49 protein-coding genes (2 of these 49 running past the window's edge) are annotated in these 55765 nt (G+C 72.4%); 28 read left to right on the top strand and 21 right to left on the bottom strand.

The window, feature by feature from the left end:
* Positions 1 to 470, bottom strand: partial view of a class I SAM-dependent rRNA methyltransferase gene (locus NRP21_RS10485; protein WP_257716144.1) — the 5' portion only. The gene continues 715 nt to the left of window position 1, outside the view; only the first 470 of its 1185 coding nucleotides appear in the window; it begins with the start codon at positions 468 to 470; its stop codon lies off the left edge, out of view.
* Between the two features lie 41 nt (positions 471 to 511).
* A complete protein-coding gene (locus NRP21_RS10480) occupies positions 512 to 1255 on the bottom strand; it encodes a glycerophosphodiester phosphodiesterase (RefSeq protein ID WP_257716143.1) in 744 nt (247 codons plus the stop codon).
* A gap of 130 nt (positions 1256 to 1385) precedes the next feature.
* Here NRP21_RS10480 and NRP21_RS10475 point away from each other — a divergent pair, with 130 nt between their 5' ends.
* Entirely contained in the window at positions 1386 to 1673 is a 288-nt protein-coding gene (locus NRP21_RS10475; protein ID WP_257716142.1) for a hypothetical protein, read from the top strand.
* Between the two features lie 36 nt (positions 1674 to 1709).
* On the opposite strand, the gene NRP21_RS10470 is transcribed toward NRP21_RS10475, so the two are convergent.
* Positions 1710 to 2642: a nucleoside hydrolase gene (locus NRP21_RS10470; protein ID WP_257716141.1), complete on the bottom strand. Its 933-nt coding sequence runs from the start codon at positions 2640 to 2642 to the stop codon at positions 1710 to 1712.
* Between the two features lie 532 nt (positions 2643 to 3174).
* Between NRP21_RS10470 and NRP21_RS10465 the strand changes: the two genes are divergently transcribed.
* The 3 genes from NRP21_RS10465 (at position 3175) to NRP21_RS10455 (ending at position 8537) form a co-directional block, all read left to right on the top strand.
* Complete coding sequence (locus NRP21_RS10465; protein ID WP_257716140.1) at positions 3175 to 4596, top strand: MBOAT family O-acyltransferase; 1422 nt, start codon at positions 3175 to 3177, stop codon at positions 4594 to 4596.
* A gap of 10 nt (positions 4597 to 4606) precedes the next feature.
* Positions 4607 to 5734, top strand: a complete 1128-nt coding sequence (locus NRP21_RS10460; protein ID WP_257716139.1) for an alginate O-acetyltransferase AlgX-related protein — start codon at positions 4607 to 4609, stop codon at positions 5732 to 5734.
* Between the two features lie 112 nt (positions 5735 to 5846).
* Positions 5847 to 8537, top strand: a complete 2691-nt coding sequence (locus NRP21_RS10455) for a tetratricopeptide repeat protein (protein WP_257716138.1) — start codon at positions 5847 to 5849, stop codon at positions 8535 to 8537.
* Between the two features lie 96 nt (positions 8538 to 8633).
* On the opposite strand, the gene NRP21_RS10450 is transcribed toward NRP21_RS10455, so the two are convergent.
* From NRP21_RS10450 to NRP21_RS10430, 5 genes are all read right to left on the bottom strand, one after another.
* Entirely contained in the window at positions 8634 to 9350 is a 717-nt protein-coding gene (locus NRP21_RS10450) for an alginate O-acetyltransferase AlgF (RefSeq protein ID WP_257716137.1), read from the bottom strand.
* Positions 9350 to 10339, bottom strand: a complete 990-nt coding sequence (locus tag NRP21_RS10445) for an alginate O-acetyltransferase AlgX-related protein (RefSeq protein ID WP_257716136.1) — start codon at positions 10337 to 10339, stop codon at positions 9350 to 9352. Before NRP21_RS10445 ends, NRP21_RS10450 begins: the two co-directional genes overlap by 1 nt.
* A 234-nt stretch (positions 10340 to 10573) precedes the next feature.
* Entirely contained in the window at positions 10574 to 11383 is an 810-nt protein-coding gene (locus NRP21_RS10440; protein ID WP_257716135.1) for a GDSL-type esterase/lipase family protein, read from the bottom strand.
* 19 nt (positions 11384 to 11402) lie between these two features.
* Complete coding sequence (locus NRP21_RS10435; protein ID WP_257716134.1) at positions 11403 to 12698, bottom strand: glycosyltransferase; 1296 nt, start codon at positions 12696 to 12698, stop codon at positions 11403 to 11405.
* Positions 12695 to 14188: a hypothetical protein gene (locus NRP21_RS10430; protein WP_257716133.1), complete on the bottom strand. Its 1494-nt coding sequence runs from the start codon at positions 14186 to 14188 to the stop codon at positions 12695 to 12697. Before NRP21_RS10430 ends, NRP21_RS10435 begins: the two co-directional genes overlap by 4 nt.
* 162 nt (positions 14189 to 14350) lie before the next feature.
* Here NRP21_RS10430 and NRP21_RS10425 point away from each other — a divergent pair, with 162 nt between their 5' ends.
* A complete protein-coding gene (locus NRP21_RS10425) occupies positions 14351 to 16651 on the top strand; it encodes a glycosyltransferase family 4 protein (RefSeq protein ID WP_257716132.1) in 2301 nt (766 codons plus the stop codon).
* A 15-nt stretch (positions 16652 to 16666) separates the two neighbouring features.
* The gene (locus NRP21_RS10420) at positions 16667 to 17407 is read left to right on the top strand and encodes a hypothetical protein (RefSeq protein WP_257716131.1); all 741 of its coding nucleotides are present in this window, start codon (positions 16667 to 16669) and stop codon (positions 17405 to 17407) included.
* Here the strand turns inward: NRP21_RS10420 and NRP21_RS10415 are convergent, their stop codons facing one another.
* Genes NRP21_RS10415 through galE form a run of 3 tightly spaced genes read right to left on the bottom strand, consistent with a single transcriptional unit; the run spans position 17408 to position 20606 of the window.
* Complete coding sequence (locus NRP21_RS10415; RefSeq protein ID WP_257716130.1) at positions 17408 to 18523, bottom strand: hypothetical protein; 1116 nt, start codon at positions 18521 to 18523, stop codon at positions 17408 to 17410. It abuts the gene before it with no gap.
* Positions 18523 to 19587, bottom strand: coding sequence for a glycosyltransferase (locus NRP21_RS10410; RefSeq protein WP_257716129.1), 1065 nt, complete (start codon positions 19585 to 19587; stop codon positions 18523 to 18525). The genes NRP21_RS10415 and NRP21_RS10410 overlap by 1 nt, the downstream gene beginning before the upstream one ends.
* 2 nt (positions 19588 to 19589) lie before the next feature.
* Positions 19590 to 20606 carry a UDP-glucose 4-epimerase GalE gene (galE, locus tag NRP21_RS10405; protein ID WP_257716128.1) on the bottom strand — a complete coding sequence of 339 codons (1017 nt, stop codon included), beginning with the start codon at positions 20604 to 20606 and terminating at the stop codon, positions 19590 to 19592.
* Positions 20607 to 20777: 171 nt separating this feature from the next.
* On the opposite strand from galE, the gene NRP21_RS10400 reads away from it, so the two are divergent.
* From NRP21_RS10400 to NRP21_RS10390, 3 genes are read left to right on the top strand one after another with little or no spacing between them, the layout of a single operon-like run.
* On the top strand, positions 20778 to 21929 hold the full coding sequence (locus NRP21_RS10400; RefSeq protein ID WP_257716127.1) for a glycosyltransferase family 4 protein: 1152 nt from the start codon (positions 20778 to 20780) through the stop codon (positions 21927 to 21929).
* The gene (locus tag NRP21_RS10395) at positions 21926 to 24517 is read left to right on the top strand and encodes a glycosyltransferase (protein ID WP_257716126.1); all 2592 of its coding nucleotides are present in this window, start codon (positions 21926 to 21928) and stop codon (positions 24515 to 24517) included. The genes NRP21_RS10400 and NRP21_RS10395 overlap by 4 nt, the downstream gene beginning before the upstream one ends.
* Before the next feature lie 22 nt (positions 24518 to 24539).
* Positions 24540 to 27029 (top strand): DUF6212 domain-containing protein, encoded by a 2490-nt coding sequence (locus NRP21_RS10390; protein ID WP_257716125.1) that lies wholly within the window; start codon positions 24540 to 24542, stop codon positions 27027 to 27029.
* Positions 27030 to 27051: 22 nt separating this feature from the next.
* On the opposite strand, the gene pcaF is transcribed toward NRP21_RS10390, so the two are convergent.
* Positions 27052 to 28260 (bottom strand): 3-oxoadipyl-CoA thiolase, encoded by a 1209-nt coding sequence (pcaF, locus tag NRP21_RS10385; RefSeq protein ID WP_257716124.1) that lies wholly within the window; start codon positions 28258 to 28260, stop codon positions 27052 to 27054.
* A gap of 73 nt (positions 28261 to 28333) precedes the next feature.
* Positions 28334 to 28582, bottom strand: coding sequence for a hypothetical protein (locus NRP21_RS10380; RefSeq protein ID WP_257716123.1), 249 nt, complete (start codon positions 28580 to 28582; stop codon positions 28334 to 28336).
* 154 nt (positions 28583 to 28736) lie between these two features.
* Here NRP21_RS10380 and ugpB point away from each other — a divergent pair, with 154 nt between their 5' ends.
* The 8 genes from ugpB (at position 28737) to NRP21_RS10340 (ending at position 36846) form a co-directional block, all read left to right on the top strand.
* On the top strand, positions 28737 to 30083 hold the full coding sequence (gene ugpB, locus NRP21_RS10375) for a sn-glycerol-3-phosphate ABC transporter substrate-binding protein UgpB (RefSeq protein WP_257716122.1): 1347 nt from the start codon (positions 28737 to 28739) through the stop codon (positions 30081 to 30083).
* A gap of 48 nt (positions 30084 to 30131) precedes the next feature.
* The gene (ugpA, locus tag NRP21_RS10370; RefSeq protein ID WP_257716121.1) at positions 30132 to 31013 is read left to right on the top strand and encodes a sn-glycerol-3-phosphate ABC transporter permease UgpA; all 882 of its coding nucleotides are present in this window, start codon (positions 30132 to 30134) and stop codon (positions 31011 to 31013) included.
* Positions 31013 to 31930 carry a sn-glycerol-3-phosphate ABC transporter permease UgpE gene (gene ugpE / locus NRP21_RS10365; protein ID WP_456300232.1) on the top strand — a complete coding sequence of 306 codons (918 nt, stop codon included), beginning with the start codon at positions 31013 to 31015 and terminating at the stop codon, positions 31928 to 31930. The genes ugpA and ugpE overlap by 1 nt, the downstream gene beginning before the upstream one ends.
* Before the next feature lie 5 nt (positions 31931 to 31935).
* Positions 31936 to 33003: a sn-glycerol-3-phosphate ABC transporter ATP-binding protein UgpC gene (gene ugpC, locus NRP21_RS10360; RefSeq protein ID WP_257716120.1), complete on the top strand. Its 1068-nt coding sequence runs from the start codon at positions 31936 to 31938 to the stop codon at positions 33001 to 33003.
* A gap of 43 nt (positions 33004 to 33046) precedes the next feature.
* Positions 33047 to 35353 carry a glycosyltransferase gene (locus tag NRP21_RS10355; RefSeq protein WP_257716119.1) on the top strand — a complete coding sequence of 769 codons (2307 nt, stop codon included), beginning with the start codon at positions 33047 to 33049 and terminating at the stop codon, positions 35351 to 35353.
* Between the two features lie 116 nt (positions 35354 to 35469).
* Positions 35470 to 35667 (top strand): hypothetical protein, encoded by a 198-nt coding sequence (locus NRP21_RS10350; RefSeq protein WP_257716118.1) that lies wholly within the window; start codon positions 35470 to 35472, stop codon positions 35665 to 35667.
* A gap of 169 nt (positions 35668 to 35836) precedes the next feature.
* On the top strand, positions 35837 to 36412 hold the full coding sequence (locus tag NRP21_RS10345) for an NUDIX hydrolase (RefSeq protein ID WP_257716117.1): 576 nt from the start codon (positions 35837 to 35839) through the stop codon (positions 36410 to 36412).
* A complete protein-coding gene (locus NRP21_RS10340; protein ID WP_257716116.1) occupies positions 36409 to 36846 on the top strand; it encodes a hypothetical protein in 438 nt (145 codons plus the stop codon). The genes NRP21_RS10345 and NRP21_RS10340 overlap by 4 nt, the downstream gene beginning before the upstream one ends.
* Here NRP21_RS10340 and NRP21_RS10335 read toward each other — a convergent pair.
* From NRP21_RS10335 to dapF, 3 genes are all read right to left on the bottom strand, one after another.
* Positions 36840 to 37655, bottom strand: coding sequence for a creatininase family protein (locus NRP21_RS10335; RefSeq protein WP_257716115.1), 816 nt, complete (start codon positions 37653 to 37655; stop codon positions 36840 to 36842). The genes NRP21_RS10340 and NRP21_RS10335 overlap by 7 nt on opposite strands.
* The gene (gene ftsY, locus NRP21_RS28155) at positions 37655 to 38554 is read right to left on the bottom strand and encodes a signal recognition particle-docking protein FtsY (protein ID WP_456300233.1); all 900 of its coding nucleotides are present in this window, start codon (positions 38552 to 38554) and stop codon (positions 37655 to 37657) included. Before ftsY ends, NRP21_RS10335 begins: the two co-directional genes overlap by 1 nt.
* Positions 38555 to 39131: 577 nt before the next feature.
* Positions 39132 to 39962 (bottom strand): diaminopimelate epimerase, encoded by an 831-nt coding sequence (gene dapF, locus NRP21_RS10325; protein ID WP_257716113.1) that lies wholly within the window; start codon positions 39960 to 39962, stop codon positions 39132 to 39134.
* A gap of 128 nt (positions 39963 to 40090) precedes the next feature.
* Between dapF and NRP21_RS10320 the strand changes: the two genes are divergently transcribed.
* From NRP21_RS10320 to feoB, 3 genes are all read left to right on the top strand, one after another.
* Positions 40091 to 40630, top strand: coding sequence for a gluconokinase (locus NRP21_RS10320; RefSeq protein ID WP_257716112.1), 540 nt, complete (start codon positions 40091 to 40093; stop codon positions 40628 to 40630).
* A gap of 77 nt (positions 40631 to 40707) precedes the next feature.
* Positions 40708 to 40998, top strand: a complete 291-nt coding sequence (locus NRP21_RS10315) for a FeoA family protein (RefSeq protein ID WP_257716111.1) — start codon at positions 40708 to 40710, stop codon at positions 40996 to 40998.
* 7 nt (positions 40999 to 41005) lie between these two features.
* Positions 41006 to 42934, top strand: a complete 1929-nt coding sequence (feoB, locus tag NRP21_RS10310; protein WP_257716110.1) for a ferrous iron transporter B — start codon at positions 41006 to 41008, stop codon at positions 42932 to 42934.
* A 55-nt stretch (positions 42935 to 42989) separates the two neighbouring features.
* On the opposite strand, the gene NRP21_RS10305 is transcribed toward feoB, so the two are convergent.
* The 3 genes from NRP21_RS10305 to NRP21_RS10295 are packed head-to-tail and all read right to left on the bottom strand — an operon-like array spanning position 42990 to position 45681.
* Positions 42990 to 43529: a deoxycytidylate deaminase gene (locus NRP21_RS10305; RefSeq protein WP_257716109.1), complete on the bottom strand. Its 540-nt coding sequence runs from the start codon at positions 43527 to 43529 to the stop codon at positions 42990 to 42992.
* Positions 43526 to 44941, bottom strand: coding sequence for a serine/threonine protein kinase (locus NRP21_RS10300; protein ID WP_257716108.1), 1416 nt, complete (start codon positions 44939 to 44941; stop codon positions 43526 to 43528). Before NRP21_RS10300 ends, NRP21_RS10305 begins: the two co-directional genes overlap by 4 nt.
* A gap of 2 nt (positions 44942 to 44943) precedes the next feature.
* The gene (locus tag NRP21_RS10295) at positions 44944 to 45681 is read right to left on the bottom strand and encodes a metallophosphoesterase family protein (RefSeq protein ID WP_257716107.1); all 738 of its coding nucleotides are present in this window, start codon (positions 45679 to 45681) and stop codon (positions 44944 to 44946) included.
* Between the two features lie 208 nt (positions 45682 to 45889).
* Between NRP21_RS10295 and rpmI the strand changes: the two genes are divergently transcribed.
* The 5 genes from rpmI to NRP21_RS10270 all read left to right on the top strand — a co-directional run bounded on the left by rpmI (position 45890) and on the right by NRP21_RS10270 (position 50957).
* The gene (gene rpmI / locus NRP21_RS10290; RefSeq protein ID WP_257716106.1) at positions 45890 to 46090 is read left to right on the top strand and encodes a 50S ribosomal protein L35; all 201 of its coding nucleotides are present in this window, start codon (positions 45890 to 45892) and stop codon (positions 46088 to 46090) included.
* A gap of 18 nt (positions 46091 to 46108) precedes the next feature.
* Positions 46109 to 46483 (top strand): 50S ribosomal protein L20, encoded by a 375-nt coding sequence (rplT, locus tag NRP21_RS10285; RefSeq protein ID WP_209375609.1) that lies wholly within the window; start codon positions 46109 to 46111, stop codon positions 46481 to 46483.
* Positions 46484 to 46628: 145 nt separating this feature from the next.
* Positions 46629 to 47714, top strand: a complete 1086-nt coding sequence (pheS, locus tag NRP21_RS10280) for a phenylalanine--tRNA ligase subunit alpha (RefSeq protein ID WP_257716105.1) — start codon at positions 46629 to 46631, stop codon at positions 47712 to 47714.
* Positions 47715 to 47724: 10 nt separating this feature from the next.
* Positions 47725 to 50220 (top strand): phenylalanine--tRNA ligase subunit beta, encoded by a 2496-nt coding sequence (gene pheT / locus NRP21_RS10275; protein ID WP_257716104.1) that lies wholly within the window; start codon positions 47725 to 47727, stop codon positions 50218 to 50220.
* A gap of 161 nt (positions 50221 to 50381) precedes the next feature.
* Complete coding sequence (locus NRP21_RS10270) at positions 50382 to 50957, top strand: peroxidase-related enzyme (protein WP_257716103.1); 576 nt, start codon at positions 50382 to 50384, stop codon at positions 50955 to 50957.
* Positions 50958 to 50967: 10 nt separating this feature from the next.
* On the opposite strand, the gene NRP21_RS10265 is transcribed toward NRP21_RS10270, so the two are convergent.
* Entirely contained in the window at positions 50968 to 51786 is an 819-nt protein-coding gene (locus NRP21_RS10265; RefSeq protein ID WP_257716102.1) for a siderophore-interacting protein, read from the bottom strand.
* Complete coding sequence (locus NRP21_RS10260) at positions 51786 to 52352, bottom strand: PadR family transcriptional regulator (protein ID WP_257716101.1); 567 nt, start codon at positions 52350 to 52352, stop codon at positions 51786 to 51788. Before NRP21_RS10260 ends, NRP21_RS10265 begins: the two co-directional genes overlap by 1 nt.
* Positions 52353 to 52539: 187 nt before the next feature.
* Between NRP21_RS10260 and NRP21_RS10255 the strand changes: the two genes are divergently transcribed.
* The 3 genes from NRP21_RS10255 to NRP21_RS10245 form a co-directional block, all read left to right on the top strand.
* Positions 52540 to 53343 (top strand): potassium channel family protein, encoded by an 804-nt coding sequence (locus NRP21_RS10255; RefSeq protein ID WP_257716100.1) that lies wholly within the window; start codon positions 52540 to 52542, stop codon positions 53341 to 53343.
* 101 nt (positions 53344 to 53444) lie between these two features.
* The gene (lepA, locus tag NRP21_RS10250; RefSeq protein ID WP_257716099.1) at positions 53445 to 55250 is read left to right on the top strand and encodes a translation elongation factor 4; all 1806 of its coding nucleotides are present in this window, start codon (positions 53445 to 53447) and stop codon (positions 55248 to 55250) included.
* Positions 55251 to 55357: 107 nt separating this feature from the next.
* Positions 55358 to 55765, top strand: the beginning of a protein-coding gene (locus NRP21_RS10245; protein WP_308219875.1) for a tripartite tricarboxylate transporter substrate binding protein BugD. It continues 588 nt past the right edge of the window; only the first 408 of its 996 coding nucleotides appear in the window; its start codon is at positions 55358 to 55360; its stop codon lies beyond the right edge, outside the window.

Here is a 55765-nt window from a genome sequence, read left to right as displayed (position 1 = left end):
CGCGCCACCACGGCGCGTGGGGCGATCAGGGCGTCGAGGGCACGGAGGATGGCTGGCGTCGCCGCCTCCATCCCCGCCGTGTTGGCCTGGAGCGCGACCAGGTCGCCGTAGCGGTCCAGGATCAGCCCGGGCAGCCCGTCCGCCTCTGCATGGGCGAGGCGGTAGTGTGGCGTGGGGAACAGGCGGGTCCGCAGGGCCAGCGCCTCGGCGATTCGGCCCTGCCAGAAGGCATCGTCGATCGGCGTGGCCGGATCGCGCGAGAGGCGCCGGCCCGCGATCAGGGAATGCGAGTTGAAGTGGTGGATCCCGTGCCGGACCCCGTCATCCCCCTCCACCCGCACGGGGGTGCCGGGCGGGATGGCGCGGACCTCCGCGGTCATGGCGACCTCGTTGGAGAAGATCCAGGGGTGGCCCGCCTTGGCGCGCCGATCGCGGCCGGGGAGAAGACGGAGGAGCGGCAGGTCTGACATGGGGGGCGGACATAGAGGGGATCGCCGCCCGGCGCATCCCGTCAGCCGCGCTGCATCCCTTCCCGCATCGACATGGCGAGGAGGGGATCGTCCGTCGCGAAGGCGTCCACGCCGAGTTCCAGCGCGCGCCCAATGGCGGGAGCCCGGTTGGCGCCCCAGACCCCGACACGGAGGCCCGCCCCGCGCAGAAGCCCGAGCAGGGCGGGGTCCATCGCCGACTCATGCGTCTCGACCAGCCCCGCCCCGACCCGGCGCGCCACGGCCGACACGCCGTCCACGCCGAGGTACCGCAGCATGGGCGGCGCGAAGAGCCAGGCGACGTCCTTCAGGCCGCCCGCCGCCACGGCGGCGGCCGCGACCTCGGCCTCAAAGGTGATCACCTCTGTCCGGGGGCGGAGGCCGAAGCGGTCGAGCTCGATCAGCGTCCGCTCCAGCAGGGCCAGGTCCGGCTTCCCGGAAAGGCCTACCTTGATCTCCACCTGCAGCCCCGCCGAGCCTTCCGCGAGGAGGGAGAGCAGGTCCGACAGGCGGGGCGGCGGCTCGCCATCGGCCGAGACGAGCTTCAGCCCGGCCAGCTCCGCCGCCGTGCGCCCGGCGATCGGGCCCTCGCCGTTGCTGGTCCGCTCCAGAGTCGGGTCGTGCATTACCATCGGCACGCCGTCCGACGAGAGGTGGACGTCGCACTCCACCGCGTCCACGCCAGCGGCGATCGCCCTCCGGAAGGCGAGAAGACTGTTCTCCGGCCAAAGGATTGCGCCGCCGCGATGGGCGATGATCTCTGTCATTCCGCTTTACTGCCGTTTCGTTATGCTTGATCCGGGCACGCCGCGCTGGGATGCTGCGGCGGCCACCGGGCGGGTTCTAGACCTGCCTCCTCCCGGGCGGGAAGCCGGGAGAGGGATCGGAGAGGAACCCATGACGCTGTGCCTGGTGCTCCACGAGCTGCCGGAGGGCGGGGCCGAAACCCTGGAAGCCGCGATCTGGGAGCTGAGCGAGAGCCACTTCACCCTCACCGGAGGGATGCTGGTGGAGACGAGCGTTTCCGCCGGCTACCTGCTCTCGCACCTGAACATGGCGCTCCGCAGGGCCGCGCTGGAAGGCCCGCTCCTCGTCTCGGAGGTCCAGGACGCGCTGCACATGTCCGGACTCGGCCCTGCGGTGAAAGACTGGGTCCGCGGGGCGCTGGAACAGGCGGCCGGATAGCGCCCCGAAGCTCGCCGCCCGGTTCCGCGGCAGGCTTCAGGGCAGGCGCGCCAGCCTCCCGCCCAGAAGGGCGAAGAAGCCGTCCGCGTCCAGCGCCTCAACCAGGGTGACATTCGGCGCGGCCCCGCTGCGGCCCCAGCGGTCGATATGCGTCCTGCCCCGCGCCGGGCCGGGGCCGAGATCCACCGCCACTGCCGCGGGCACCGCGTGGAACAGCTCCGGCATCGCCAGCCAGGCCACGGCGCAGGGGTCGTGCAGCGGATGCCCCTCCCCGCCCAGGCGACGGGAGGGCGGGACGGCCGCCATGATGTCGCACGCCGTTCGCAGGCAGGCACCGCCGCCCAGGGCGCGGAGGGAGGCGATCCGCCCGGGCGTGACCAGGGCCTGGGCGGTCAGTTCCAGTGTCACCAGCGTCACGGCGATGCCGGCGCCGAGGAGGACGGCCAGGGCCTCGGGGTCGCTGGCCGCGTTGAACTCGGCGGAGGGGGTCCAGTTCCCCTCTCCCCAGGCGCCGGCCATCAGCACCACCTCCTGCACCCGGTCCGCCAGCGCCGGCTCGGTGGCGAGCGCCAGGGCGAGGTTTGTCGCCGGCGCGATGCCGAGCAGGGTGACGGATCCCGGCCGCGCCTCCCGCAGCATGGTGCGGATGGCGTCCGCTGCCACCGCCCGGACCGGCGGCGGCCCGGGCGGCAGGCCGATCCCGGCCAGCCCATCCGCCCCGTGCACCGCGCCATCGCCCCTGAAGCCGCCGAGAAGCGGCCGGTCCGCCCCCGGGACCACGGGCACCACCGCGCCGGCGAGGCCGATGACGGCGCAGGCGTTCTGCACCGTCCGGTCCAGCCCGGCATTGCCGCCGGCCACCGTGACCAGGCGAAGGTCGATTTCCGGCGAGGCGAGGGCGAGCCAGAGGGCGACGGCATCATCCGTGCCGGGGTCGCAGTCCAGGATCACCGGGCGCCGCGCGCTCATGCCCCCTGCCCCGTCCTCGCCTGGCCGCGAAAAAAGCCCGCGCCGGTGATCGAGCCCGCGCTGCTAGAGCCGGCACGGTGAGTAGGGGGCTGCGCGGGGCCTCGCCGGGCCGTCATAGGCGCGGCGCGCGGCTCCGGGGCCTCGGCGGTGGGCATGAGAGACGCGGCTCCGTCGAGAAAGGGGACGGAGAGGATGCCACTACAGCCAAGCCCCAGCCAAATCGAGCGCTCCTCGGCCTGCTTCGTTGTGCTGGGATGCCGCGAAAGGGTGTTGCGGCGGGGTGACGCCGTGGCCGGCAAGACGCGGCCGGGCATGTCTAAAATAGCGACACGGTTGCGGCTCCTTTAGATATTCCCTTACACCCGGACCGGCCGATTCCCGCCCGCCCGGAAACGGCCCACCCCCGCGAAATTTCTGCGCGGGCCCGGTGACGAGAGGCCTGAACAGCCGGGCGGATGGGGGATGGCATGGCGGAGCTGAGGGGCCCGATGAGGCGGCCCAACACCGGGCGGGTCGGGGCGCGCGGCACCCCATGATCTTTGCTTCCTTCGAGTTCCTCTGCCTTTTCCTGCCGCTCTTCTTCGCGGTCTACTTCCTCACTCCATTCCGGTTCCGGAACTGGCCGATCCTCATCCTGTCCTGGGCCTTTTACGCCTGGTGGCGGGTAGACTTCCTGCTGCTGCTGATGTTCTGCACGATCTTCACCTTCTATACGGTGAAGGCCATGGATCGGGCGGGGCCGAAGACCCGCCGCGGCACCACGCTGTTCATCATCGGCCTCGTCGGCAATCTCGGCGTGCTGGCCTATTTCAAGTACGCGAATTTCGGCGTGGGGATCATCAACGATTTCCGGGGCGCGCTGGGCTACCAGCCCATCCCCTGGGTCGAGATCATCCTGCCGATCGGCCTCTCCTTCTACGTGCTGCAATCCGTGTCCTACCTCGTGGACATCTGGCGCGGCACGGTGCCGATCACGAAGAAGCTGCTGGACTACGCCACCTACAAGGCGATCTTCAGCCAGCTCATCGCCGGCCCCATCGTCCGCTACGCCGAGATCAAGGACGAGCTGGTCTACCGCCCGCACACGCTGGCGCAGTTCGGCCTCGGCGCGCGGCGCTTCATGACGGGCTTCACCATGAAGGTGGTGCTGGCGGACACGGTGGCGCTGGTGGCGGACGCCGCCTTCGCCCTGCCGAACCCGACGCTGATCGATGCCTGGACGGGCGCCATCGCTTATACGCTGCAGCTCTACTTCGACTTCGCGGGCTACTCCGCCATGGCGATCGGGCTGGCGCTAATGATCGGGTTCCACTTCCCCGAGAACTTCAACCACCCCTACCTGTCCGGCAGCATCCAGGCCTTCTGGCAGCGCTGGCACATGACGCTGTCGCGCTTCCTGCGCGACTACCTCTACATCTCGCTCGGCGGGAACCGGAAAGGCGCCTTCCGCACCTACCTCAACCTGTTCCTGACCATGGTAATCGGCGGCCTCTGGCACGGCGCCAACTGGACCTTCATCGTCTGGGGCGCCTGGCACGGCGCGCTGCTGGCGATCCACCGCCTGTTCCAACAGGCGGGGTTCAGGCCCATGCCCTTCATCCTCGGCAACGCGCTGACGATGCTGGCGGCGATCATCGGCTGGGTGGTGTTCCGCGCCCACGACATCCACAACGCCATGACGATGTATGGCGGCATGATCGGGCTGAACGGCGCGCCGCTGAGCGACGCCCTGGCCTGGCAGGTCACGCCCGACCAGTGGTGGACGATCCTGATCGCGATCATCGTCGTGTACCTGCCGCTGCTCGGCCCGCGCCTGCCCTTCCAGCGCCCGCCGGAAGCCATGGGCGCCTTCTGGCGCGCCCTCTGGGTGGTCGGGCCGCTGGCGGGCTTCATCCTGGGCATCGTGCTGCTCTACAGCCGCGCGGCCGTGCCCTTCCTGTACTTCCAATTCTGAGAGGACGCCGATGAGCGAGACCTCCTGGAAAGGCGCCCACGCCGCCGCGGTGTTCCAGGGCGCCGCCGCCATCCTCCTGCTGGCGATCGGCGCCTGGCAGGGGGTCGCCGCCATCGCGAGCGAGCGAGGGCAGGAGCGGCTGCGGCCGACGCTGAACGCCGAATCCTTCCTCTCCGGCAAGCTGACCGGCGCCGTGAACCACGTCATGGCGCATGAGCTGCCGGCGGACCCGCTGCTGCGGGCCAGCGGCGGGGTCTTCCGCTACGACCTGTTCGGCTCCGGCGGGCCGCAGGTCCGGGTGGGCTGCGACGACACCCTCTTCCTGACCGAGGAGCTGCGCCCCTGGCCCGGCGCGGAGGCCGCGATGGCCGAGCGCGCGGCGATCGTCCGGCGCGTGCGCGACGCACTCTCCCAGCGCGGCATCCTCCTCACCGTCGCGCTGGTGCCGGACAAGGCGCGGGTGAAGGAGGGCAAGCTTTGCGGGGCTCCGCATTCCGCCCAGGCCGTCGCCCGCTACGACGCCTTCGCTGAGGCCCTGCGCGGCCAGGGGGTCCAGCCCATCCTCCTGCTGCGGCCCCTCGTCGCGCGCGAGACGCAGGGCGGCGCCTACTGGCGCACCGACACGCACTGGAGCCAGGAGGGCGCCCGCTCCGCCGCCGCCGCCATCGCTGCGGCCCTGCGTCCCCTCCCTCTCTCCCGCGCCAACACCTTCCGCACCACCGCAGCGCCGGAGGAGACGGACGGGCCGGGCGACCTGCTGCGGCTGATGAGCCTGGACCGGGTGCCCAACGCGCTCCGCCCCGCGCCGGACCGCCAGCGCGTCGAACGGACCGAGCCCACCGAGTCGGGATCCGGCGGTGGAGGGCTGCTGGACGAGACCCCGGCGCCGGAGGTCGCGCTGATCGGTTCCTCCTATTCCGTGAATGCGAATTTTCACGGCGCGCTGCAGGAACTCCTCCGCAGCACGGTGGTGAACGCCGCCAAGGCCGGCGGCGGCTTCGCGGGCAGCGCGAAGGACTACTTCAGCGGCCAGACCTTCCGCGAGACGCCGCCGCGCCTCATCATCTGGGAGATCCCGGAGCGGGTCGTCGGCCAGCCCCTGGGCCAGGGCGAGCGCGACCTGGCGGGCGGCTGGTGAGGCACGCTCCCGTGGTGCAACGCGCACGCCGACGAAACGCTTTCTATCCTGCACGCGCGGGATAAATTATGAGACAATCCTGCTGCCGCCTGGTCCGGGGAATTCCTGCCTGATGTCCACTCGCCATCCCCTTTCGGCCCTGGCCGCTTCGGCGGCCGACCGGCCCGGCGGGCGGCGGCTCCTGCCCGGCGGGACCGTTCTCCTCCTCGCCGCGCTCGGCAGCGCATCGGCCCTGGCGCAGGCGCCGGCACCGTCCCCTTCCCGGCCGCCCGCGGCCACCCCCGCGCCCTTGCCCACGGCCACGACGACCCCGGCGGCAGAAGCGGGGCGCTCGGTGCCGCGCGGCATTGCCGTGCTGATCGACCAGGCGAATTTCTGGAGCGCGCAGGGGCGGCCCGAACTGGCGCAGCAGGCCCTCGATCGGCTCCTGACCGTGGATCCGAACAGCCCGGACGTGCTCCTCGCGGCGGCCGAGGTGGCGGCGCAGAGCGGCGACCGTGCGACGGCGGAGGTCTATACCGCGCGCCTCCGGCAGATCGCGCCGGATAGCGCCCAGCGGGCCCAGGCCGAGTTGGCGCTCCGCGCCGCCTCCGTCGACCAGGCGCTGCTGAACGAGGCCCGCAACCTCGCCCAGGGCGGCCAGCGCGAGGCGGCGATGCAGCGCTATCGCCAGCTCTTCCCCAATGGCGAGGTGCCGACGATCTTCGCGGCCGAGTACTACCAGACGATGGCCGGTGCCTCCCCCGAGAACTTTGAGGAGGCGCGCGCGGGGCTCGAGAACGTGCTGGCCCGCGCGCCGGAGAACCGCCCGCTGCAACTGGCCTATGCCCAGATGCTCACCTACAGCGAGGCCTATCGCTTCGAGGGGCTCCGCAGGCTCCGTGCCCTGGCCGGGGAGCCGACGGTGGGCGAGGCCGCGCGGCAGGCCTGGCGGCAGGCCCTGCTCTGGCTCCCCAGCGACCCCGACGCAGCCGAGGAGATCGCGACCTACCTCAAGGCCACGAATGGCAACGCGGACGCCGAGATCCAGGCCAAGTACAACGAGGCGAAGGCGACGGTCATCCCGCCCTCCGTCACCAGCCGCCTGGCCGGCTGGACGGCGATCACCGAGGAGAGGGTGGCGGACGCCGAGCGCTACTTCAGCTCCTCGATCGCGGAGGACCCGCAGGATGCCGAATCCCACATCGGCATGGCCATCGTCCGCAAGCTGCAGGGCCGCTTCGCCGAGGCGCGGGAGTTCTTCGCCAAGGGCGTGGAGATCACCCCCTTCCGCGAGGAGGAGTTCCGCAACAGCGTCGGCGACCTGAGCGGCAGCGCGGCGCCCGCCACCGCCGGAACGAACCGCGGTGGCCAGGGCGGGCGCGGCGGCGGCCGCGGCGGCGGCAACTACACGAGCAACTCCTTCCTTGCCTGGCAGAGCCTGAACCGCGGCCAGCTCGACCGCGCGGCCGCCAGCGCTCAGCTCGCCCTGCGCGGCAACCGCGACGAGAAGCTGCAGGGCGAGATCGTCCTCGGCATGGTCGCGCTCCGCCGCAACAACTTCGCGGAGGCGGAGAGCCGCTTCCGCCGGGTCCTCGCCACGCGCCGCAACCAGCCGGCGGCCCAGGCCGGGCTCTACGAGGCCCTGACGCGGCAGAACCGCCTGCCCGAGGCCGACCGCTTCCTGGCCGATAGCGGCTATCGCCCGCCCGAGGGCGGCCTGGCCACCCGCTCCACCGCGCTGCGCCAGGAGGCTACGGCCACCCGCGACCCGGCCGCGAAGATAGCGATCCTGCGCGGTGCCCTTGCCTCGGACCCGAACAGCGCCTGGGTTGCCTTCGACCTCGCCAATGCCCTTAAGGCGAATGGCCAGACCGAGGAGGCACGGCGGCTGGAGGCACAGCTCGCCGGCCGCCGCGGCGCCGCCGACGCCCTTTTCGCATCGGCCCTGCTCGCCAATGCCGATGGCCGGATCGCCGAGGCAGCGGACCGGCTGGAGGCCATTCCAGACCGCGCCCGCCCGGCCGACGGCGACCGCCTGCTGGACCAGACCCGCCGCACGCTGCAGCTGCGCGACCTAGAGAGGCAGGCGCGCGGCAACCCGCAATCCGATGCGGCCCGGCGCCTGCTCGGTCTGGCGGCCCAGCCCGATCCTTCCGGCCAGACCCAAGCCGGCGTCGTCCGGGCCTTCGCGCGCCTTCGGCAGACCGGAAACCTCGAGGCCGCGTCTCGCGCGGTTCTGGCCTCGCCCGCGGGAACGCCGGCCGGGCGCGTGGCCGTGGGCTTCGCTCTCGTCGAGGCGGGACGGACGGCAGATGCCGAGTCCCTGGTGGGCGATCTGGCCACCGACGGGCGGCTGACCCGGGAGCAGCGCCAGCAGGTTGCAACCATCCGTGCCAGCGCCGCCGCCACGGCGGCGGAGCGGCTGACCGCCCGCGGGGACCAGCGCGGCGCCATGGACCGCGTCTCCCGCGCGCTCAACGAGATGCCGGACAACCCCGAGGTCCAGCTCGCCGCCGCCCGCATCATGGCCCGGACCGGCCGTGCCGATGAGGCGCAACGTGTCGCTGAGGGCATCCTGAGCCGCGATCCAGACAACGTGGCCGCGCGCTCCGTGGCGGGCGAGGCGGCGGTTCTCAACAACTCCATCGCCCGCGCCGAGCAAATCCTCGCCGACGGCCGTGCCCGGCGCGCGGATGGGCTGCAGATGGCGCTTCTCGAGGCCCAGATCGCCCGCGCACGGCGCGATCCCGTCCGCGCGAGAGAGGCTCTGGAGGAAGCCGCCCGGCTACGCGGCGCCCAGCTCCGCGCCAGCGCGCGCTGAGGCGGCCCGCCGGCCAGAAGGCCGCAACGAAAATGGCGCGGCCTTCAGGCCGCGCCTTTCGATTTTCGGGGTACGCCCTCTCGCCCGGGCTGGCGGTCAGCCCCGCCAGCGCGCCGTGGTGTCGCGGCTGATGAAGGAGATCAGGTTCCGGCCATCCGGACGCATCAGCCAGATGCTGTACATGCCGCCAGCCTCCAGCCCCGAGAGCTTGAAGGTCGGTGCGGACTGCCCGGGAGCGCAATCGGCCCGGATGTCGGCCGTCACGGGGTTCACGCTGCGCGCCTTCGCGGTGCCGGGTGCCACCTGCTCCAGCACCGCCGGGCCGTTCGGTGCCAGCACGGCGGAAGCAGAGGCGCAGTCCGGCGTGGCGTTGTAGAAGCTCAGGCGGGAGCGGGCGCGGTTGAAGTCCGCTTGGTCAACCACAGGCTTCATGACCAGGGAGTTACCCTGCGCCTGGACGATGATGGTGTTGAAGGAGCCGGGCTCGAACTTCAGCGCGGCACGGCCGGTACGGCTGCCCGCACTCGCCTCCACCACCATCTCCCGCCCGCCGGTGACGCGCTGGGCGACGCCGAAGGAGGTGACGCGCTCCTCGGGCTTGGTGCCAAGGCGCTGGGCGGGCAGGAAGGCCGGGCGCAGCTGCAGGTCCTCGCCGAGCGCGTTGACGAAGCGGACATAGGCGGAGTCCGGCGGCGGCTGGGGATCATAGACCGCGGCCTGCCCTTGCGCGTGGCCGGGTCCGGCCGAGGCGGTGAGCAGCGCGAGGGCGGCGGTGGCGGCCCCGAGGTTGCGGCGAAGGGAGCGGGCGGCCATCACGCGCCCACCCCGCGGCGAAGCTCGCTGATGAAGCGCTCCGGCGGCATGGCGTTCTGCGACCAGCCGCCACTGCTCGGCCCGGCGATGAGGTCAAGTTCGAGATGGGTCCAGATGATCACCTTGGGCCTCTGCTGCTTGAAGAGATCGCTCGAAAGGTACTGAAGGATCGTTGCCCAGGGGCCGACGTTGTTCGGCTTCCAGAAGAGCGACACGGGCCGCATCAGCTGGTTGGAGAGGATGGGCTGGAACAGGTATCTCGGCTCGACGTAGCTGTTGCCGATCAGCGCCACATCGGCCGTGTCGTCCGCGATCAGGTCATTCTGTGAGCCGGAGGATGCGATCTCCCGCACCTGGTACGGCTCCATCCCGTAGGCGTCCCGCTGGCCCTGCGGCAGCAGCCGCACGAGGTCGCCGCGCGGGAGCTGGCGGTTGATCAGGGTGGTCACCTGTGTTCCCGGCCGGCTGCTCGGCGGCAGGGTCGGCCCCACGGCCTTCGCCATCTCCACCGCCGCGATCTCGGCCGCCATCGGGGTCCAGTGCGAGTCGGTCTTGAACCAGAGCTGGACGGCGGATTGCCGCGCGCGGAAAGTGGCCTGGATGTCCGGCACGATGGCGCCGGCGCGACGGAACTCCTCCATCGCGATCCCGTAGCGGCGATCCAGGTCCGCCTGGAACCGCACGTTCGGGGGCAGGAACTGCTTGTAGAGCACGGTCTTGGACGGGATCAGCAGGATCGACATCTGGATCCCCGCGCCGCGCATGATCCCGATGGCCTGGCTGATGAGCGGGTTGGCCAGCCGCATGTTCTCCAGCGGCCAGTCATTCGCCTTGTCCCAGACCGTGAACAGCCAGCCATTCGTGCCGGCGACGACGAGGCCCGGGGCCTGGGCGCGCACGGCCGGTGCGGCGAGCGTGGCCGCGGCGGCCCCGAGAAGAAGTGACCGGCGCGCCGTCCCGGAGGTTGGCTGGGGCTCAGGGGTGGTCATGAATCATTGCTGCCCGGACTGGAGATGTAAGGTCCCACAGGGTGGAACCTCGGAGAGAGTAAAGGGCTGCGCCCGTTGCGGCATCCCCGGGAGCGGACGGCCCGGGAAAGCGTCACGGAGGTCATCCTGCTTCCTTCCCCGCCGGCCACGATCGGCGGGACGTTATTCGCGGCCCGCCGCATCAGCAATGGTACGGCGGGACCGTTGCGCGCCCAGCGCTCATCAGCCGCGCGATCAGCGCCCAAGAAGGGCCGTCACCCGCGGCTCGAGCACGGTGGTCAGCCTGGCGTAGCCGTCCGGCGTCAGGTGCAGCCCGTCGGTGAAGACACCTGGCAGGGGCCGCCCCATGGAGTCGATCAGCACGCTGCCGAGATCGGCGAAGAAGACGGACCGGTTGTCGGCGCAGGGGGCGATCAGCGAGTTGACCCGCTGGTTCAGCACGCGCGCCGGATCGAAGGGATCCGCACCGCGGGGGAGCACGCCGAGAAGAAGGATGCGCGTGGTGGGGGAGCGGCGGCGGATCACGCGGATGATCTCCGCGATCCCCAGCGCCGTGTCCTCAGGCGGGTTCGCGTAGGTCGAGTTGTTGGTGCCGATGAGCAGCACGGCGACCTTGGGCCGGAGCGTGGCGGGCCACTGCCCGCCCTCCTGCAGGCGCCAGAGCACCCCCTGGGTGAAATCCCCGCCAACGCCGAAATTCGCCGCCCCGCGGGAGCCGAAATTGGCCTCCCAGACCGGCGGATCCCAGAACTGGGTGATGGAGTCGCCCAGGAAGATCGTCTGCGCCCAGCCCATGCCGCGCCCGGCCACGCGCGTCAGCTCCGCCGTGCGGGCCCGCCAGTAAGGCTCGACGATGTTCTCCGGCTTCGCTTCCCGGGGCATCGGGTTGCGGACGGGAAGGCCCGGGCAGGCCAGTTCCACCTGGGACAGGGCCGGTGCCGAAGCCCCCATCAGGCCGAGCCCCGCTCCCAGCACGGCGGCCAGCGCGTTCGCCGGGATCCGCAGGCGCGCCAGGAGCCGCGCGGGGCCCCTCCGGCGTAGCACGGTCCCGTTCCCCACCTCCTCAGGCCGCCCGCGCATCGAGCCTCTCTTCACCGGCATAGATGGCGCGGAGCGCGCCCACGAACTCGTCCCGCCCGATCACGTCGCGCACGCTTCCGGCCAGCCGCTCATGCGTCTGGGGCTCCGAGGCCTGCAGCAGGGCGCGGGCGAGGTCGGGGGCGGAGCCGGCACGGAAGTGCAGCCCGTCCACACCCTCCTGCACCTTCTCCGCCATGCCACCGATTCCGGAGACGATCAGCGGCGTGCCCGCCCGCTTCGCCTCCTGGATCACCACCGGGGAGTTCTCCCACCAGATGGAGGGCATGATGACCCAGCCCACGGAGGACATCAGCCCCACCACGTCGGCCGCGTCGTAGCGCCCGGCGAAGGTGAGGCGGTCCCCCGCCTCCTCGATCGCCTTCTCCAGCTGCGGAAAGAAGCGCAGCGTCTCCGCCTCCGTCGCGCCATAGACGCTGAGGCCGAGCGACGGATCCTCCTGCACCGCCGCCGCGAAGGCGGGGATGAGGACGTCCAGCCCCTTGAACTCGGTGGGCTGCCCGAAGAAGGCGAAACGGGCGGAGAGGCGGGCGCTGTCCGGCCGGCGCCGGGGCAGCGCCAGCAGGTCGTCGCCGAGGTAGTTCTCCAGCACCGTCGCCCGGTCGGGCGAGAGGCCCCAGGCGCGGTAGCGCTCCGCGATGAAGTGGCTGGGGTAAATGAAGTGGTGGAAGTGCCGCAGCCCGGAGAGCATGAGCGCCTTGCGCAGCCGCAGGCGCTCCAGCGTCTGGTCGGGGAAGCAGGTCAGGCAGCGCTGCGCCGTCTCCTTGCGGCACAGCTCGCGGGACCGGGTGCGGATCATCTGCCCGTGGTGGCTGCAGATGGCCAGCATCTCGTGCAGGGTCACCACCATGCGCGCGTCCGGGCGCGCCTCGGCCAGCTCCGCCACCAAGTCCAGCCCAACGCGCCAGTAGTGGTGGAAGTGGTACACATCGGCCTTCAGCCCGGCCAGCAGCCGCACCAGGGCGCGCCGCTCCTCCGCGCTGCGCCACCACAGCCGGTCGTCCTCCATGCCTCCCACGGCGTAGAGATACTCGCTCTCGCCGTAGCGGGCGAAGGACTCGCCCCGGTCGGCGGGGGACTGGCCGTTCGGCAACTCGATCGCCGAGACGAAGCTGGCCCGCCAGCCCTCGCCCGCGAGGGTCTGGTACTGGCGGTAGGCCGCCGTCTCCCCCCCGCCCTTGGAAAAGTCGGGATGGGCGTGGGAGATCACGCAAACGGAAGGTGGGCGCCCTGCCCCGCCCGGACGCATCTGGCCGCTCATCGTGGCGCTCCCGCCATGGGCACCATTTCCCACAATCCACGAAGGTGCTCGGCGATCAGCCCGCCGATCGGGTCCGGCCGCTGCGCCGGCACCGGAAGCGCGGAGGCATCCACACCCGCCATCATGGCCACCACGCGGCGCATCGTCGTCTCCATCGTCCCCGTGCCCGCCACCGCGTGCAGTCCGGCTATATAGGGCAAGCTGCCGGCCGGCAGCGAGTTCGCGGTCAGCCGCGCCGCGTTGCCCTCGATCGCGGCGTCCACCAGGGCGGCCGTGTCGATCGGGGCCACGCTGCCCCCGCCCTGCGCGGCCAGGGTCAGCGCGCTCTCCGCATCGCTCTCCACCGCCACCTCAGCACGGCCACGGCGCATCAGGGCGGCGGCGGCCCTCCCGGCGGCGGCGCCGCTGAGCACGATGCGGGCGAAGCGCGCCTCCATCTGGGGCGCGAGCAGCGCCAGCACCCGGGCCGCGTACTCGTCGTTCATGTCGAAGAGCAGTGCCGTGCCGCCGGGCCCGGCCGGGGCGCCCGAGAGCGCCATGGCAGAGAGGTAGCCGTGCAGGGCGCGCGAGCGCTCCGCCAGCACGCCGCGCAACCAGCTCTGCAGCGCGCCCGAATCAGCTGCGGAGATCTCAATACCGGGCAGCGTGAGCGCGGCCAGGAAGTCGGGCAGCCCGGCTGGCGTCGCCTCGGCCCGGAACCACCAGGCGGAATCGCCCCGCCGCAGCTGCACCAGCGCCTCCACCGTGCAGCCGGGCGGCGCGGCGACGATCCCGCTGAGGACGAAGCCGCCCTCCAGCGGCGCCGATGTCTCGGCCGCCAGCGGCACCACGGAAGCGGCCCCGCCGGGGGCCCGCACCATGGCGCAGCCCATCGCCTCGATCCGGCCCGGCGGCGCGTCCGGCATGTTCAGCCCGCCGGAGACCACCAACTCCCCGTCCGGCAGCAGCCGGGCGCGGGCATTGCGGAAATCCATGAACCAGTCCGCCGACCCGGCGAGCCGCGGCAGCCGGTCCAGCCAGTCGCCAAAGATGCCGGCGGGCCCCTCCTCCGCCCGCAGCGTCCCGATACGCACCGGATCCAGGGCGGAGGCGCGCAGGAGCTGGTAGGTGGCGCCCCACTCGCGGTTCAGCGTCACGGCCTGTACGTCCACCGGCAGGTCGTAGGCGAGGAGGTCGACCGCCACCTCCTGCCGGCCGGTGGGGCCGCCGGAGGTGCCGATCACGAGGATGCGGCCGGTCATCTGGCGGGGGATGTCGTGAATGAGGCTGAAGCCCGTCACGGCCATGCCCTCGACGACATCGACGTCGCGGCGGGGGTGCAGGTCCCGCAGCAGGATCTCCACGGGCTCGCCCGGGCTGCCCTCCACGCGCAGTTCCGGCAGCTCTCCGGCAGGGTGGCGCACCCAGCCGAAGACTGCGCCCTGATCCGGGCTGACGTCGCCCGCGCAGTCGAGCCCTGCCTGCAGGGTCCGTCCGAACTCAAAGTACATGCGCGGCCAAGACCCCCTGGGTACGCGGCCAAGATGGCGCGAGGCGATGCTGCGGTGCAAGCATGGAACGGCACCCGCTTCCGCGGCCCCCTCGCCCCCCCTATCCTGGGGCCCCTGCCCGGTCCGGAGACCCGCCCGATCCCTCCCGCGACGCCCCCTGGGATGCGCTGCCTCGTCATCTCTCCCACACCGACCCATCCGCAGGACGCCGGCAACCGGCAGCGCATCCACGCCCTGCTCCGGGCGCTGCAGGGATTCGGGCACCGGGTGGAGTTCGCCTTCATCGGGCGCGAGGCGGTGGATTCCGGCGCCCTTGCCGCGATGGAAGAGGCTTGGGACGCCCTCCACCTCATTCCGTACGACCGCTCCGCCGAGAGCCCGGGCCTGGGGGAGACCTTCGCCCTGGACGACTGGTTCCCGCCGGACGTGGAGGCGGCCGTTGCCGCCCTGGCCGATGCGGCGCGCTACGACCTCGTGCTGGTGGAGTACGTGTTCCTCAGCCGGGCGCTGGAACTGTTCCCGCCCGGCACGCTGCGGGTGCTGGACACGCACGACGTCTTCGCGGACCGCCATCTCCGCCTCCGGGCGCTCGGCCTTCCCGTCGGCTTCTTTCATACGACCCGGGAAGAGGAGGCCCGCGGCCTGGACAGGGCCGACCTCGTCCTCGCCATCCAGGACGACGAGCGGGCGGTCTTCGAGGCGATGACGCGCTCCCCCGTCGTCACCCTCGGCTTCTTGCCGGAGGCCGAGCCGCTGGATTCGGGCGCGCATGAGGAGATGCGGATCGGCTACTTCGGCAGCGGCAACCCGCTGAACGGCCACGCCCTGACCCGCTTCATGGGGGCGCTGGACCTGACCGCCCTGCGTGAGGCGGGGGCTGCGCTGCACGTCGCCGGCGGTGCCTCCCGCTTCGCCGGCCCGGCCCGGCCGGGGGTGGTGCCGATGGGCGGCGTCGGCCGGCCGGAGGATTTCTACCGGGCCGTGGACCTCGTGGTGAACCCGCACGAGGGCGGCACGGGGTTGAAGATCAAGACGGTGGAGGCCCTGGCCCATGGCCGCCCCGTGATCGGCACGGCCGAGGCCTTCCGCGGCCTCGGGGCGCGGGCCGCCTTCCACGCCGCGCCGGACGCCGCGGCCACGGCGGAGTACGCCCGCCGCTGGGCGCGCGAGCCGCGCTTCCGGCGCGACGTGGCGGTGGAGAGCGCCGATCTGGCCGCTCGCTACGCGCGGGAGGTGCGGCGGCAGCTCGCCCCCTTCCGGTCCCGCCAAGCGCTGGAGACGCTGATCGACCGCCCCCGCGCCCTGCTCGTGACGGACATCCCGTTCTGGCGGGAGAGCCTGGGCAACCAGGCGCGCATCGCCGCCATGCTGCGCCTGCTGCGCGCCGAGATGGACGTGGACACGCTCTTCCTCGGGCCGACGGAGCCGGAGGACGAGGCGCGGGCCGCGGCGGTGCTCGGCCAGCGCGGCCGCCTGATCTCCTCCCCCGGCGATCCGGAGGGCCGGCAGGGCGAGCCGGTGCCGCGCCACGCCCGGCTGACGCCCTTCGAGCGCGGCCATTTTGACGCCCCGCACTTCGCCGCGCTGGAGGAGGTGCTGGAGGAACGGCGCCACGCGGCGGTGATTCTGGAGTACATCCGCCTTTCCTACCTGCGCCACGCCCGCCCGGCCGCGCCGTTGCGCGTGCTGGACACGCACGACGTGATGGCCTTGCGGGTGCGGAACTTCGAGCATTTCGGCCGGGAGCACTTCCTGCGGATCGGCCTGCTGGAGGAACTGGGCATCTTGGACGGCTTCGAGCAGGTGCTGGCCATTCAGGAATCGGAGCACGCGCTGCTGCACGGCGCCCTGCCCGGCCGGTCCCTGCTGCTGCCCCACGCCCTGCCCGACCTACCCTGCCCGGACGCGACGCGGCGGGTCCGGCGGATCGTCTTCCTCGGCGGGGACAGCCCGATGAACCGGGACGGGCTGCGCTGGTTCCTGGACCAGGCCTGGCCGGCGGTTGCCGATCTCGGGGCGGAGCTGCACGTGGCGGGGCGGGTCTGCGATTCCTTCGCCGGCTCCCGCATCCCCGGCCTCGTGCTGCACGGCGAGGTCGAGGAGACGGCGGACTTTCTCGACGCCGCCGATATCGGCATCAATCCCGTGTTCTACGGCGGCGGACTGAAGATCAAGACCGTGGAGTACCTTTGCCGCGGTATCCCCTCCGTGCTGACCGAGGAAGGCGCCTTCGGCCTCCACGGCGGCGAGGGCCGGGCATGGCTGGTCGCCCGATCCCGCGCGGAGTACGTGGCCCATCTGCGGGCCCTGATCCGGGACCCGCTGCTGCGGCGGCGCCTGGGCGAGGGCGCCTTCCACTACGGCCGCGCGAGGTTCGGCCCCACCGCGGCCCGCGCCGCCTGCCGTACTCTCGCGGCACTCGCCGGCAGCGTGCGGCCGGATGCCGCCCCGCACGCTGCCTGAACCCCCGGAGATCCCATGCGACCGGACCTTCCCACCGACGGCCTCGACCTGCTCGCCCTGCGGGAAGCCGATGCCGCCGTTTCCGCCGCCGCCGCCCGTGCCCGGGCGGAGGCGCTCCGCGGACGGATGGCGGCGGAGCTGGATGAGCTTCCGGCACCCTTCCGCGCGGTGATGGAGCGGCTGATCGACGCCGTCGGCGAGGTGGGGGCGGAGGCCGCCACGGCCCTGCAGGCCGCCACGGAATCTCGGCGGGAGCGCGGCGACTGGCTGCAGATCGACCCGCTGCGCCACATCCCCGAGGACCGGCGCGCGGCCCCGCCGCCGCCGCCCGCGCGCCACGAGCTGAACGCCGCCGATCCCGAGTTCACCGGCTATGGCTGGTACGGTCCGGAGGGACGTGGGCGGGAGAGCCGGCGGTGGAGCGGGGGCGCGGCGGCCGCCTCGATCGTGCTGCCCGCACTCGGCCCGGGCACGGTGTCCCTTGAGATCGACCTGGAACTGCCGTTCGCCACGCCCTTCGAGGCGGATTCCGTCGCCATCCTCGCCAATGGCGAGCCGCTGGACCTCATCCTGGCGGAGGCGCACGAGAACCGCGCCCTCCTCACGGCCCAGTGGGGCGGGTTCGAGGCCGCGGGCGCGAATCTCGGCCTCGTGCTGCTCGGGCCGGTCTATGCGGATCCGCGCGGTCGGGACACGCGCCGCCTGGGGGTCGGGTTCCGCCGCCTCGTCGCCACGCGGCTCGCGCTCGGCGCCTGATCAGGCGGCGCCACGCGCCAGCTGGACCTGGAAGTCCGTCGTCAGCTCGTTGAAGCCCCAGAAGTTCCGCAGCGAGGTGCGGAGCGCGTTGGGCGGCCGGCGGAAGCCCTGCCCGTCCAGGCGCGTCACGGGCATGAGCGGCGCGAGGATCCGGCGCCAGAAATCCGTCTCGCCCCAGGCATCCACCACGCTCAGGTGCTGGCCAGGTGCCGCCTCCCTGCGCGAATCCGGAATGTCGAACGGCGATTCATGGAGGATCACGGCTTCCAGCCCGAAGTAGCGGGCCTCCAGCAGCGCGGAGGAGCTGACGCCCACCACCCGGCGCAGCCCTTCCGCCGCCATCAGCGCGTAGATGTTCTCCTGCGTCAGGTGCAGGGCGCGGAAGGAGAGGCCGGCCGCAAGGGCGCCGAAATCCGTGTTGGCGTAAGGGTGCGGCTTGAAGGTCGCCCGTCCCTCGCCCACCGCGGCGTGCAGCGCCGGCGCGAAGTCCGAGAGGTCCACCAGCCGGCCGCCGCGGACCAGGGAACGGTCCACCCTCGTCTGCCCGACGAGCAGCGTTTCGCCGCGCAGCCGCAGCTCCGGCCGCGCCTTCAGGGCCGAGGCGGCGAGGAGGCCGGCGGCGCCGTAGAAGGCGCCGTCCTCCGTGTGATCCGGCAGCATCGCCTCGAACACGGCGGCGTCGTTCGTCTGCACGGCGAAGAACACGTCGTCCAGGAAGCGCAGGGGGTGCACGCTGAAGTCGATGAAAGGAATGCCGAGCAGGCTGAAGATCCGCTTCATGGATTCGGCCAGCTCGAAGCCGATCACGACCGAATCGCCGAAGGCGCGCTCCATCGCCGCCAGCACGCCCTCGGGCGCGAAGCCGGCATCGAAGATCTGCGCCCAGCCCCGCCAGCTCTTCTCCGCACCCCACAGGCCGTAGAGGGCGGGCGTGTCGATCCCCTTGCCCCAGGTCACGGCGGAGACCTCGCAGCGGGCGGCTGCGGCGGCCTGGGCCCGCACCAGCCGATGGAACCAGAGAATGTTCTCCGTCTGGCCCGGGCGGAAGGCGGCTTCTCCGGGGCGCAGCACGTCGCCGGTGAAGACGATGCGGCGGGGATAGCCGGCGGAAGCCACTATCCCGCCACGGGCATGGCCAGGGGCTCCGGTGCCGTGGCCAGGAAGTCGAGGAAGCCGTGCGCGGCGCGCTCCAGCGCGGGCAGGCCGTGATTGTGCTCCACGTGGCGGCGGGCGCGGCGGCCCATCATGCGGCGCAGCCCTTCCTCGCGCAGCAGCAGTTCAACCGCCGGGCGCAGCCCGTCCCGCCCCACCATGAATCCGTGCTGCCCCTGGATGAACCCGCCGTTCACCGTGGAGGAATAGACGATCACCGGCAGGCCGCAGGCCATTGCCTCCACCACCGATCGCGGCAGCCCATCCATCCGGGAGGTGTGCACCATGATCCGGCAACGCTTCAGCAGCGCCATCACCTCGGGCTGCGGCAGGCGCCCGGTGAGCGTCAGCTTCTTCGGATCGGCCACCGCCGCCTTCACCTCCGGCCGGGGTGAGCCAGGGCCGACGAGGGCGACGCGCCAGGAATCCGTGAAGGGAACCACGTCCTCCTGGTTCTTCCGCTTCTCGTGCAGCCCGCCGACATTGACGATGTCGTGCAGCGGCGGCTCCGGCGCGGGGTCCGGGCGCGTCGCGTCCAGGTCCACGTATTTCGGCATGATGAAGGCGCGCCCGGCTTCCGCGAAGCGCGGGAAGTGCCGCTTGAGCTGCTCGGTGTACTCGCCGAACACGAAGTCGGCGCGGTCCAGCAGCGGATCCGTCACGCTGCCGCCAACGACGAATCCCGTGAGAGGCGCCGGGCCGGAGGCCAAGAGTGCCTCATGCAGCGCCGCGTTGATCCGGTAGCTCAGTCCCTTGAAGAGCACGGCGTCCGGCGCGAAGCCCCGCACCGCCTCCACCAACGCCGCCGAGACCTGGCGGTGCGGGATCTCCTTCGGGTTATCCGAAGGGGTGAAGGTGACGGGCACCGCGCCGTCCAGGAAGGCTTCGTGCTCCACCTCGGCGCCGGGGTGAAGGCGGAACACCGCGATCTCCGCCCCGCCCGCCGCCAGGAAGCGCATGAAGTGCATGTCCCGGAACGCGCCGGCCATCGACCGGTCGGCGTGGCTCATCAGCAGGGCGATCCGCATGGTCAGGCGCTCACAACCTCCTGCACCGCCATGCCCTTGTATCCCTGGGGATTGCGGGAGCGCCATGCGTAGGCCGTGCCGACGATATCGTCCAGCGCGCCCAGGCGGGGCGTCCAACCCGTCTCGCGCCGCAACCGCTCGTTGGAGGCCACCAGCACCGGCGGGTCACCCTCCCGGCGCGGGCCGAGGGTGTGCGGCACCGGCCGCCCGGCCGCCCGCTCCACCGCGGCGATCACCTCCATCACGGAGGCGCCCTTGCCACTCCCGACATTGTACCGGCAGGAAGGCCCGTCCACGAGCTTGTCCAGCACGCGGACATGCGCGTCCGCCAGGTCCGCGACATGAACGTAGTCCCGGATCGCCGTGCCGTCCGGCGTGTCGTAGTCCGTACCGAAGACCGTGAGCGGCGGGCCGAGGCCGAGCACGGCGTTCACCGCGTTCGGGATCAGGTGCGTCTCCGGGCTGTGGTCCTCGCCCAGCAGACCGCCGGGATCGGCGCCGGCGGCGTTGAAGTATCGCAGCGAGGCGGAGCGCAGCCCGTGGATGCGGTCCGCCCATTCCAGCCCGCGCTCGGCCATAAGCTTGGATTCGCCATAGGCCGAGACAGGCCCGAGCAGCTCCTCCTCATCGATGGGGATCCGGGTCGGCATGCCGAAGAGCGCGGCGGTAGAGGAGAGGACGAATCGGCGCACCCCGGCGCGCACCGCCGCATCGGCCAGCCACATCGTGTTGCCGAGGTTCTCGGCGATATAGCGCATCGGCTCGCGCATGCTCTCGCCCACCAGCGAGAGAGCGGCGAAGTGCAGCACGCCGTCGAAGCGCCAGCCGTCCAGCACCTCCCGCACCGTTTTGTGATCGGCGAGGTCGCCGACCACCAGTTCGGCCCCCGGCGAGACGGCTCCACGATGGCCCTGCCGCAGGTTGTCGAGCACCACGACGTCGTCGCCGCGCTCCAGCAAGGCCAGCACCACATGGCTTCCGACATAGCCCGCGCCGCCTGTCACAAGGTATCGCGCCATCTGTCATCCCCACGGCTCGCCCCCGGCCCATGCGATGGGCCGTTCCGGAGCACGCCCCGGTCTTAGCGCATCCCGGTTACTAATCGAAGAACGCATGTTGCATCGCCGCATCAGCAGGTTTCCGCAGGGCCGGGCATGGGCGGGCGCGGCCGGGAAGGTTAGGATGGGCGAATGCTCAGGACCTCTCGGGCGCGGCGGTTGCTGGTGCTCTTTCCCGGTGGGCGGTTCGGCGGGGCGGAGGCGCACACGCTCCGGATCGCCGACGCGGCCGCCGCTTCCGGCATGGGGGTGACGCTTGCCGCCGCGGCGGCGCTGCACCCGCCCATGGCGGGCCGCGGCCGGGCGCTGCTGGACCTGCCCCTCGCCTGGCGCCGGGGCCTGCCCGAGACGGCGCGGCGCGCGCAGGCGGACGCCGCCCGAGCCGCGCTGGCCGCCGCCTCGCCCGACATCGCCCTTCTGCCGCTGCCCTGGCCAGACCAGGCGGGCGGCGCGATGGAGGCGCTGGCGGAAGCCGGGATCCCCACCCTGGTCGTCTCGCACCTCGCCCCGCACGGTGACGAGACGCCAGGGGGGCTGGACGGGGAGGCGCTGGCTGCCGCCGCGGCGATGCGCGCGGACTGGGTGGCCGTCTCCGGCCCCACGGCGGCCCGGCTGGAGCGGTTCCTCGACCTGCCGCCAGGGCGCGTGGCGACGATCCCGAACGGCGTGGATCAGCCGGCCCCGCGCGACCGTGCGGCCACCCGTGCCGCGCTCCGCGCACGGCTGCGGGTACGACCGGACACCCCCGTTGCCCTTTTCCTCGGGCGGCTGGACGCGGCCAAGGGCGCGGACCACCTGCCGGAGCTGGCGCATGCCTTCGCCCGCCGGACGGGCGGGGTGATCGCCTGCGCCGGCACCGGTTCGCTCGAGGAGGAGCTGCGACGGGCCGCGCCGGCGGGGCACCCGCTGCGGCTCCTCGGCCGCGAGGCCGATCCGGCGCCGCTGCTCGCCGGGGCGGATGTCCTGGCCCTGCCCTCCCGGCTGGAGGGCGCCCCCCTGGCGTTCCTGGAAGCCGCCAGCCATCTGCTTCCCGTCGCCGCCAGTCCCGCGGCGCTGGAGGCGCTGGGCGAGGCCGCGCCGGAGCTGGCCGCCCTTGCCGATCCCGACGACCTCGGCGCCATGGCCGATGCTCTCGCCAGCTGCCTCGACCCTGCCGCGGCCGGAACTCGGGTCGAGGCCGCCTGGCGACTCGCCGCCTCCTGGGATGCGGCCGCGATGGCCGATCGCTACCTGGCCCGGCTGCGGGGGCTTCTTCTCAGCGCGCCGGGGCTGCGGGCCTCGTGAGTTCTGAGGAGGGCGGGGCCGGCCCGGAGATCGCGCCCGAGATCGCGCCCGAGATTTCGCCGGAGATCGCCGTGGTGATCCCGGCCTTCCGCCAGCCGGCGCTGCTTGAGGAGGCGATCCTCTCCGTACTCGCCAGCCGCGGCCCGCGCCGCGTGGCGGCCGTGGTCGTGGATGATGGCTGCCCCATGCCGGGCACCCGTGCCGCGGCCCTGCGCTTCGCCGCCGCCCATCCCGGCTGCGTTTTTCTGCTGCGGCGCGCGAATGGCGGGCTCTCCGCGGCGCGGAACACGGGGATCGAGTTCGTCCTCCGCGCCTGGCCGGGCTGCCGCGCCGTGTTCTTCCTGGACGCCGACAACCGGCTGGGCCCCTGGCTGCTCCACCGTGCGGCGGCTCTGCTGGAGGCGTCCGGACCAGCGACAGGCTGGATCTATCCGGACTTCGACTTCTTCGGCATCCCCGAGCACGCCTCTGCGGCCGGGGAGCACTCGCTCTTCATGCACCTGCTGGAGAACACGAGCGACGCCGGAAGCCTCGTCTCACGGCGCGTCCTCGAGGCCGGGCTGCGTTTCGACGAGACGATGCGGCAGGGCTTCGAGGACTGGGACTTCTGGCTGCGTGCCGGCGCGGCGGGCTTCCGCGGGCGCCACCTGCCGATGGCCGGTTTCGGCTATCGCCGCCGCGCCGGCGGGATGCGGGTGGAAGCGGAACGGCGCCGGGTGGGCATCCTGGCGGGAATGCGGGGGAAGCTGCGCCCCCTCGCCCACCCCCGCCGCCTGCTGGCGCTCGAATCGGCGGAAGTGCCGCGCTTCCTGCTGCACCGGTCCGGATTGCCCGTGGCGGAGCCGGTGGTCGATCCGCTGCGGCCGTCCCGCCCGGCGCTCGATCGCGCCGCCGCCCGGCGGCAGCTCGTCGAGGCCGCCCGCCATCCGCAGGCCGTGCACGCCCCGCCCTTCCTCCTCTTCGCCGCCGCGGGCGCGTTGGAGGTGCTGGCCGGCTGGCGGCTGCTGCACAACGCGCTCTGGCATGCCGAGATCATGCTGCGCGGGGCGGACGCGGTCGGGATCGTCCTCGCCCCCGGCCCCGCCGGGCGCCTGGGCGTGGAGCGCGCCGAGGGGCTGCCGGACCATCCGGCGCTCCTCCTCTACCGGACCGAGGCCTGGCAGGAGGCGGCCGCCCTCGGGGCACCATTCGCCTCTGCGGCGCGCCGGGGCGCCACGCTGCGCCTCACCGTGCCGGACGCGCCCGCCCTGCCGGATCCCCGGCCCGAGGCCGAGGCCGAGTTCGCCGGGCTGGTGGACGCCTTCGCCACCCGTCACCCGGAGCGGGGCGAATGGCGCGGCGACTGGCGCCGCCCCCGTTCCCGCGCCCATCTCGGCTATGCCGAGTTGATCGACGCGGGCGCCGTGCTGCCCTGGGCGGCGCCGGATGCACGCGACGTCGCTCTCGCCGTCCCGGTCTTCGAGATGGGCGGGGTGGAACGCGTCCTGGCCCGCTACGCCGGCGTGCTGCGGGATCGGGGCTGGCGGCCGCACCTCGTGCTGACGGGAGCGCAGACGGCCCTGGTGCCGCCGGACACGCTGGCCGCCTTCGAGACGGTGCAGTTCCCCGCGCGCGGGATCGAGGGGGTGGACCCGAACGAGGCGCATCTCGGCGCGCCGCTGCCGGGCGCGAGCGGCCTGGGCGACGGCGTGCTGCGCGACGCGGTGGGCCAGCTCGCGCCTATGGCCGCCGTGCTGGCCACCCATGCGCGCGGCATCCACGCCATCGCGGGCGCGCTGCGCAGGATCGGCGTCCGTACCGCCGCCGGGCTGCACGTGGTGGAGCGGGAGGCGGCGGGAGCCCCCATGGGCAATCCCCACGCCCTGCTGGCGCATGAGGCCGACTACGATGCGGTGGCCGTGGTGTCCGAGGGCCTGCAGAATTGGGCACTGGCGCAGGGTATCCCCGCCTCCAAGCTCCTCCTCGTCCCGAACGGGCCGGGGCACGAGGCGCGGGCGGGCGCCGCTGAGTCGGCGCTCGCCGCGCGGCAGGGACGCGAGGGACGGCTGCGCTCCCTGTTCCTCGGCCGGCTTGACCCGCAGAAGGGGCTGGACCGGCTGCGCGACATCGTCGCCCTCACCCCCTGGGCGGAGTGGCGCGCCGCGGGCCGCGCGGTGCTGGCCCGGGAGCCGGAGCCGATTCCCGGGCTGACGGTCGAGCCCCCGGCGGAGGCCGAGGGGGTGGACGCGCTGCTCGCCTGGGCGGACGTTCTCGTCCTTCCCTCCCGCTTCGAGGGATCCCCGCTGATCATCCTGGAAGCGCAGCGCATGGGCTGCGTGCCGGTGGTCACGCGCACGGGCGCGGTGGCCGAGATGGTCGCGGACGGGGTGGACGGCCTCCTTGTCGAGGAGCGCACCGACCCCGCCGTAGCCGCCGCATTCGCCGACCGGCTCGCCTCCCTGGCCGCAGACCGGGGGCGGCTATACGCCCTGGCCCGGGCCGCCGGAGCCCGCGCCGCCTCCCTTCCCGACTGGGCGGCGCGCATGAGCCCCCTCCTCGCCTGGCTCGACGCCGGGCAGGATGCGCCGCCCGATCGCCCAACGACGTGACACCAGAGGTCCTCGCCCCGTGATGCTCCACGCCGACCCCCTGCACCTGCCGCGCCTTGCCGGCGGGCGACCCATGGTGATCGTGGCGGAGGGGGTGATGGACCCCTCACCCCTTGCCACGCCCTCGCTCGAGGTCTGGATGGCCTCCCCGCGGCAGGGGGTCACGCTGCTGCACCCCGCCGGCACGCGCGCACCTGATCCGGCCGCGGCGACGCCGCTGGAGACGCCGCCCGCCGCCGCCGTCGCCCTCATCGCGAGCGAGCGGCTGCGGATCGCTGCGCTGAGCCGCTGGTGGGAGGAGGCCGCGGGCCTGCCGGCCCCGCCCTTCCTTCTGGCCTCGACCGGTCAGGCGGCCCTGCCGGGCCTGCTTGCCCTTGTCACCGAGGCGCTCGCCGCCGCCCGCACGCGGGAGGCGCAATCGGCCGGGGCGGTCGTGGCCGGGCGGCAGGAAATGGAGCTGAGCCGCGAGGCGATGGCCGACGCGGCGCGCTACCTGGCCCACCGCCCCCCGGCGGCGCCGCGCCTCGTCCTCTCCGGCGAGGCGGGGGACGGGCCGCCCATCACCGGCGCGTTCCGCCAGCCGCTGGGCACCGGGCTGGCCGGGCTGGCCGCGATTGCCGTCCACCTCGCCGGGACGGGAAGCGGAGACGGCCTTCTGCGGGTGCGCCTGATCGGCGCGGAGGGCGGGCGCGTCGTGGGGAGCTGGGCCGTGCCCGCCTCGGCACTGGCCCCGGGCTGGCTGACGCTGGACCTGCCCACCCCGCTCGGGCCGCAGAAGGAGACGGCGGTGCTGGAGGTGGCGCCTGAGGGCGAAGGCCTGCCCGGCCTCTCCCGCGACGCGCGCTGGTCCGGGCCGGAGGGCGAGCACGGCGTGGCGGCCAGCGCCTGGGCCGGAACCCCCGGGAGCCGCTACCTGGCGCCTTCCCATTGGATGCCCGAGGAGGCCGGGCTCGTCCTGCCCGGCGATGGCGTGCCCCTGGGCCTGCCCGAATCGGCCTGGGCCGCGGCGAGGGCACTGGAGGGCGAAGCGGAGGCCGTCGCCCTGGGCGAGGAGCCGCCGCGCCCCGTGCTGCGCGCCGCCGCGAAGGGGCGGGCCGTGCTGCTGCTGCCCCACCTGCACCTGCCAGGGCTGGACCGCCTGCAGATTACCCTGAACGGCGGCAAGGGCGCCGAGGTGGCGGCCTGGGTCTACCCGCTGGATTCGGTGCCGGAGGACGCCGCGGAACTCGAACGTCTCTCCTCCGGCAGCGCCGGCACGGGCTGGCGCACGGTACCCGAGGAGGGGCTGGAGCTGACCCTGCCGCTCTCCGCCCGCCTCGCCGGCCGTGCCGGGCTCGCCGTCGCGCTCCGGGCCGGGGACGAGCCGGCGACGGCGGAGATCGCGGGCGTGACGGCCTCCTCCGTGCGGCCGAGCGCGCCCGAACCGGAACCGGCGGCCGCGCTGCCGTCCGATTCCGTGGCTTCGGTCGAGCCCCCGGCACCGAGCCAGCCCTCCGGGACCGAGGCTGCCCCGGCAGCCCCCGCCGCCGCGGCGCCGCCCGCCCCCACGCCCGATCCGGTCCCCGCCGCGCCAGTGGTTGCCGTACCCACCCCTGCACCGGGCGCGCGCCCCGAGCCCGAGGTGGTGACACCCGCGGCGCCGCCGCTTCCGGCAGGTCTGCCGGTGATGCCCCCGCCGGTCGTGACTGCACCGCCTCAAACCGAGCTCCAGCCGGCGCAGCCCCAGCCCGCCGTGGCCGCCGCCCCGCCGCCGGCCGCTTTGCCGGAGGCGCCGCCCATCGCCCTCGTGCCGCGGATCTCCGAGGCGCTCCGCCCCACCATCGCCCTGTCCGTTCCGATGCCCGGCCAGCCCATGGCTCCGCCCATCCCGGGAGCGGGCCCGGCGCCCGGGCCGGCTGCCCCGCCCTTGTCCGCCGTCCCTCCGGTGGCGCCTCCGGCACCGCGGGCCCCGGAGCCGGCGCCTGCCCCGGCCCAGGGGACCGCAAGCAGCCTCTTCGCGCCTCAGCCGGCCGGGGCGGGTGCGGGGGCGCCGCAGCCGGTGCGCGCCGTGCCGACCAACGTGCAGCCCGGCCGCGCGCCGGCGCGCTTCGAGGCCGTGCGGCTGCACCAGCACCTGCCCGGCCCCTCCTACCGGCACCTGGACATGACGGTGGCCAGCCTCGCCGCGGGCCCGACCCGCTGGGCCTCCGTGCGCGTGAAGCTGCAGAGCAAGGACGGGGAGCCGCGGCTTGAGTTCCGCCAGGCCGCGGGCTGGCCGCACATGTTCCGGGACTGGCTGGGCCGCACCAGCGACAAGTTCGGCCCCTTCCTGCGCGTCTCCGCGCCGGAGCTGCAGGGCTTCCTGGACACGATCACGGACGAGCGCGACGCGGCGATGATGCAGGCGCTGCTGGCCGTGCTGCCGCGCGCCGTGGAGGATGCCTGCCGCCAGGCCGGCCTCTCCGTCGCCGAGACCAACGAGTGGGCCGAAACGGCGAAGGGGCTGCAGGAGGAGAGCCGCCCCGCCGGATGACGGGGCGGCCAGGAGGGTCGCCTCAGACCCGCTCGATCACCATGGCGATGCCCTGGCCGACGCCGATGCACATGGTGCAGAGCGCGTAGCGGCCGCCGCGCCGGTGCAAATCGTGCACCGCCGTCTGCACCAGCCGCGCACCACTCATTCCCAGCGGGTGGCCCAGCGCGATGGCGCCGCCGTTCGGGTTCACGTGCTCCGCGTCGTCAGGCAGGCCGAGATCGCGCGTGACGGCGAGCGCCTGGGCGGCGAAGGCCTCGTTCAGCTCGATCACGTCCATGTCGGCCAGCTTCAGGCCCGCCTTCTCCAGCACCTTGCGCGTGGCCGGCGCCGGGCCGAAGCCCATGATGCGGGGCGGCACGCCGGCCGTGGCCATGGCCACCACCCGCGCGCGGGGCGTCAGCCCATACCGGCCAGCCGAGGCCTCGTCCGCCACCAGGATGGCGCAGGCGCCGTCGTTCACGCCGGAGGCGTTGCCGGCCGTTACCGAGCCGCCCTCCTTGCGGAAGGGGGTGCCCAGCTTCGCCAGCCCCTCGGCCGTGGTGTCCGGGCGCAGGTGCTCGTCGCGCTCGAACACCACCGGATCGCCCTTGCGGCGGGGGATGCTGACGGGAACGATCTCCTCGGCGAAGCGGCCGGCGGCCTGGGCCGCGGCGGCGCGCTGCTGGCTGCGGAGGGCGAAGGCGTCCTGGTCCGCGCGGCTCACCTGGAAGTCCTGCGCGACGTTCTCGGCGGTCTCCGGCATCGAGTCGACGCCGTGCTCCTTCTTCATCAGCGGGTTCACGAAGCGCCAGCCGATGGTGGTGTCGTAGATCTCGGCGGCGCGGCCGAAGGCCTCCGCGCTCTTGCCCTGCACGAAGGGGGCGCGGGTCATGCTCTCCACCCCGCCCGCGACCATGAAGGACGCCTCGCCCGCCTTGATGGCGCGCGCGGCCGTGCCCACGGCATCCATGCCGGAACCGCAGAGGCGGTTGACCGTGCTGCCGCCGATCGTGTCCGGCAGGCCGGCCAGCAGCAGCGCCATGCGGGCCACGTTGCGGTTGTCCTCGCCCGCCTGGTTGGCGCAGCCGAAGATCACGTCGTCCACGCCAGCCCAGTCCACGCCGGGGTTGCGCGCCATCAGGGCCTTCAGCGGCACCGCGCCGAGGTCGTCCGCCCGCACGGCCGAGAGCCCGCCGGCATAGCGCCCGATCGCGGTCCGGGCAGCGTCGCAGATGAAGGCTTCGGCCATGGCGGTTCCCCTTTGGTCTCTCGGCGCCAGAGGAAACCCATCGCAAGCCCCAGGGCAAGAGGCAGCCGGCCGGTCAGCCCGGGGAAGACGCGGGCCGGCCGTCCTCCGCCCCGGCCGCGTCCGAATCGGCGAGGGGGCCGCTGGTGGCGATCCGCTGCGCCGCCGCCTCCAGCGCCATCCGCAGGCGCCGCACCGCTGCCTGCGGCACGGCCGCCCCTGGCGGCGGCCGCCCGGCGAGCGGTCCCGGCACGGCGGTGGCCGCCATCGCGGCGGCGCGTGGTGGCGGCACGCCCGGGTGGACGAGTGTGGTTTCATGTTCCATGGGCACAACTTGCGGCCAGGATCGTGAACGCATGATTGATGCCCGGCCTTCCACATCGACGAGCACCCTTCCACGAACCCGTCATCAAATTGTAGTCTTGCTGTAACGCGGGGCGGCTAACCCCGGGCCACTCTCCATCAGGGAAGGAAGCTTCATGCGGCGACGCTATCTTGCCGCCGGCGCGCTCGCGCTGGCGAGCCTCGCGGCCCCCTTCTCGGCCCGCGCCCAGCAGCCGGTCGAGATCCAGTTCTGGCACGGCCTGAACCAGCCGCTCGGCGGGATGCTGGAGCAGCTGGCCACCGACTTCAACGCCACGCAGAACCAGTACAAGGTCGTGCCGAGCTTCCGCGGCAGCTACGCCGAGACGGTCGTCTCCGCCATCGCCGCCTTCCGCTCCAACAGCGCGCCGCACATCGTGCAGATGTTCGAGGTGGGCACCGGCACGATGATCAACGCCGGCCGTGCCATCAAGCCGCTGCACGAGATCATCGCCGAGACGGGCGTGGCCATCGACCCGAAGGACTTCATCGGCCCCGTGGCCGGCTACTACGCCGCGGCCGACGGCCGGATGATGGCGATGCCGTTCAACAGCAGCACCTCCATCACCTACTATAACAGGGACATGTTCCAGCGCGCCGGACTGGACCCGAACGCCTTCCCCGCCACTTGGCAGGGCGTGGAGGAAGCGGCCCGCAAGCTGAAGGCCGCCGGGGTCGCCTGCCCCATGACGACCTCCTGGCCGTCCTGGATCATGGTGGAACAGGTCCTGGCCATCCACAACGTGCCGCTCGCCTCCCGCAGCAACGGCTTCGAGGGGCTGAACACGGAGCTGAACCTCGCCAACCCGATCCTGACCCGCCACCTGACGAACCTGGCGAACTGGCAGAAGGAAGGCCTGTTCCGCTATGGCGGGCGCGACACCGCGGCCGAGGCGCTGTTCCCCACGGGCGAGTGCGCCATCTCCTTCATGTCCTCCGGTTCCCAGGCCCGGGTGAGGCGCGAGGCGCGCTTCAACTGGGGCGTGGCGATGCTGCCCTACTACGAGGGCGTGGCCGGCGCGCCGCGCAACTCCATCATCGGCGGCGCGGCCCTCTGGACCATGAACCGCGGCCCGAACGGCCAGCGCAGCCGCGAGGAGCTGCGCGGGGTGGCTGAGTTCTTCCGCTACATCTCCAGCCCCGCGGTAATGGCGAAGTGGCACCAGGACACGGGCTATGTCCCCATCACCCGCTCCGCTTACGAGGCCACCAAGGCGGCGGGCTACTACCAGCAGAACCCGGGCGCGGACGTGCCGATCGAGCAGATGCTGCGCGGCGGCGATCCCACCCCGAACACCCGCGGCATCCGCCTGGGCGGCTTCATCGAGATCCGGAACATCATCCAGGAGGAGATGGAGAAGACCTTCCAGGGCCAGCAGACGCCTGAGCAGGCCCTGCAGAACGCCAATACCCGCGGCAACCAGGTCCTGCGCAACTTCGAGCGCACGAACCGCAACAACTGACTGAACGGCGCCGGGCGACTCACCCCGCCCGGCGTCCCAAAGGGCGCGATGCAGAAAAAAGTCATCTTCCGGGGACGCCTGCTGCCGATCGCCCTCCTGGCGCCGCAGCTCGCTGTCACCTTCGTCTTCTTCTTCTGGCCCGCGGGCCAGGCGATCTACCAGTCGCTGCTGCGGGAGGACGCCTTCGGCCTCTCGCGCGAGTTCGTGGGGCTGGAGAACTTCCAGGAGGTCCTGTCGGACCCGACCTGGCTCAACGCCGCGCTGAACACCGTCGTCTTCTCCGGCTGCGTTGCCGCCCTGGCGCTGGGCCTCGCACTCTTCCTGGCGGTGCAGGCGGACAAGTCGCTGCGGGGCGCCACCGTCTACCGCAGCCTCCTCATCTGGCCCTACGCGGTCGCGCCCGCCGTCGCCGCCGTGCTCTGGCTCTTCCTGTTCCAGCCGGAAGTCGGGATGATCGGCCGCGGGCTGCGGGCCGTGGGAATCCCCTGGGACTACCGGCTGAACGGCACCCACGCGATGGTCCTCGTCGTCATCGCCGCGGTCTGGAAGCAGCTGGCCTACAACTTCATCTTCTTCCTCGCGGGACTGCAATCCATCCCCGCCTCCGTGCTGGAGGCGGCCGCGATCGACGGCGCCCGGCCGGCACGGCGCTTCTGGACGATCATCTTCCCCCTTCTCTCCCCCACCACCTTCTTCCTGCTGGTGGTGAACCTGACCTACGCCTTCTTCGAGACCTTCGGCATCATCCATGCCCTGACCAACGGGGGCCCCGCGAAGGCGACGGAGACGCTGATTTACAAGGTCTATGTGGACGGGGTGGAGAACCTGAACCTCGGCCAGTCCGCGGCACAGAGCGTGATCCTGATGATCATCGTCATCGCGCTGACCGCCATCCAGTTCCGCGCCGTCGAGAAGAAGGTGCATTATTGATGGCCCCCGTGATGGCCCCCGTCGCGACTCCCGCGGCACCCGCGCGCGACGACGCGCTGCTGCGCGCCACCCGGCGGCGCCGCATGCTCTCGCACCTCATGGCGCATGGGGCGCTGATCCTCGGCGTCCTCATCGTCGCCTTCCCGATCTGGATGACGCTGGTCGGTTCCACCCACGATGCCGGCACGATCGGGCGCGGGGACGTGCCCCTGCTGCCCGGCAGCCACGCTGCCGAGAACTATGCGATCGCCTGGAACGAGGGCGGCGGACGCACCCGCACCACGCCCGCCAGCACCATGCTCATCAACAGCCTGCTGATGGCCCTGATGATCGCGGCGGGGAAGATCGCGATCTCCATCCTTTCCGCCTACGCCGTGGTGTTCTTCCGCTTTCCCTTACGGATGGCGGCCTTCTGGGCCATCTTCATCACGCTGATGCTGCCCGTGGAGGTCCGGATCATCCCTACCTTCCAGGTCATCGTGGACCTCGGCCTCGTGAACACCTGGCCAGGGCTGGTGGTGCCGCTCATCGCCTCCGCCACCGCCACGCTGCTCTTCCGCCAGTTCTTCCTGACCATCCCCGACGAGTTCGTGGAGGCGGCGAAGATCGACGGGGCCGGGCCGCTGCGCTTCCTGAAGGACGTAGTCCTGCCGCTGTCCCTGACGAACATCGCGGCGCTCTTCGTCATCCTGTTCATCTATGGCTGGAACCAGTACCTCTGGCCGCTCCTCATCATTAACGACCGCTCCATGGAGACGATCGTGGTGGGGCTGTCCAAGATGATCGGGCGCGGCGACAGCCAGAACGACTGGAACACCATCATGGCGACCGCCGTGCTGGCCCTGCTGCCCCCCGTGCTGGTGGTGGCGCTGATGCAGCGCTGGTTCGTGCGCGGCCTGACCGAAACCGAGAAGTAAGCCCCATGGCCACGCTGTCCCTGCGCGACGTGCGCAAGTCCTTCAACGCCACCCCCGTGCTGCACGGCATCGACCTGGAGGTCGCCGATGGCGAGCTGGTGGTGATCGTCGGCGCCTCCGGCTGCGGCAAGTCCACCCTGCTGCGGATCGTGGCGGGGCTGGAAACCCCTACGTCCGGCCAAGTGGTGATCAACAACCGCGACGTGACCGGGCTGGAGCCGGCGGACCGCGACATCGCCATGGTGTTCCAGAACTACGCGCTCTACCCGCACATGACGGTCTTCGGGAACATGGCCTATGGGCTGAAGATCCGCGGCCTGCCGCGCGCCGAGATCGAGAAGCGCGTGAAGGATGCCGCGGAGATCCTGGGCATCGGCGCGCTGCTGGAACGCAGGCCGAAGCAGCTCTCCGGCGGGCAGCGGCAGCGCGTGGCGATGGGCCGCGCCATCGTGCGCGAGCCGGCACTGTTCCTGTTCGACGAGCCGCTCTCCAACCTGGATGCCAAGCTGCGGGTTCAGATGCGGGCGGAGATCAGGCGCCTGCAGCGGCGGCTCGGCGTCACCTCGCTCTTCGTCACGCACGATCAGGTGGAGGCGATGACCCTCGGCGACCGGCTGGTGGTGATGAACGCCGGGCGCCCCGCCCAGGTGGCGCCGCCGATGGAGATCTTCTCCCGCCCCGCCGACACCTACGTGGCCGGGTTCATCGGCAGCCCGGCGATGAACTTCATCCCCGCCACGCTCGAGGAAGGCGGCGCGGCGGCGCGGCTGGCGAAGGGCACGGTGATCCGCTTCGCCGACGGCCCGCGCCCCGGCCCGGCCGGGATGCCCCTCACCCTCGGGCTACGGCCCGAGCACGTGGTCCCTGGCGACGGGCCCGATTCCGTCCCGCTCTCCGTGGAGCTGATCGAGCCGCTGGGATCGGAGACGGTGGTGCACGGCCGCGGCCCGGGCGGCCTCGCGATCACGGCGCGGCTGCCGGGCGCCTTCTCCGGCGCGGCCCTGCCGGTCCGGCTGCCGGCCGGGCACCTGCACGTGTTCGATGCCGGGACCGGGCGACGGCTGGACCCCTGATCGCCTCTTCCGGCCTGCCTCGCGGCCCGCTACCCATCAGGTGATGGACGCCTGGCCGAACGAGACCCCCGCCCCCTCGGAGGAGCCCGCCCGCCTGTGGCACGAGGGGCGCTTCGCCGAGGCGGCGCAGCATTACGCGGCCCGGGCGGCGGAACTGCCTGAGCCCGCGGAGGCGCTGCTCTGGCAGGGCCACGCGCTGAGGCTGGCGGGCGATGCCGAGGCGGCGCTGGCCGCCTATGCGCGCGCTGCCGCGGAGGCCCCGGCCGACCCGGCGCCGCACCGCCATGCCGGCCACGCCCTGCGCGCCGCCGGCCGGGCGGAGGAGGCCTGGGGGCGCTACATGATGGCGGTCGCGCTGGAAACGGGCGCCACATCCGGCCCGGCGGCAGAGGCGGCCGTCGCCGCCCTGGCCGAGGCGGACCCCGCCCCGCCCGAACCGCCGAGGCCTGCCCCGATCGCCCGCCCCGCTGCCGCGGCGTTGCCATCTCCGCCGCCGCCTCGCCCGACGTCGCCCCCTGCCACACCCGCGCCGCGGATGGTCACGATGCTCGCCCCGCCGCCGCGCCCGCGCATGGCGATGCTGCGCGCCGGCACCTCCGCCGCCTCGCGCGGCGCCGCCCCCTCCGGCAGCGGGATTGCCTTCGACGTCAGCGACCTCCTCCTCCATTTCGGCGGGCGGCGGACCCTGACGGGGATCCAGCGGGTTCAGGCCAGCCTTCTCGGCGCGGCGCTGGGTGCCGGCCTGGACGCCGCCTACCTCGCCTTCGACCGCGACCGGACCGCCTGGCGGGCGGTGCCGGCGGAGGCGCTGCAAAGGCTTCTGGCCGCCGCCGCCGCGGGAAGCGACACGGCGGACGAGGCCTGGATCGCTGCGCGGGACCCGGTGCTCGAGATGGCGGCGCGCGGCCGCCAGCACGCTTTCGCCCCCGGCACCTCGCTGGTGAACCTCGGCAATTCCTGGGGCATCCCGGACTATTTCCGCGGCCTGCGCGCCGCCCAGCGGAGTTCCGGGCTACGCTACGTGCCCTTCCTCCATGACTGCGTGCCGCTGGTGATGCCGGAGCACTGCGTGCGGACGCTGGTGCAGGACTATGTCCGCTGGTTCTCCTCCATGGGTGTCCACGCGCACGGGGTGCTCTGCAACTCCGAGTGCACGCGGGCCGACGGCCGCCGGTTCCTGGACGCGCTCCTGCCCGGGCTGGAGCTGCCCATGGAGGTTGTCCGGCTGGACGCCGACCCGCGCGGGAACGCCCCCGCGGACCCTTCCGCGCTGGACGGAACGCGCGCCCCGCGCCCGCCCGAGCCCTACGTCCTCTTCGTCGCCACGATCGAGAGCCGCAAGGACCACCTGACCGCTTTCCGCGCCTGGCTGGCGCTGCTTCGCCGCCACGGGCCGGCGCGTGTGCCGCGGCTGGTCTGCGTCGGTGCGCAGGGCTGGCACGCCGAGGCGGCGATGAACCTGCTGGAGGGGAGCCCCGAACTCTCCCGCCACGTCGTGCTGCTGCACGACGTGTCCGATGGCGGGCTGGCGGCGCTGTACCAGGACTGCCTATTCACCCTCTACAACTCCCACTACGAGGGGTGGGGCCTGCCGGTCACGGAAAGCCTCGCCTGGGGCAAGGTGCCCGTGGTGCCCGCCCACTCGGCCCTGCTGGAGTCCGGCGAGGGCGTGGCCATCCTCATCGATCCGCAAAGCGAGGCGAGCATGGCAGCGGCGGTGGAGCGGCTGCTCTTCGAACCCGGCGCGCTGCAGGCGGCGGAGATGGCCGTGGCCGCCCTGCCGGCGCGGCGCCGTTGGGGCATGGTTCTCAACCAGGTGGTGTCCGCGCTGGCTTCCTTCGCGAAGGAGCCCGTGGCGCCCGTGCAGGACCGGATCTCCCTGCCGCTCGGCCTTCACCTGCCGCTGCATCGCGCCGACGAGACGGCGCCGGACCTGACCATCGCCCTCTCGGAGATGGTGCGGGAAGGTTCGGGGTGGCGGCCGGCATCGGAATGGGGCACCGCCCTGGCCGGCGGCCCGGCCCGGCTACGCCTGCCCCTGCCGCCCGGGACCGAGGGGCTGCTGCGCCTGCACCTGGAGCTCCGGGCGGAGGGCGGCGGCACGGTCCGGCTGGCCCTCTTCGCGGATTCGGCGCCGGCCGGCGGCGCGCAGATCACGGACCTGCCCGCCGGCGACTTCGCCACCGCCCTGCCCGTGACTGTGGCCCCGGGCGCCACGGCCCTGGAGCTGGAACTGGACGCCCCTGAGGGGACCGGACTGCGCGGCCTGATGCTGTGCCGGGATGACGACCTGCTGGCGCGGCTCTCCTTCCTGGAAGCCCAGGGCCTGCCCTCACCGCAGATTGGCTGAATTACAGCCGGAAGTTGCTGGAGTGTTAACGGCCGGGCCGGTGAAGCTGGGCCATGCACATCGCCCGATCCGCTCGGTTAACCCGGGATTCACGACTTTCCGGCACCATCCTTCGCATGATCAGCAGCAACTCCCTGGCCGCCTTCACGCAGGATGTCTCCCGCGCCGCCGGCATTGGGGAGGTACGCCCGGTTCGGCCCGCCGCCGGAGGTGCGGAACGGTCCGCGGCGCCGGCCCAGCGCGCGCTGGAATCCGTGCCCGCGGCGCCAGCCGCGCCCCTGCCCCGCGGCTCGCTGCTCGACCTGCGGGTCTAGGGCGATTCCGGCGGAGATACGTTCTTCTCGAACGCTCTAACACTCTGATCAAACAAGGGATTCAAAAATCGAGCGGAGGTCGCCGGACAGCAACCTGTGGAAGCGCGATCCCCGGACGCTGACCGCTAAGGGGTTGTGACGGGACCGGCCCGGCGCCATTCTGATGTGCATGGCCGGTCAGTTCGAACGGGTGCGGCAGGCGGACGACGATCGCGACCGGTTGGTCTGCCGCGATTGCGGCTACGTGGCCTACGAAAACCCGAAGATCGTCGTCGGTTCCGTCGTCTCCCTGCCGGATGGTTCGGGCGGAGAGGCCGTGCTGCTCTGCCGCCGCGCCATAGAGCCTCGCCAGGGCTTCTGGACGCTGCCCGCCGGCTACATGGAACTTGGAGAGACGGCCGAGGAGGGTGCCCGCCGCGAGGCGTGGGAGGAAGCCTGCGCCCGCATCCGCACGGAAGGGGTGCTGGCCGTCTACTCCATCGCCCGCATCGGCCAGGTACAGGTGATGTTCCGCGCCAGGCTGGAGGAGCCCGGCTTCGCCGCCGGTCCGGAAAGCCTGGAGGTGCGCGCCTTCGCCTGGGACGAGATCCCCTGGGACGACATCGCCTTTCCCACCGTGCGCTGGGCCCTGAATGCCTGGCGCGACGGCGCCGGCCATCCCGGCCCCGCCGCCCTCAACCCGCCCGAGGACCTGCGGGGAACTCTCCCCCTGCCCGGGCACGTCCTGGCCGGAGGTGCCGGATGATTGCCACACTCGCCCTTTCCGCGCTCCTCCTGGGTGCCCCGCCGAATGGCGGCCTGCCGGGGGCGGGCATCCAGCTCGTGCAGGACGCGGTCCCGGAGGCCGCCCCCGCCCCGGCACGGCGCCGCCAGCCCCGGCGCCGCCCGGCGCGCCGGCGCCCCATCGCACCGCCTCAGGAAGAGGCGCTGACCATCCCCTCGCCGTCGCCCGCCCCCACGCCCAGGGTGGATATCGCGCCGATGCCGAACCGTTCGATCGAGGCGCCGCGCGCGCCGACCCCGCCGGAGACGGCGACGATCCGCCCGGACCTGATCGAGCCCCGCGCGCTGCCGGACGCCCGCACCCAGTCCGGCACGAACAACTACACGGAGCGGCAGGACCGCCTGTTCCGGGATCCGGCGGCCGGGGCGCGGCTGAACATTCCCTTCTCCTACTGAGCGGCGCGCCCGGCGCGGCCGGGTGCCCAGACATCGTCGGGCGTGGACCAGAGGGCCGGGTCGCGCAGGCCCTTCGCCAGCGCCTCGGCCATGGCGGCCAGGATGCGCTCGCCCTTCTCCGCGGTGGCCGCGCGCGGGTCGCCCCGCACCCCGGTCACGGGCGCGCGCTCCGCAAAGGACCAAAAGCGCTGAAAGGCGCTGCCGCCGACGGAGCGGGCATCGGGCGAGAGCGCGTCGGCGATGCGATCCTTCCGGACGCCATCCGCGTCCAGCGCCAGATAGAGGCTCGTCTCGGCCTCGCAGGCGTGGAGCGTTCCGGACTGCGTCTCCAGGATACCGGCGATCGCGGCCGCGGCGGCGTTGTGAATGGTCACGGTCACGATGGGGATGCCCGTCTCCGCCCCCAGCTCCCGCGCGATGACCATCAGCGGCTCCACGTTCCCGCCGTGGGAGTTGGAGAGGAGCAGCTTGCGGAAGCCGCAGGCCCGGATGGAGCGCACCACGCAGGCGATCACCGCCTGCATCGCCCGGAAATCCAGGCTGATGGTCCCGCCGAAAGGCAGGTGGTGCTCGCTGATGCCCTGCCACATCGGCGGCAGGACGATCGCGGGCGCGTCCCCGGCCACCAGCCCGGCGGCGCGGATGGCGGTGGCATGGCCGATCAAGCTGTCCGTCCAGACCGGCAGGTGCGGCCCGTGCTGCTCCAGCGCGGCCACCGGCAGGATCACCGTGGCGTCGCGCGCGGCCCATTCGCCGATCTCGGCGGCTGTCATCCGCTCCCAGCGGAACTCGGTCTCCCCGGAGGCCATCAGGAGAGGCCCACCAGGGAGCGCGCGTAGTCCCGCGCCTCGAAGGGGCGAAGGTCGGCGGCGGTTTCGCCCACGCCCACGGCGTGGACGGGCAGGCCGAACTCCTCCGCCAGGGCCACGACGACGCCGCCCTTTGCCGAGCCGTCCAGCTTGGTGACGATCAGGCCGGTCACGTCCACCATCTCGCGGAACACCTTGCACTGCTGCACGGCATTCTGGCCGGTGGTGGCGTCCAGCACCAGCAGCACGGCGTGCGGCACCTCCGGGTCCAGCTTGCGGAGGACCCGCACCACCTTGCGCAGCTCCTCCATCAGTCCGGCCTTGTTGTGCAGCCGGCCGGCGGTGTCGATCAGCAGGATGTCCGCGCCCTCGGCCTTCGCGCGCTGCAGGGCCTCGTGCGCCAAGCCCGCGGCGTCCGCACCCTCCTTCGCGGGGGCCACGACGGTGCTGCCCGTGCGCTCGCCCCAGATCTGCAGCTGCTCCACGGCGGCGGCGCGGAAGGTGTCGCCAGCGGCCATCATCACGCGGCGGCCCTCCGCGCGGTAGTTCTGGGCCAGCTTGGCGATGGTGGTGGTCTTGCCCGTGCCGTTCACGCCGACCACGAGCACGACATAGGGCTTCCTGCCCCAGTCCGGCTGCAATGGCTGCGCGACGGGGGCCAGGATTTCCGCGATCTCGTCGGCCAGGGCGGCCTTCACCTCGTCCTCCCCCACCTCCTTGCCGAAGCGGGTGCGGCGGAACCCCGCCACGATGCGCTGGGCGGCGGGAAGGCCGAGATCGGCGACGATCAGGGTCTCCTCCAGCTCCTCCAGCGCCGCGTCGTCCAGCCGGCGTTTGCGGAAGAGGCCGGTGAGGTTCTCCGTCAGCCGCGCGGTGGAGCGGGAGAGGCCCGCCTTCAGCCGGGCGAAGAAGCCACCGGGGGCGGGCTCCTCCGGTGACGATTCCGGCCCGGGGGCGGGCGGCGCCGGCGGGACTTCCGCCTGGGGCGCCGCCGGCGCCGGGGCCGGCTCCTCACGCAGCACGGAGGGGGTGGAGGGCGGAGCATGGAGGTGCACCACCTTCGGCGCCGGCTCCGCGATCTCGGGCTCGCCGGAATCAGGCTCCTCCGGGATGCCCGGCATCACCGGCCGCGGCGGCGGCGGGAAACCGGCCTCGCCTGTCGGCATCGGCGGGGGCTGCGGCGGCGCGAATCCGGGGATGCCGGAGACGGAGGGCAGCAGGTGGTCCGGCTGCCGCGCCTGGATCGGCGGAGGAGAGGCGGGCGGGTCGCCGACCGTCGGGTCCGGCTCCGGAACCTGCGGCTCCGGCTCGGGCTCCTCCACCGGTGCGGGCGGCTCCGAGGGCGAGGGCGGGATCGCCGGCGCATCCGGCTCGATGGCCGGCGGCGGCGAGACCGGCTCGGGGGTGGCAAGGCGGCCGGTCAGCCGCCCCCACAGGTCCTTCAGGGCCATGCGCCCTCCTTCTGGCTGGGACCTCTCACGCCGGATAGGCGTCGAGGTCGATCATGCCGGTGAACGCCGTGGCGGTGGGCCCGGCCATCAGGACGTGCCCGTCCTCCCGCCACTCGATCCGCAGGTCGCCGCCGGGCAGGGAAACGGTCGCGGCACGGGCGGAGAGGTCCCGCCGGGCCGCGTTCACCAGCGCGGCGCAGGCGCCGGTGCCGCAGGCAAGGGTGAGCCCCGCGCCACGCTCCCACACCACCAGCTTCAGGTGGTCCGGCGCCAGGACCTGGACAAAGCCGATATTCGCCCTCTCCGGGAAGAGCGGGTCGTGCTCCAGCGCCGGGCCGATGCGCGGGATGTCCAGCGCGGCCAGGTCCGGCACGAAGAAGGTCGCGTGCGGGTTGCCCATGGAGAGGGCGGCGGGGTCGGAGACGCCTTCGGCCGAGAGGGGCAGGTGCAGCGTGTCCAGTTCCCGCGCCAGGGGCACCTCGCCCCAGCCCAGCCGGGCCGGGCCCATATCCACGCGGACGCTGCCATCTGCCAGACGTTCGGAGGGCAGCTCGCCGGAGATCGTGCGGACGGAAAGGGCGTCGCGCCCCGCCTCCGTCATCACCAGCTCCGCCACGCACCGGGTCGCGTTGCCGCAGGCCCCGGCCTCGGAGCCGTCGGGGTTGCGGATGCGCATGAACACCTCCGCCCCCTCCCCGCCCGGCTCCATGACGATGAACTGGTCGCAGCCGATGCCCGTGCGGCGGTCCGCGATGGCCGCGGCGCGGGTGGCGGTGATGGGCAGCGGCGCGGCGCGGCCGTCCAGCACGACGAAGTCGTTGCCGAGGCCGTGCATCTTGCGGAAGGGAATGATCATCGCGCCGCCGATATAGGCGCCGGCAGGGCGCGCCGGAAGCGGCGCCCCTTGCCGGCTGGGCCGATTTGCCGGAGGGACGGGTTTAACCCAGGGCAAGAGCCCTACGGGGGAGCCAGGGGGAGGACGCCATGGGAGACGGGGCCGCAGGGGACGGGTCCGCCGCCATGCCGGCGCGAGTGGTGGTCGTCATGGGCGTGTCCGGGGCGGGGAAGACGACCGTGGCCCGGCTCCTCGCGGCACGGCTGGGATGGGCCTACCTGGAAGGCGACGACATCCACCCGCCCGCCAACGTGGCGAAGATGGCCAGCGGCACGCCGCTGACGGACGAGGACCGCTGGCCCTGGCTCCGCGCCATCGCGGCGGAGATCGACGGCTGGCTGGCCGAGGGACGCTGCGGCGTCGTCACCTGCTCCGCGCTCAAGCGCCGCTACCGCGACATCCTCATCGGCGGGCGTCCCGGGGTGCGGCTGGTTTTCCTGAAGGGCGCGACCGATCTCCTGTCGCCCCGCCTCGCGGCCCGTGCGGGCCATTTCATGCCGGCGGGCCTGCTGGACAGCCAATTCGCCGCCCTGGAGCCGCCGACCGAGGACGAGGACCCGATCGTCATCGTCCCGGACCGTCCGCCCGAGGCCCTGGTCGAGACGGTGGTCGAGGCGCTGCGGCAGTAGGCCGGGACAGCAGGCGGCAACCGCCTGTCCGTTGCAAGTGGCTCGCATCCCGGCCCGCCCGGGCCTATAGCGGCGGGATGAGCAGTACCTCCCTTTCCGCAACCGACGGGCAGGCCGCCGACCTCGGCGCCCTGCCCGTCGGCTTCCAGGGCCGCATCCGCGCGATCCAGGTGGATGCCGGGACGAGTGGGCCACTGCCGGGCCCGGAGCTGGAACGGCGGTTGCTGGAACTCGGCTTCACCGAGGGCGCGCCGGTGGAGATCCTGCACCAGGGCCTGTTCCGCGATCCCATCGCCGTGCGTGTGGCCGGGACGACGGTGGCGCTGCGCCGGCGCGAGGCCCGCGCCGTCCTGGTCGAGCCGGCCTGACCACGGCATGAGCGAGGCCCTCGTCGCGCCCCTGCCCGCCGCCTCCGGGGCAGCCGCCCCCTGGGTGGCGCTGGTCGGCAATCCGAACTGCGGCAAGACGGCGCTGTTCAACGCGCTGACCGGCAGCCGCCAGCACGTGGCGAACTACCCGGGCGTGACCGTGGAGCGGAAGGTGGGCCGCTGCATGACCGCGGGCGGCCGCGAGGTGCGGCTGATCGACCTGCCTGGCACCTATGCCCTGCGCGCCCGCAGCCCGGACGAGGCCGTGACACGCGACGTAGTGCTGGGCCGGCTGCGGGGCGAGGTGGCCCCGGACCTGCTGCTCTGCGTAGCGGATGCCACGAATCTTCGCCCGGCGCTGCGGTTGATCCTTGAGCTGAAGGAGACCGGCCGGCCGATCCTGCTGGCGCTGAACATGATGGACATCGCGCGGCACCGCGGCTTCCGGATCGACCTCGAGCGGCTGTCGCGAGAACTCGGCGTGGCGGTGGTGGAGAGCGTCGCCGTCCGCCGGCAGGGGACCGGGGCGCTGCTGGCGCGGCTGGACGGGATGCTCGCCGACCTTCCCGCCCCTGGCACGGTCACCTGGCAGGAGGGCGCCGCGGGCGCGGTGCGCGCCGCCCAGCGCGAGGCGGACCGCATCCTAGCCGCCTGCGTGGTGGCGCCGCGCGACTCCTCCTCCGGCACGCGCCGGATCGATGGGGTGCTGCTGCATCCCGTCTTCGGCCTGGTGATCCTGCTGGCGATCCTGTTCCTGATGTTCCAGGCGGTCTTCGCCTGGGCCACCCCGGCGATGGACGCGATCGACGCGGGTTTTTCGGCGATGGGCGACCTGACGGACGCGCTGCTGCCGGAAGCCGGCGCGCTGGGCCTGCTGCGCAGCTTCGTGCATGACGGGCTGATCGGCGGCGTCGGCAGCGTGCTCGTCTTCCTGCCGCAGATCCTGATCCTGTTCCTCTTCATCCTCCTGCTGGAGGATCTCGGCTACATGGCCCGCGCCGCATTCCTGATGGACCGCATCATGGGCGGGGCCGGGCTGCACGGGCGCGCCTTCATCCCGCTGCTCTCCTCCTTCGCCTGCGCCATCCCCGGCATCATGGCGACGCGCGTGATCGACAGCCGGCACGACCGGCTGGCCACCATCCTCGTGGCGCCGCTGATGACCTGCTCGGCCCGCATCCCCGTGTACACGCTGATCATCGCCGCCTTCATCCCGAACCGGCCTGTCGGCGATGGCATCCTTTCCTGGGTGAACCTGCAGGGGCTGGTGATGTTCGGGCTCTACGCCGCCGGCATCGCGTTCGCCCTCCTCGTCTCCATCGTCATCAAGAAGCTACTCTGGCGGCGGCACCCGACCGAGCCCTTCATGCTGCCCCTGCCGGACTACAAGCTGCCCAGCGGGCGGAATTTGGCAATCGGGCTGTGGCAGCGGGCGCTGGTCTTCCTGCGCCGGGCCGGGACCACGATCCTGTCCATGATGGTTCTGATCTGGTTCCTCTCCTCCGTGCCGCGCCCGCCCGAGGGCGCGACGGAGCCGGCCATCGAGTACAGCTTCGCCGCGATGATCGGCCGCGCCGTGGAGCCGGTGCTGAGCCCGGTTGGGTTCAACTGGCAGATCAGCATGGCGCTGATCCCCGGGATGGCGGCGCGGGAGGTCGCGGTGGCCTCCCTCGGCACCGTCTACTCCGTGGCAGGCGGGGAGGAAGACACGGCTGGGCTGGGCGAGGCCCTGGCCACCAGATGGAGCCTTGCCACCGCCCTCGCCTTCCTCGCCTGGTACGTTTTCGCCCCGCAATGCGCCGCGACCTTGGGGGTGATCCGGCGGGAGACGGGCAGCCGGCGATGGATGCTGGTCAGCTTTGGCTACATGCTGGCGCTGGCCTATCTAGCCGCGTTCGCCACCTACCAGGTCGCAGTAGTGCTGGGCGCCGGCTGAGCCGCACCCGCCGCTGCCCGCGGCACCGCTCACGCGCTGCCGCCATCACCGGTTCTCAGCGGGCCGGAAACGGCGTCGGGTCCAGGGTGGCGGCCGCGCCCGCCTCCCCGGGCATGAGCTGGCGGAGGATGTCGTCCGGCACCGCGTCGAAACGCAGCCCGGCCTCGACGAAGAGGCGCGCCGAGATGTGGCCGCGCCGGTCCCACTCCGACTTCGTGCCGTTTCGCGGCGCCGCGGCCACCACGCGCCGGATGCCGGACTGGATGGAGAGCACGGCGCAGTGATTGCAGACGGGCTTGCCCACGACATAGAGGGTGCAGCCTCGCGCCTCGCGCCCTGCGAAGAGCAGCGCGGACTGCTCGGCGTGCACCATCATGTCGAGCTTCGTGGGCTTGTCGGAGAGGCGGTCCAGGTCGTCCTCGATCCGGGTGGGGAAGCCGTTGAAGCCGGTGGCGACGATCCGGTTCAGCTCCGGCGCCACGAGCACGGCGCCCACCCGGCCGCGCGGGTCCTTGGACCATTCCCGGATATGCGCGGCGAGGCCGAGATAGCGCCGGTCCCAGCGCCCCAGCCCCGTCTCCTGGTCCTGGGTCATGCCCCGGTCTCCCGCGCGCGGACCACGGTCACGCTGCACGGGGCGCGGCCCGCAACCTCGCCGGAGACCGAGCCGAGCACGGTCCGCAGCATCGAGTTCGCCCGCGCGCCCATCACCACATGATCCACCCCATTCGCCTCCGCGTATTCCAGCAGGGCATCGGCGGCCGAGGAACCCTCCAGCACATGGAAGGTGATGCGGCCCTCCTCCAGCCCCAGGGGGGCGGCCCAGTGGCGCAGCTCCGCCAGGCGCTGCACGCGGGCGGAGCGGCCCTGATCGTCATGCGGCGTGTCGCCGGTGATGAAGCCGTCCAGCAGCACGTTCAGGCAGGCCACGCGCGCCCCGGGCAGGGAGAGGAGGACGTTCCGCAAGCTGGCCAGGATGGCCTCGGACAGGGCCGGGCTGCCCTCCCGCATGTCCAGGGCCACCGCGATGATCGGGGCGGAATGGGCGGTGGGGGCCGCCAGGCGGCGCGGGCCGGGGGTACGGTCCAGGTTCACCCGGCGCTCCAGCACGGTCAGCCAGCCGTCGCGCCGCGCCTTCGCCGCGCGCGGCGTCAGGCGCACCGCCTCCGGGTTCCGCAGCTCGAAGGCGAGCTGGGCGGCGTTGGGGTGGCGCCGGGACGGCTCCACCTCCAGGCAGCGCAGGATGATTTCCTGCAGCCAGGGCGGGACTTCCGGACGTAGGCGGCGGGGCGGATGAGGGTCGCGCCAGAGGCGGCGGCGCACCGCGGCCAGGTGCAGGGGTTCCCCGAAGGGAAGCTGGCCCGTGGCGAGCTGATAGAGGACGACGCCGAGGGAGAAGAGGTCGCTGCGCGGATCGTCCCGCCGCCCCATCGCTTGGCCGGGGGACATGTACGGGGCGGAGCCGTAGGGAAGGCGGAACTCCTCGGCGATCAGGTCCGGAAGGCGGCCGTGATGGGCCAGGCCGTAGTCGATCAGCACGGCATCGCCCCGCAGCCCGTCCGGGGTCTCGCGGAAGAGGATGTTCGCAGGCTTCACGTCGAGGTGGGAGACGCGCTGGCGGTGCAGCGCGGCCAGCGCCAGCGCCACCTTGGCCCCGACCGCCGTCACCTCCTCCGTGGCCAGGGGCAGGTGGCGCAGGCAGGATTCGAGGTTGGGGCCGGTGATCCGCTCCATCGCCAGGTAGGGCTGCGGCGCCTCGAACCCCGCCGCCCCGACGAAGCGTGGAACGTGCGGGCCGGTGAGGCGGGGCAGGATCATCTGCTCCATCTCGAAGGAGACGATGTGCGCGGCGTCCGTGCCCTCAAGGTGGGGGAACTTGATAACCAGCGGGATCTGGTGGTCGGGGTGGGTCGCCTCGAAGACGGAGGCCATGCCGCTCTCGCGCATCGGCGTGCCGAGGGTGAAGCCGTCGATCGTCTCGCCCTGGCGCGGCCGGCGGGGGGCCATGGCTAGGTGCCGCTGAAAAGGCGGGTGGCGAGGGATTCCGGCAGGCCGGCGCGGCGGATCTTCGTTGCCGCCGTCTCCACGTCGTAGGGCACGCGCATCCAGCGCATCTCGGCCGTCTCCTCGTCCAGCAATGCGTAGCAGGCGGCTGGGTCGCCATCCCGCGGCTGGCCAACGGCACCCATCACGGCCAGCCAGCGGCGGGCGCGGGAGAGCGGGATGGGCGAGTCGTGCGTGGGCGCGAAGGCCGTGCACTTGTCCGCCGCCGTCAGGCCGAAGAGGCGGGGGACGTGGACGTGGCCGCAGATCGTCACGCGCGCCGGGTTGCCCTCGAAGCTGCGGCGGGCCTCCTCGGCGTTGGTGACGTAGCGCCAGTCGCCGGGGGCGGAGGCGTCGGCGTGGACGTAGAGGGTGTCGCCCTCCGCGTGCTCCATCGGAAGGGTCTTCAGGAAAGCGGCGGCGTCGGGGGAGAGCTGGTCGCGGGTCCAGGCGATGGCGGCGGCCGCGCGTCCGGTCATGCCCTGCGTGCCGGCGAAGATCGCCTGGTCGTGGTTGCCGAGGATGGCGACGGCGCCGTGAGCGATGCGGTCCATGACGGTGCGGAGGCACCAGGCAGGGTCGGCGCCGTAGCCGACATAGTCGCCGAGGAAGACGAAGCGCGTGGCCCCCGCCCGGTCAGCGTGGTCCAGGCAGGCCGAGAGAGCCTCGCGGTTGGCGTGGATGTCGGAGAGGATGGCGATCATCGCGGGATTCAGTGTGGCGCTCCCTTCGCCGTCCTGAAAGGGCGTTGCCTTCCCGGGGTTTGCACCTTATACCCCGCCCTCCCACGCGCCCCGGGCTTCTCTGGGCTGCCCGGCCGTGGTCCCGGCCCCCGCCGCATGGTGCGGCCCGCCTCCTTACGGGGGCGGCGCAAGGTGGGGCCGTCCATCCCCCGACCATGAGGAGGACCAAATGCCCAAGATGAAGACGACGTCTTCGGCCAAGAAGCGCTTCAAGATCACGGCCACCGGCAAGGTTCTCGCCGGCCCGGGCAAGAAGCGCCACAACCTCTCCGCCCGCTCGCAGAAGGTGAAGCGCCAGAACCGCGGCAGTCAGGTGCTGCGCGATCAGGACGCGAAGACCGTCATGCAGTGGCTGCCCTACGGCCTGTAAGCGAGAGGAGACAAAAAAATGGCTCGTGTTAAGCGCGGCGTTACCGCCCACGCCCGTCACAAGAAGGTCCTCAAGCTCGCCAAGGGCTATGTGGGTCGTTCCTCCACCGCCTACCGCCCCGCGCTCGAGCGGGTCGAGAAGGCGCTGCAGTACGCCTACCGCGACCGCCGCAACAAGAAGCGCGACTTCCGCGGCCTGTGGATCCAGCGCATCAACGCCGCCTGCCGCGAGAACGGGATCGTCTACTCCCGCTTCATCGCCGGCCTGAAGGCCGCGGGGATCGAACTGGACCGCAAGGTCCTGGCCGCCATCGCCTATGACGACGCCGCGTCCTTTGCCGGCCTCGTCGAGAAGGCCAAGGCGTCCCTCCCCGCCCAGGCCCCCGCCGCCTGAGCACGGTGCCTCGCCGCCAGGCGAGGCCACCCGCCGGACGCTGAAAGGCGCCGGATCGAATACGCCAAGGGCCGCTTCCGCCGGGACCACTCCCGGTGAAGCGGCCCTTGGTCTATCTGGACCCCGACAGAGGACAGGGCCGGGAATGGCTGACGATCTCGACATGCTGCGCGCCTCCATCGAGGCGGCGATCGCGGAGGCGGCGGACCCCCGCGCGCTGGACGCCGTGCGCGTCTCCGCCCTGGGCAAGAGCGGCGAGGTCACCGGCCTGCTGAAGGGCCTGGGCGCCCTGCCGCCGGAGGAGCGCAAGGCGCGCGGCGCCGAGGTGAATATCCTCAAGGCCGGGATCGAGCGTGCCCTGGAGAGCCGGCGCGCGACGCTGGAAGCCTTCGCCCTGGATGCCCGGCTTGCGGCGGAGCGGATGGACATTTCCCTGCCTCCCCGCCCCTTCGCGCCCACGGGGCCGGAGGCGGGGTCCATCCACCCGATCTCCCGCACCATGGAGGAACTGATCGCCCTCTTCGGCGCCATGGGTTTCGCGGTGGCGGAAGGCCCGGACATCGAAGGCGACTGGCACAACTTCTCCGCCCTCAACATCCCCGAGCACCATCCGGCCCGGCAGGACCACGACACCTTCTACCTGACGCCCCCGGAACCCGGTAGCCGCCGCCCGGTGCTGCGCACCCACACCAGCCCCGTGCAGATCCGCACCATGCTGAGCCAGGAGCCGCCGATCCGCGTGATCGTGCCCGGCCGCACCTGGCGCGCGGACCACGACGCCACGCACTCCCCCATGTTCCATCAGGTGGAGGGGCTGGTGATCGGCCGCGACATCACGATGGGGCACCTGAAGGGCACGCTGATCGACTTCCTGCGCGCCTTCTTCGGCATCGCCGACCTGCCCGTGCGCTTCCGCAGCAGCTACTTCCCCTTCACCGAGCCCTCCATGGAGGTGGACATCGGCTGGAGCCGGAAGACCGGCGAGCTGGGCAGCGGGGGCGACTGGCTGGAGATCCTCGGCAGCGGCATGGTCCACCCGAAGGTGCTGGCCAATGTCGGGCTGGACCCGCGCGTGTGGCAGGGCTTCGCCTTCGGCATGGGGATCGAGCGCATCACCATGCTGAAGCACGGCATCCCCGACCTTCGGCCCTTCTACGAGGCCGACCTGCGCTGGCTGCGGCACTACGCCACAAGCCCGCTCTCCCCCTTCACCCTGCACGACGCGGCCTGAGAAGCAGACGATGAAGTTCACCCTCTCCTGGCTGCGCGACCACCTCGAGACCGAGGCGACGCTCGAGCAGATCCTCGCCACCCTCAACACCATCGGGCTTGAGGTGGAGGGCGTGGAGGACCGCGCCGCCGCCCTCGCGCCCTTCCGCATCGCCCATGTGGTGGAGGCCGAGCAGCACCCGAACGCGGATCGCCTCCGCGCACTGAAGGTGGATGTGGGCGACGGCACGCTGCGCTCCGTCGTCTGCGGCGCACCGAACGCGCGGGCGGGGATGAAGGGCGTGGCGGCGCTGCCCGGCGCCTTCGTGCCGGGCACGGGCATCACGCTCAAGCAGGGCGAGATCCGCGGCGTGAAGAGCGAGGCGATGATGCTCTCCACGCGGGAGATGGGCCTCGGCGACGACCATGCCGGCATCGTGGAACTGCCGGAGGACGCGCCGGTCGGCGTGTCCTACGCCGAATGGGCCGGGCTGGGCGACCCGGTGATCGAGATCAGCGTCACCCCCAACCGCGGCGACGCGCTGGCCGTGCGCGGCGTGGCGCGTGACCTGGCCGCCGCCGGGCTGGGCAAGCTCAAGGCACTGGAATTCGAGGCCGTGACGCCGGCCTACGAGACGCCCCTCCACTGGACCATCGACGACCCGCGCGCCTGCATCCAGGTGCTGGGCCGCGCCGTGCGGGGCGTGACGAACGCCCCCTCGCCGAAATGGCTGCAGGACCGGCTGACGGCGATCGGGCTGCGGCCGATCAACGCTCTGGTGGACGTGACGAACTACTTCACCTTCGATCTCGGCCGCCCGCTGCACGTCTTCGATGTGGCGAAGGTGCGCGGCACGACGCTGACCATGCGGTTGGGGCGCGAAGGCGACGAGTACCTGGCGCTGAACGGGAAGACCTATCGCCCGACGCCGGAGGACATCGTGATTACGGACGAGGCCGGGGTGGAAAGTCTCGCCGCCATCGTCGGCGGCGAGTCCACGGGCTGCGACGAGACCACGCGCGAGGTCTTCGTGGAGTGCGCGCTCTTCGACCCCGTGCGGATCGCGCTCACCGGCCGCCGCCACCAGGTCCACAGCGACGCGCGGGCGCGGAACGAGCGCGGGCTGGACCCGGCGGCGCAGCGCGCCATGCTGGAAGCGGCAACGCGGATGATCATCGACCTCTGCGGCGGCGAGGCGAGCACGATCAGCGAGGCGGGCGAGGAGCCCGCGTGGCAGCGCGAGGCCACGCTGCGCTACGAGCGCATCGCGGGGCTGGGCGGTTCCGGCATCCCGGCCGAGGCGGCGGTGAACTCGCTGGAGCGGCTGGGCTTCACAGTCGTCGCGCGCGACGCGGCCGAGGTGACGGTGGCCGTCCCCTCCTGGCGGAACGACATCGCCTCCTCCCGCTCCGCCTATCGCGCCGGCGGTACGGAGCTGACGCAGGAGCCGGGGATCGACCCGGCCCGCGCCCGCGCAGCCGCCGAGGGCGCCGAGGCGGTGGAGGCCGAGTGCGACCTGCTGGAGGAGGTGCTGCGGCTGGAGGGGCTGGACGCCATCCCCGCCGTATCCCTGCCCGCCGAGGGGCGGCTTCCCCTGCCCTCCCTCACCCCGCGCCAGAGCCGCGCGGCGCTGGCCCGGCGCGTCCTTGCCTCCCGCGGGCTGGCCGAGGCGGTGACCTTCGGCTTCACCGCGCGCGGCGTCGCCGCCCTGTTCGGCGAGGTGCCGGAGATGCTGCGGGTGGAGAACCCGATCGCCGCCGACCTGGATCAGATGCGGCCGACGCCGGTCGCCACGCTGCTGCAGGCCGCGGGGCGGAACGTCGCGCGGGGCTACGCCGACGTGTCGCTCTTCGAGATCGGCGCCTCCTATGCAGCACCGACGCCGGAAGGGCAGCTCGCAACCGCCGCTGGCGTGCGGCTGGGCGGCACGCCGCGCCACTGGGAAGCCAAGCCGCGCTCCTTCGACGCGCTGGACGCCAAGGGCGACGCGCTGGCGGTGCTGCTGGCGCTCGGCCTCTCGCCCGCGGCGCTGACCGTCACCACGGACGCGCCGGGCTACTACCACCCCGGCCGGTCCGGCGTGCTGCGGAGCGGGCCGAAGCTGCCCCTCGCCCGCTTCGGGGAACTGCACCCGCGCGTTCTCTCGACGCTCGGCATCGACGGGCCGGCGGTGGCCTTCGAGGTGCTGCTGGATTCCATCCCCGAGCCGAAGCGGAGGAAGAAGTCTGCGCCCGACCTGGCCGCCTTCCAGCCCGTGCGGCGCGACCTGGCCTTCCTCGTGGACGACACGGTGCAGGCCGACGCGCTGCTGCGGGCCGCGCGCAACGCGGAGAAGGCGCTGGTGGCCGAAGTCTCTCTCTTCGACCGCTACGCAGGGGAGCGCCTGCCGGAGGGCAAGGTCTCCTTGGCGCTGGAGGTGGTGCTGCAGCCGCGCGAGCGGACGCTGACGGATGCGGAGATCGAGGCGGTGATCGCCAAGGTCGTCGCGGCCGTGACCAAGGCCACTGGCGCCACGCTGCGGGGCTGAACCCGGCGTGCTGGAGCAGTTTCCGTTCGCCTTCGCTCACTTCAACCGCTCTAGCCTGTTGTTTGTAGAACCGATTCACCCGTTCCGGTGATTCCACCGGAACGGGATCGGCTCTAGGCTTTCTGGGCGCCCGCAGAGGCGCCCAGGAAACGGAACCGCCCATGCCGAACGACGCCGCCCGCCCCTTCCGCTACCCCGTGCCTGAGTTGGCGGAGCTGCCGGACGACATCCGGGAGAAGATCCTGGCGGTGCAGGAGAAGGCGGGCTTCGTCCCCAACGTCTTCCTGCTGCTGGCCCGCCGCCCGGCGGAGTTCCGCGCCTTCGTCGCCTATCACGACGCCCTGATGGAGAAGCGCGAGGGGCTGACGATCGCGGAGCGCGAGATGATCGTCGTCGCCGTCTCCGCCGCGCATTCCTGCCAGTACTGCGTGGTGGCACACGGGGCGATCCTGCGCGTGCGGGCGAAGGATCCGCTGATCGCGGATCTGGTCGCCACCAACTACCGCAAGGCCGGGCTCCCGCCCCGCCACCGCGCCATGCTGGACTACGCGGTGAAGGTCGGCACGCAGTCCCATCTCGTCGGGGATGCCGACCACGCCGCGCTGGCGGAGGCCGGCTTCACCGAGGACGAGGCCTGGGACATCGGGGCGATCGCCGCCTTCTTCTCCATGTCCAACCGCCTGGCGAACGCCACGGACCTGCGCCCGAACCGGGAGTTCCACAGCCTCGGGCGCTAGCGTAGCCCCCTCAGTCCTCCACCGTCTCGTGCGCCCCGGCGGCGCCGAGGCGCCAGTAGCCGGCGGCCTTCACCCGATCCTTTGGCAGGCCGTGATGCTCCGTGAGAAGCCGCCGCAGCCCGCGGGCCACCTCGATCTCTGCGGCCACCCAGGCATGGCCGCTGCCGGGCGGCAGCGCGACCGCCCGCAGCGCGGCCGTCAGGCGGCCGGGATCGCCGGCCGGCGCGCCGCCCCGGCTGAGCCAGGCCACGTCCAGGCCGGGGCGCTCCGGCAGGGGCTGGCGCTCCGCCTCGTCCGCCACCTCGATCACGGCGATCACGCGCGCCGTGGCGGGCAGCTCCTCGATCCGGCGGGAGATGGCGGGGATGGCCGTCTCGTCCCCGGCGAGGAGATACCAGTCCAGGTCGTCCGGCAGGATGAAGGAACCCTTCGGCCCGCCCACGCCGAGCTTCTGCCCCGGTGCGGCGGCGGTGGCCCACTCCGTGGCCGGGCCGGATTCGTGCACGGCGAAGTCGATGGAGAGCTCGCCCGCGGCCGCGTCATGGCGGCGCGGGGTGTAGTCCCGCGCCACGGGGCGGGGCTTGCCCTCCGGCATCACCGGGCCGTTCGGGCCAAAATCTGGCATGGAGGGCTCCGCCTCGCCCGGGGCGGGGAAGAAGAGCTTCACGTGGTCGTCGAAGCCGGGGCTGGCGAAGCCCGCCAGGTCGTCCCCGCCCAGGGTCACGCGGATCATGCGGGGAGTGATGCGCTCCACGCGCCGCACCGTCAGAAGCCGGCGTCGCAGCTCGTGCCGGACCCGGTGGCCCAGCTTGCCTTGCGTCGCGCTCATCAGATCCGCTCCACCTTGTGGGCCACGTCGTCGATCATCGCCACGATCCCATGCAGCTGCTCCTCCGTCAGCGGCCCGCGGGAGAGGCGCATGCGCAGCGCGTTCCGCAGGTTGTGCACGGCCCGCTTGAGCTGGAGGACCGAGCCGTCCGGCTGGTCGCCGGCCAATGCGTCCATGCGGGCGAAAAGGGCGTCCGCCTCCTCCCTGCTGCCGGCCAGGGCGGCCTCGCCCTCGGGCGTGACGGCGTAGAGCTTGCGGCCGCCCTCGGTGGACCGGACGGCGATCTGGCCCAGTTCCTCAAGCAGCGTAAGGGTCGGATAGACCACGCCGGGGCTCGGCGAGTAGGCGCCGGCCAGGCGCTCCTCGATGTCCTTGATGATCTCGTAGCCGTGGCGCGGCCGCTCCGCGATCAGGCGGAGGATGACGAGGCGCAGGTCGCCCGTGTCGAAGAAGCGCCCGCCACGTCCGCCGCGCCCGTGGCGGCGATAGTCGGGGGCTGAAGCCGGGACCTCGCGGTGATAGCGGCGCGCCTCGGAGCGGCCGCAACGGTGACGGAAGGGGCTCATGCTTATCGTACTCCTGAACAGTCTCGATATATCGAACTACAGTTTAGATATATCGAGATTGTTCTCGTTTCAAGAGTTTCCGCCAGCGCCTGTCCCTGGCGCAGAGGAGCTTCTCTGGACGAACATGCGCGTCCGGCTTCGAGTCTCCCGCTCCCGGCCGCCTCACTGCCGACCGTGACCATCGCCCATGAAGCTGCATGCCTCGGGCACCGGCCTCGCCGCCCTGCCCCCCGACCGCCGCCTCTTCCGAGAGCTGTATTACCGGGATACGGCCCGCGCCGTGCGCTTCCGCTATGGCCTGCTGGTGCTAGACGCGGTGACCCTGGTCTTCATCGTCGGCACGTCCTTCATCCCGCGAAGCACGGCCGTGGAGCTGGCCGACACCGCTTTCGGCCTGATCCTGCTGGCGGAGTTCTTCGCCCGGCTGCGCGCCAGCCCGCGCCCCTGGAGGGAGCTGGTCCTGCCGGCCACCCTGGCGGACGCGGTCGCCATACTCTGCTTCCTCATTCCCGGACTGGGCGCCGCGGCGGGGTTCCTGAGGGCGCTCCGGGTGGTCCGCCTGCTCCGCTCCCGGCGGATCCTGATGCGGCTGCGCCGGGACTTCCCGTCCTTCCGCCGCCAGGAGGACGCGACGGTCGCCGCCGTGGACCTGGCGGTGTTCATCTTCATTATGACCGGGCTGGTCTACGAGACCCAGCACCGGTCCAACGAGAACATCCGGGACTACGCGGACGCGCTCTACTTCACCGTCACCGCCCTCACCACCACGGGGTTCGGGGACATCACCCTGCCCGGACGCTGGGGGCGGCTGCTGACGGTGGTGATCATGTTCTGCGGCGTCACCCTGTTCCTGCGACTGGCGCAGTCGCTCTTCCGGCCCTCCAAGGTGCGCTACCCCTGCCCGGAATGCGGGTTGCAGCGGCATGAGCCGGACGCGGTGCACTGCAAGGCCTGCGGCCACATCCTGAGCATCCCGGACGAGGGCGACTGACCGCCAAAAGCTTGGCCTGGGGGCCCGCCTGCCTTATCTGAGGGCTGAAATCGCACCCGGAGTGGCCGGGGCGGCCCTTCCGCCCCTTGGCCCGGAACCAGATGACCGACACGCCCCTCGACCGCATCCGCAACTTTTCGATCATCGCCCATATCGACCACGGCAAGTCCACCCTGGCCGACCGGCTGATCCAGACCACCGGCGCCCTCTCCGCCCGCGAGATGACGGAGCAGGTGCTGGACAACATGGACATCGAGAAGGAGCGCGGGATCACCATCAAGGCGCAGACCGTGCGCCTGAACTACCGCGCCCAGGACGGGAACGACTACGTCCTGAACCTCATGGACACGCCGGGCCACGTGGACTTCGCCTACGAGGTCTCCCGCTCCCTCGCGGCCTGCGAGGGATCGCTGCTGGTGGTGGATGCTTCCCAGGGCGTGGAGGCGCAGACCCTGGCGAACGTGTACCAGGCGCTGGACGCTGGCCACGAGATCGTGCCCATCCTGAACAAGGTGGACCTGCCGGCCGCGGAGCCGGACCGGGTGAAGCAGCAGATCGAGGATGTGGTGGGCCTGCCGGCCGACGACGCCGTGATGATCTCCGCCAAGACCGGGCTGAACATCGAGGGCGTGCTGGAGGCCATCGTCGCCCGCCTGCCCTCGCCCAAGGGCGATGCCTCCGCGCCCACGAAGGCGCTGCTGGTCGATAGCTGGTACGACCCGTATCTCGGCGTGGTCATCCTCGTCCGCGTCAAGGACGGGCATCTCCGCAAGGGGCAGAAGATCCGCATGATGGCCGCGGGCTCCACCCATGTGGTGGAGCAGGTCGGCGTGTTCCGGCCGAAGATGCAGACCGTCGAGAGCCTCGGGCCGGGCGAGATGGGCTACATCACGGCCGCCATCAAGACGGTGGCGGACACCAATGTCGGCGACACCATCACCGACGACCGCAGCCCCGCCGCCGAGCCGCTGGCGGGCTTCAAGCCCTCCATCCCCGTGGTGTGGTGCGGCCTGTATCCGGTGGACGCGGACGACTTCGAGAAGCTGCGCGACAGCCTGGCGAAGCTGCGGCTGAACGACGCCTCCTTCCACTATGAGGCGGAGAGCAGCGCGGCACTCGGCTTCGGCTACCGATGCGGCTTCCTCGGGCTGCTGCACCTGGAGATCATTCAGGAGCGCCTCTCCCGCGAGTTCGACCTGGACCTGATCGCGACGGCGCCGAGCGTCGTCTACAAGCTGAAGATGACGAACGGGGAGGAGCGCGACCTCCACAACCCCGCGGACATGCCGGATGTCGTCTCGATCGACAGCATCCAGGAGCCCTGGATCAAGGCCACGATCTTCGTGCCGGACGAGTACCTCGGCAACATCCTGACGCTTTGCAGCGAGCGGCGCGGGCAGCAGGTGGAGCTGACCTATGTCGGCAGCCGCGCCATGGCCGTTTACCGCCTGCCGCTGAACGAGGTGGTGTTCGACTTCTACGACCGGCTGAAGTCGATCTCGCGCGGCTATGCCAGCTTCGACTATGCGATGGACTCCTACGAGGAGGGCGATCTCGTGAAGATCTCCATCCTCGTGAACAACGAGCCGGTGGATGCCCTCTCCTTCATGGCGCACCGTTCCCAGGCGGAGCGGCGCGGGCGGCAGATCTGCGAGAAGCTGAAGGACCTGATCCCCCGCCAGCTCTTCAAGATCCCCATCCAGGCCGCGATCGGCGGGCGCGTGATCGCGCGCGAGACGATCGGCGCCATGTCGAAGGACGTGACCGCCAAGTGCTACGGCGGCGACATCAGCCGCAAGCGCAAGCTCCTCGAGAAGCAGAAGGAGGGCAAGAAGCGCATGCGGCAGTTCGGCAAGGTGGAGATCCCGCAGAGCGCCTTCATCGCCGCGCTGAAGATGGATTCCTGAGCCGGCCTCTGACGTGACATCCGGGGGCGCCGTTGCGCCTCCGGAACCCGCTTGACAGCGCGCCCCGAATCCTGCGACCGCCCGTGCATAAACGGGAGTTCACGTTCATGCTCGGAATGACGCGCCGCCGCGCCCTTCTCGCGGGCGCCGCCCTGGCCGCCCCTGCCCTTGCCCCGCGCCTTGCGGGCGCCCAGGCGGCCTATCCCAACCGTCCCATCACCATGATCATCCCCTTCGCGGCCGGCGGCCCGACGGACGTGGTTGCCCGCCTCTGCGCCGAGGTGATGGGGCGCGACCTCGGCCAGACGATCGTGGTGGAAAATGTGGGCGGCGCCGGCGGCACGCTCGGCGCCCAGCGCGTCGCCCAGGCGCGGCCGGACGGCTACACCATCCTCTGCCACCACATCGGCATGGGCACCACGCCCTCGCTCTACCGGCGCCTTGCCTACGACGCGGTGAATGGCTTCGAGACCATCGGCCTCATTACCGAGGTGCCGATGACGATCATCGCCAAG

Origin of the sequence: Roseomonas populi (assembly GCF_024594815.1) — a bacterium.
GTDB classification, from domain to species: domain Bacteria; phylum Pseudomonadota; class Alphaproteobacteria; order Acetobacterales; family Acetobacteraceae; genus Roseomonas; species Roseomonas populi.
Note: the sequence above shows the minus strand (reverse complement) of the source record. Positions and strands in the feature narration are given on the sequence as shown.

Bases quoted from the DNA above. Each gene is read 5' to 3' on its own strand.
- NRP21_RS10480 (WP_257716143.1), bottom strand. From the start codon at position 1,255: ATGACAGAGATCATCGCCCATCGCGGCGGCGCAATCCTTTGGCCGGAG.
- NRP21_RS10475 (WP_257716142.1), top strand. From the start codon at position 1,386: ATGACGCTGTGCCTGGTGCTCCACGAGCTGCCGGAGGGCGGGGCCGAA.
- NRP21_RS10470 (WP_257716141.1), bottom strand. From the start codon at position 2,642: ATGAGCGCGCGGCGCCCGGTGATCCTGGACTGCGACCCCGGCACGGAT.
- NRP21_RS10465 (WP_257716140.1), top strand. From the start codon at position 3,175: ATGATCTTTGCTTCCTTCGAGTTCCTCTGCCTTTTCCTGCCGCTCTTC.
- NRP21_RS10460 (WP_257716139.1), top strand. From the start codon at position 4,607: ATGAGCGAGACCTCCTGGAAAGGCGCCCACGCCGCCGCGGTGTTCCAG.
- NRP21_RS10455 (WP_257716138.1), top strand. From the start codon at position 5,847: ATGTCCACTCGCCATCCCCTTTCGGCCCTGGCCGCTTCGGCGGCCGAC.
- NRP21_RS10450 (WP_257716137.1), bottom strand. From the start codon at position 9,350: ATGGCCGCCCGCTCCCTTCGCCGCAACCTCGGGGCCGCCACCGCCGCC.
- NRP21_RS10445 (WP_257716136.1), bottom strand. From the start codon at position 10,339: ATGACCACCCCTGAGCCCCAGCCAACCTCCGGGACGGCGCGCCGGTCA.
- NRP21_RS10435 (WP_257716134.1), bottom strand. From the start codon at position 12,698: ATGAGCGGCCAGATGCGTCCGGGCGGGGCAGGGCGCCCACCTTCCGTT.
- NRP21_RS10430 (WP_257716133.1), bottom strand. From the start codon at position 14,188: ATGTACTTTGAGTTCGGACGGACCCTGCAGGCAGGGCTCGACTGCGCG.
- NRP21_RS10425 (WP_257716132.1), top strand. From the start codon at position 14,351: ATGCGCTGCCTCGTCATCTCTCCCACACCGACCCATCCGCAGGACGCC.
- NRP21_RS10420 (WP_257716131.1), top strand. From the start codon at position 16,667: ATGCGACCGGACCTTCCCACCGACGGCCTCGACCTGCTCGCCCTGCGG.
- NRP21_RS10410 (WP_257716129.1), bottom strand. From the start codon at position 19,587: ATGCGGATCGCCCTGCTGATGAGCCACGCCGACCGGTCGATGGCCGGC.
- galE (WP_257716128.1), bottom strand. From the start codon at position 20,606: ATGGCGCGATACCTTGTGACAGGCGGCGCGGGCTATGTCGGAAGCCAT.
- NRP21_RS10400 (WP_257716127.1), top strand. From the start codon at position 20,778: ATGCTCAGGACCTCTCGGGCGCGGCGGTTGCTGGTGCTCTTTCCCGGT.
- NRP21_RS10390 (WP_257716125.1), top strand. From the start codon at position 24,540: ATGCTCCACGCCGACCCCCTGCACCTGCCGCGCCTTGCCGGCGGGCGA.
- pcaF (WP_257716124.1), bottom strand. From the start codon at position 28,260: ATGGCCGAAGCCTTCATCTGCGACGCTGCCCGGACCGCGATCGGGCGC.
- NRP21_RS10380 (WP_257716123.1), bottom strand. From the start codon at position 28,582: ATGGAACATGAAACCACACTCGTCCACCCGGGCGTGCCGCCACCACGC.
- ugpB (WP_257716122.1), top strand. From the start codon at position 28,737: ATGCGGCGACGCTATCTTGCCGCCGGCGCGCTCGCGCTGGCGAGCCTC.
- ugpA (WP_257716121.1), top strand. From the start codon at position 30,132: ATGCAGAAAAAAGTCATCTTCCGGGGACGCCTGCTGCCGATCGCCCTC.
- ugpE (WP_456300232.1), top strand. From the start codon at position 31,013: ATGGCCCCCGTGATGGCCCCCGTCGCGACTCCCGCGGCACCCGCGCGC.
- ugpC (WP_257716120.1), top strand. From the start codon at position 31,936: ATGGCCACGCTGTCCCTGCGCGACGTGCGCAAGTCCTTCAACGCCACC.
- NRP21_RS10355 (WP_257716119.1), top strand. From the start codon at position 33,047: ATGGACGCCTGGCCGAACGAGACCCCCGCCCCCTCGGAGGAGCCCGCC.
- NRP21_RS10350 (WP_257716118.1), top strand. From the start codon at position 35,470: ATGATCAGCAGCAACTCCCTGGCCGCCTTCACGCAGGATGTCTCCCGC.
- NRP21_RS10345 (WP_257716117.1), top strand. From the start codon at position 35,837: ATGGCCGGTCAGTTCGAACGGGTGCGGCAGGCGGACGACGATCGCGAC.
- NRP21_RS10340 (WP_257716116.1), top strand. From the start codon at position 36,409: ATGATTGCCACACTCGCCCTTTCCGCGCTCCTCCTGGGTGCCCCGCCG.
- NRP21_RS10335 (WP_257716115.1), bottom strand. From the start codon at position 37,655: ATGGCCTCCGGGGAGACCGAGTTCCGCTGGGAGCGGATGACAGCCGCC.
- dapF (WP_257716113.1), bottom strand. From the start codon at position 39,962: ATGATCATTCCCTTCCGCAAGATGCACGGCCTCGGCAACGACTTCGTC.
- NRP21_RS10320 (WP_257716112.1), top strand. From the start codon at position 40,091: ATGGGAGACGGGGCCGCAGGGGACGGGTCCGCCGCCATGCCGGCGCGA.
- NRP21_RS10315 (WP_257716111.1), top strand. From the start codon at position 40,708: ATGAGCAGTACCTCCCTTTCCGCAACCGACGGGCAGGCCGCCGACCTC.
- feoB (WP_257716110.1), top strand. From the start codon at position 41,006: ATGAGCGAGGCCCTCGTCGCGCCCCTGCCCGCCGCCTCCGGGGCAGCC.
- NRP21_RS10305 (WP_257716109.1), bottom strand. From the start codon at position 43,529: ATGACCCAGGACCAGGAGACGGGGCTGGGGCGCTGGGACCGGCGCTAT.
- NRP21_RS10300 (WP_257716108.1), bottom strand. From the start codon at position 44,941: ATGGCCCCCCGCCGGCCGCGCCAGGGCGAGACGATCGACGGCTTCACC.
- NRP21_RS10295 (WP_257716107.1), bottom strand. From the start codon at position 45,681: ATGATCGCCATCCTCTCCGACATCCACGCCAACCGCGAGGCTCTCTCG.
- rpmI (WP_257716106.1), top strand. From the start codon at position 45,890: ATGCCCAAGATGAAGACGACGTCTTCGGCCAAGAAGCGCTTCAAGATC.
- rplT (WP_209375609.1), top strand. From the start codon at position 46,109: ATGGCTCGTGTTAAGCGCGGCGTTACCGCCCACGCCCGTCACAAGAAG.
- pheS (WP_257716105.1), top strand. From the start codon at position 46,629: ATGGCTGACGATCTCGACATGCTGCGCGCCTCCATCGAGGCGGCGATC.
- pheT (WP_257716104.1), top strand. From the start codon at position 47,725: ATGAAGTTCACCCTCTCCTGGCTGCGCGACCACCTCGAGACCGAGGCG.
- NRP21_RS10270 (WP_257716103.1), top strand. From the start codon at position 50,382: ATGCCGAACGACGCCGCCCGCCCCTTCCGCTACCCCGTGCCTGAGTTG.
- NRP21_RS10265 (WP_257716102.1), bottom strand. From the start codon at position 51,786: ATGAGCGCGACGCAAGGCAAGCTGGGCCACCGGGTCCGGCACGAGCTG.
- NRP21_RS10260 (WP_257716101.1), bottom strand. From the start codon at position 52,352: ATGAGCCCCTTCCGTCACCGTTGCGGCCGCTCCGAGGCGCGCCGCTAT.
- NRP21_RS10255 (WP_257716100.1), top strand. From the start codon at position 52,540: ATGAAGCTGCATGCCTCGGGCACCGGCCTCGCCGCCCTGCCCCCCGAC.
- lepA (WP_257716099.1), top strand. From the start codon at position 53,445: ATGACCGACACGCCCCTCGACCGCATCCGCAACTTTTCGATCATCGCC.